The organism is Amaricoccus sp., assembly GCF_047602525.1.
Taxonomy (GTDB): Bacteria; Pseudomonadota; Alphaproteobacteria; order Rhodobacterales; family Rhodobacteraceae; genus Amaricoccus.
The window spans coordinates 2827420-2883429 of the sequence record NZ_JASGHB010000001.1; the positions used below are offsets into that span (position 1 = coordinate 2827420).

General features: G+C 71.4%; 54 protein-coding genes and 3 pseudogenes (1 of these 57 only partly in view). 28 read left to right on the plus strand and 29 right to left on the minus strand.

Annotated features, from left to right (window positions below; genetic code table 11):
* A protein-coding gene (locus QM699_RS14505; protein WP_415011793.1) for a class I SAM-dependent methyltransferase crosses the window boundary here: on the plus strand, positions 1-672 show its 3' portion. Its footprint begins 363 nt before the window's first position; the window shows 672 of its 1035 coding nt (coding positions 364-1035); the start codon falls outside the window, past its left edge; it ends in the stop codon at positions 670-672.
* 19 nt (positions 673-691) lie between these two features.
* Here QM699_RS14505 and QM699_RS14510 read toward each other — a convergent pair whose 3' ends face one another.
* Together QM699_RS14510 and mobA are read right to left on the minus strand one after the other, a co-directional pair.
* Positions 692-1870 (minus strand): MFS transporter, encoded by a 1179-nt coding sequence (locus QM699_RS14510; RefSeq protein ID WP_415011794.1) that lies wholly within the window; start codon positions 1868-1870, stop codon positions 692-694.
* An 82-nt stretch (positions 1871-1952) separates the two neighbouring features.
* Entirely contained in the window at positions 1953-2534 is a 582-nt protein-coding gene (gene mobA, locus QM699_RS14515) for a molybdenum cofactor guanylyltransferase MobA (protein ID WP_415011795.1), read from the minus strand.
* An 87-nt stretch (positions 2535-2621) separates the two neighbouring features.
* Here mobA and QM699_RS14520 point away from each other — a divergent pair, with 87 nt between their 5' ends.
* Together QM699_RS14520 and QM699_RS14525 are read left to right on the plus strand one after the other, a co-directional pair.
* Complete coding sequence (locus QM699_RS14520; RefSeq protein WP_415011796.1) at positions 2622-3350, plus strand: AzlC family ABC transporter permease; 729 nt, start codon at positions 2622-2624, stop codon at positions 3348-3350.
* Positions 3347-3673: an AzlD domain-containing protein gene (locus tag QM699_RS14525; protein ID WP_415011797.1), complete on the plus strand. Its 327-nt coding sequence runs from the start codon at positions 3347-3349 to the stop codon at positions 3671-3673. Before QM699_RS14520 ends, QM699_RS14525 begins: the two co-directional genes overlap by 4 nt.
* Here the strand turns inward: QM699_RS14525 and QM699_RS14530 are convergent.
* The 3 genes from QM699_RS14530 to QM699_RS14540 all read right to left on the minus strand — a co-directional run bounded on the left by QM699_RS14530 (position 3670) and on the right by QM699_RS14540 (position 7618).
* Positions 3670-4734 carry a Gfo/Idh/MocA family protein gene (locus QM699_RS14530; protein ID WP_415011798.1) on the minus strand — a complete coding sequence of 355 codons (1065 nt, stop codon included), beginning with the start codon at positions 4732-4734 and terminating at the stop codon, positions 3670-3672. The two genes, QM699_RS14525 and QM699_RS14530, sit on opposite strands and share 4 nt — an antisense overlap.
* Positions 4731-5513 (minus strand): ThuA domain-containing protein, encoded by a 783-nt coding sequence (locus QM699_RS14535; protein ID WP_415011799.1) that lies wholly within the window; start codon positions 5511-5513, stop codon positions 4731-4733. The genes QM699_RS14530 and QM699_RS14535 overlap by 4 nt, the downstream gene beginning before the upstream one ends.
* A gap of 464 nt (positions 5514-5977) precedes the next feature.
* A complete protein-coding gene (locus QM699_RS14540; protein ID WP_415011800.1) occupies positions 5978-7618 on the minus strand; it encodes a GMC family oxidoreductase in 1641 nt (546 codons plus the stop codon).
* Between the two features lie 98 nt (positions 7619-7716).
* Between QM699_RS14540 and QM699_RS14545 the strand changes: the two genes are divergently transcribed.
* Positions 7717-8517, plus strand: a complete 801-nt coding sequence (locus tag QM699_RS14545) for an SDR family NAD(P)-dependent oxidoreductase (protein ID WP_415011801.1) — start codon at positions 7717-7719, stop codon at positions 8515-8517.
* Positions 8518-8538: 21 nt separating this feature from the next.
* On the opposite strand, the gene QM699_RS14550 is transcribed toward QM699_RS14545, so the two are convergent.
* From QM699_RS14550 to QM699_RS14565, 4 genes are all read right to left on the minus strand, one after another.
* On the minus strand, positions 8539-8736 hold the full coding sequence (locus QM699_RS14550; RefSeq protein ID WP_415011802.1) for a hypothetical protein: 198 nt from the start codon (positions 8734-8736) through the stop codon (positions 8539-8541).
* 212 nt (positions 8737-8948) lie between these two features.
* Positions 8949-9767 (minus strand): purine-nucleoside phosphorylase, encoded by an 819-nt coding sequence (locus QM699_RS14555; protein WP_415011803.1) that lies wholly within the window; start codon positions 9765-9767, stop codon positions 8949-8951.
* Positions 9764-11089 carry an amidohydrolase family protein gene (locus QM699_RS14560; RefSeq protein WP_415011804.1) on the minus strand — a complete coding sequence of 442 codons (1326 nt, stop codon included), beginning with the start codon at positions 11087-11089 and terminating at the stop codon, positions 9764-9766. The genes QM699_RS14555 and QM699_RS14560 overlap by 4 nt, the downstream gene beginning before the upstream one ends.
* A gap of 57 nt (positions 11090-11146) precedes the next feature.
* Positions 11147-11566, minus strand: coding sequence for a MarR family winged helix-turn-helix transcriptional regulator (locus tag QM699_RS14565; RefSeq protein ID WP_415011805.1), 420 nt, complete (start codon positions 11564-11566; stop codon positions 11147-11149).
* 246 nt (positions 11567-11812) lie between these two features.
* Between QM699_RS14565 and QM699_RS14570 the strand changes: the two genes are divergently transcribed.
* Both QM699_RS14570 and QM699_RS14575 read left to right on the plus strand, forming a co-directional pair.
* Positions 11813-12292: a hypothetical protein gene (locus QM699_RS14570; protein ID WP_415011806.1), complete on the plus strand. Its 480-nt coding sequence runs from the start codon at positions 11813-11815 to the stop codon at positions 12290-12292.
* Positions 12293-12430: 138 nt separating this feature from the next.
* Positions 12431-12829, plus strand: coding sequence for a cupin domain-containing protein (locus QM699_RS14575; RefSeq protein ID WP_415011807.1), 399 nt, complete (start codon positions 12431-12433; stop codon positions 12827-12829).
* On the opposite strand, the gene bhcR is transcribed toward QM699_RS14575, so the two are convergent.
* Positions 12798-13616, minus strand: a complete 819-nt coding sequence (gene bhcR / locus QM699_RS14580) for an HTH-type transcriptional regulator BhcR (protein ID WP_415011808.1) — start codon at positions 13614-13616, stop codon at positions 12798-12800. The two genes, QM699_RS14575 and bhcR, sit on opposite strands and share 32 nt — an antisense overlap.
* Positions 13617-13669: 53 nt before the next feature.
* Between bhcR and QM699_RS14585 the strand changes: the two genes are divergently transcribed.
* Positions 13670-14047 carry a VOC family protein gene (locus QM699_RS14585; protein WP_415011809.1) on the plus strand — a complete coding sequence of 126 codons (378 nt, stop codon included), beginning with the start codon at positions 13670-13672 and terminating at the stop codon, positions 14045-14047.
* Positions 14048-14182: 135 nt separating this feature from the next.
* On the opposite strand, the gene QM699_RS14590 is transcribed toward QM699_RS14585, so the two are convergent.
* The gene (locus QM699_RS14590) at positions 14183-14695 is read right to left on the minus strand and encodes a hypothetical protein (protein ID WP_415011810.1); all 513 of its coding nucleotides are present in this window, start codon (positions 14693-14695) and stop codon (positions 14183-14185) included.
* Between QM699_RS14590 and bhcA the strand changes: the two genes are divergently transcribed.
* The 5 genes from bhcA (at position 14670) to QM699_RS14615 (ending at position 19606) form a co-directional block, all read left to right on the plus strand.
* On the plus strand, positions 14670-15857 hold the full coding sequence (bhcA, locus tag QM699_RS14595) for an L-aspartate--glyoxylate aminotransferase BhcA (protein ID WP_415011811.1): 1188 nt from the start codon (positions 14670-14672) through the stop codon (positions 15855-15857). The genes QM699_RS14590 and bhcA overlap by 26 nt on opposite strands.
* A 1-nt stretch (position 15858) precedes the next feature.
* Positions 15859-16833 carry a beta-hydroxyaspartate dehydratase BhcB gene (gene bhcB, locus QM699_RS14600; RefSeq protein ID WP_415011812.1) on the plus strand — a complete coding sequence of 325 codons (975 nt, stop codon included), beginning with the start codon at positions 15859-15861 and terminating at the stop codon, positions 16831-16833.
* A 14-nt stretch (positions 16834-16847) separates the two neighbouring features.
* The gene (bhcC, locus tag QM699_RS14605) at positions 16848-18011 is read left to right on the plus strand and encodes a 3-hydroxy-D-aspartate aldolase BhcC (RefSeq protein WP_415011813.1); all 1164 of its coding nucleotides are present in this window, start codon (positions 16848-16850) and stop codon (positions 18009-18011) included.
* 290 nt (positions 18012-18301) lie between these two features.
* On the plus strand, positions 18302-19273 hold the full coding sequence (bhcD, locus tag QM699_RS14610) for an iminosuccinate reductase BhcD (protein ID WP_415011814.1): 972 nt from the start codon (positions 18302-18304) through the stop codon (positions 19271-19273).
* A 159-nt stretch (positions 19274-19432) separates the two neighbouring features.
* Complete coding sequence (locus tag QM699_RS14615; protein ID WP_415011815.1) at positions 19433-19606, plus strand: hypothetical protein; 174 nt, start codon at positions 19433-19435, stop codon at positions 19604-19606.
* Positions 19607-19672: 66 nt separating this feature from the next.
* Here QM699_RS14615 and QM699_RS14620 read toward each other — a convergent pair whose 3' ends face one another.
* Both QM699_RS14620 and QM699_RS14625 read right to left on the minus strand, forming a co-directional pair.
* Entirely contained in the window at positions 19673-20272 is a 600-nt protein-coding gene (locus QM699_RS14620; protein ID WP_415011816.1) for an alpha-ketoglutarate-dependent dioxygenase AlkB family protein, read from the minus strand.
* Between the two features lies 1 nt (position 20273).
* Positions 20274-20933, minus strand: coding sequence for a ribonuclease T2 family protein (locus tag QM699_RS14625; protein WP_415011817.1), 660 nt, complete (start codon positions 20931-20933; stop codon positions 20274-20276).
* Between the two features lie 117 nt (positions 20934-21050).
* On the opposite strand from QM699_RS14625, the gene QM699_RS14630 reads away from it, so the two are divergent.
* On the plus strand, positions 21051-21809 hold the full coding sequence (locus QM699_RS14630; RefSeq protein ID WP_415011818.1) for a DUF1013 domain-containing protein: 759 nt from the start codon (positions 21051-21053) through the stop codon (positions 21807-21809).
* 108 nt (positions 21810-21917) lie between these two features.
* Here the strand turns inward: QM699_RS14630 and glmM are convergent, their stop codons facing one another.
* From glmM to QM699_RS14650, 4 genes are read right to left on the minus strand one after another with little or no spacing between them, the layout of a single operon-like run.
* Positions 21918-23258 carry a phosphoglucosamine mutase gene (glmM, locus tag QM699_RS14635; protein WP_415011819.1) on the minus strand — a complete coding sequence of 447 codons (1341 nt, stop codon included), beginning with the start codon at positions 23256-23258 and terminating at the stop codon, positions 21918-21920.
* 4 nt (positions 23259-23262) lie between these two features.
* The gene (gene folP, locus QM699_RS14640) at positions 23263-24276 is read right to left on the minus strand and encodes a dihydropteroate synthase (RefSeq protein ID WP_415011820.1); all 1014 of its coding nucleotides are present in this window, start codon (positions 24274-24276) and stop codon (positions 23263-23265) included.
* Positions 24273-24920, minus strand: a complete 648-nt coding sequence (locus QM699_RS14645; protein ID WP_415012763.1) for an HAD-IA family hydrolase — start codon at positions 24918-24920, stop codon at positions 24273-24275. Before QM699_RS14645 ends, folP begins: the two co-directional genes overlap by 4 nt.
* A 21-nt stretch (positions 24921-24941) precedes the next feature.
* Entirely contained in the window at positions 24942-25853 is a 912-nt protein-coding gene (locus QM699_RS14650; RefSeq protein ID WP_415011821.1) for a dihydroneopterin aldolase, read from the minus strand.
* Between the two features lie 160 nt (positions 25854-26013).
* Between QM699_RS14650 and QM699_RS14655 the strand changes: the two genes are divergently transcribed.
* A complete protein-coding gene (locus QM699_RS14655) occupies positions 26014-26328 on the plus strand; it encodes a muconolactone Delta-isomerase (protein ID WP_415011822.1) in 315 nt (104 codons plus the stop codon).
* Positions 26329-26549: 221 nt separating this feature from the next.
* Here QM699_RS14655 and trxB read toward each other — a convergent pair whose 3' ends face one another.
* The 9 genes from trxB to QM699_RS14700 all read right to left on the minus strand — a co-directional run bounded on the left by trxB (position 26550) and on the right by QM699_RS14700 (position 39499).
* On the minus strand, positions 26550-27512 hold the full coding sequence (trxB, locus tag QM699_RS14660) for a thioredoxin-disulfide reductase (protein WP_415011823.1): 963 nt from the start codon (positions 27510-27512) through the stop codon (positions 26550-26552).
* A 77-nt stretch (positions 27513-27589) separates the two neighbouring features.
* Positions 27590-28015: a hypothetical protein gene (locus QM699_RS14665; RefSeq protein ID WP_415011824.1), complete on the minus strand. Its 426-nt coding sequence runs from the start codon at positions 28013-28015 to the stop codon at positions 27590-27592.
* The gene (locus QM699_RS14670; RefSeq protein WP_415011825.1) at positions 27987-29762 is read right to left on the minus strand and encodes a cyanophycinase; all 1776 of its coding nucleotides are present in this window, start codon (positions 29760-29762) and stop codon (positions 27987-27989) included. The genes QM699_RS14665 and QM699_RS14670 overlap by 29 nt, the downstream gene beginning before the upstream one ends.
* A gap of 8 nt (positions 29763-29770) precedes the next feature.
* Positions 29771-32506, minus strand: coding sequence for a cyanophycin synthetase (cphA, locus tag QM699_RS14675; protein ID WP_415011826.1), 2736 nt, complete (start codon positions 32504-32506; stop codon positions 29771-29773).
* 113 nt (positions 32507-32619) lie between these two features.
* Entirely contained in the window at positions 32620-34098 is a 1479-nt protein-coding gene (locus QM699_RS14680; protein ID WP_415011827.1) for a nucleobase:cation symporter-2 family protein, read from the minus strand.
* Positions 34099-34341: 243 nt separating this feature from the next.
* The gene (locus tag QM699_RS14685; protein WP_415011828.1) at positions 34342-35694 is read right to left on the minus strand and encodes a nucleobase:cation symporter-2 family protein; all 1353 of its coding nucleotides are present in this window, start codon (positions 35692-35694) and stop codon (positions 34342-34344) included.
* Positions 35695-35792: 98 nt separating this feature from the next.
* Complete coding sequence (locus QM699_RS14690) at positions 35793-36155, minus strand: 2Fe-2S iron-sulfur cluster-binding protein (protein WP_415011829.1); 363 nt, start codon at positions 36153-36155, stop codon at positions 35793-35795.
* Positions 36156-36560: 405 nt separating this feature from the next.
* Positions 36561-38774, minus strand: a complete 2214-nt coding sequence (locus QM699_RS14695; protein WP_415011830.1) for a TonB-dependent siderophore receptor — start codon at positions 38772-38774, stop codon at positions 36561-36563.
* Between the two features lie 311 nt (positions 38775-39085).
* Entirely contained in the window at positions 39086-39499 is a 414-nt protein-coding gene (locus QM699_RS14700) for a hypothetical protein (RefSeq protein ID WP_415011831.1), read from the minus strand.
* Positions 39500-39739: 240 nt separating this feature from the next.
* Between QM699_RS14700 and QM699_RS14705 the strand changes: the two are divergent.
* Positions 39740-39844: pseudogene (locus QM699_RS14705) on the plus strand (succinylglutamate desuccinylase/aspartoacylase family protein); the annotation flags it as partial.
* Positions 39845-40181: 337 nt separating this feature from the next.
* A complete protein-coding gene (locus QM699_RS14710) occupies positions 40182-40706 on the plus strand; it encodes a succinylglutamate desuccinylase/aspartoacylase family protein (protein ID WP_415011832.1) in 525 nt (174 codons plus the stop codon).
* Here QM699_RS14710 and QM699_RS14715 read toward each other — a convergent pair.
* Positions 40703-41257 carry a methylated-DNA--[protein]-cysteine S-methyltransferase gene (locus QM699_RS14715; RefSeq protein WP_415011833.1) on the minus strand — a complete coding sequence of 185 codons (555 nt, stop codon included), beginning with the start codon at positions 41255-41257 and terminating at the stop codon, positions 40703-40705. The two genes, QM699_RS14710 and QM699_RS14715, sit on opposite strands and share 4 nt — an antisense overlap.
* 182 nt (positions 41258-41439) lie before the next feature.
* On the opposite strand from QM699_RS14715, the gene rocF reads away from it, so the two are divergent.
* From rocF to trpS, 3 genes are all read left to right on the plus strand, one after another.
* Entirely contained in the window at positions 41440-42480 is a 1041-nt protein-coding gene (rocF, locus tag QM699_RS14720; protein WP_415011834.1) for an arginase, read from the plus strand.
* A 10-nt stretch (positions 42481-42490) separates the two neighbouring features.
* A complete protein-coding gene (gene rocD / locus QM699_RS14725; RefSeq protein WP_415011835.1) occupies positions 42491-43690 on the plus strand; it encodes an ornithine--oxo-acid transaminase in 1200 nt (399 codons plus the stop codon).
* A gap of 355 nt (positions 43691-44045) precedes the next feature.
* Positions 44046-45074 (plus strand): tryptophan--tRNA ligase, encoded by a 1029-nt coding sequence (gene trpS, locus QM699_RS14730; RefSeq protein ID WP_415011836.1) that lies wholly within the window; start codon positions 44046-44048, stop codon positions 45072-45074.
* A 297-nt stretch (positions 45075-45371) separates the two neighbouring features.
* Here the strand turns inward: trpS and QM699_RS14735 are convergent, their stop codons facing one another.
* Together QM699_RS14735 and QM699_RS14740 are read right to left on the minus strand one after the other, a co-directional pair.
* On the minus strand, positions 45372-46283 hold the full coding sequence (locus QM699_RS14735; protein WP_415012764.1) for a pseudouridine-5'-phosphate glycosidase: 912 nt from the start codon (positions 46281-46283) through the stop codon (positions 45372-45374).
* Positions 46283-47164, minus strand: coding sequence for a PfkB family carbohydrate kinase (locus tag QM699_RS14740; protein WP_415011837.1), 882 nt, complete (start codon positions 47162-47164; stop codon positions 46283-46285). The genes QM699_RS14735 and QM699_RS14740 overlap by 1 nt, the downstream gene beginning before the upstream one ends.
* Positions 47165-47368: 204 nt before the next feature.
* Here QM699_RS14740 and QM699_RS14745 point away from each other — a divergent pair, with 204 nt between their 5' ends.
* From QM699_RS14745 to QM699_RS14785, 9 genes and pseudogenes are all read left to right on the plus strand, one after another.
* The gene (locus QM699_RS14745) at positions 47369-47965 is read left to right on the plus strand and encodes a GNAT family N-acetyltransferase (protein WP_415011838.1); all 597 of its coding nucleotides are present in this window, start codon (positions 47369-47371) and stop codon (positions 47963-47965) included.
* A 250-nt stretch (positions 47966-48215) separates the two neighbouring features.
* Positions 48216-48794 carry a 5-formyltetrahydrofolate cyclo-ligase gene (locus QM699_RS14750; protein ID WP_415011839.1) on the plus strand — a complete coding sequence of 193 codons (579 nt, stop codon included), beginning with the start codon at positions 48216-48218 and terminating at the stop codon, positions 48792-48794.
* 120 nt (positions 48795-48914) lie between these two features.
* Complete coding sequence (locus QM699_RS14755; protein WP_415011840.1) at positions 48915-49727, plus strand: TIGR00282 family metallophosphoesterase; 813 nt, start codon at positions 48915-48917, stop codon at positions 49725-49727.
* 259 nt (positions 49728-49986) lie between these two features.
* Positions 49987-51712: pseudogene (locus QM699_RS14760) on the plus strand (SLC13 family permease).
* Between the two features lie 92 nt (positions 51713-51804).
* Positions 51805-52017: pseudogene (locus tag QM699_RS14765) on the plus strand (CopG family ribbon-helix-helix protein); the annotation flags it as partial.
* Complete coding sequence (locus tag QM699_RS14770) at positions 52014-52334, plus strand: type II toxin-antitoxin system RelE/ParE family toxin (RefSeq protein ID WP_415011841.1); 321 nt, start codon at positions 52014-52016, stop codon at positions 52332-52334. The pseudogene QM699_RS14765 and the gene QM699_RS14770, both read left to right, overlap by 4 nt.
* 74 nt (positions 52335-52408) lie before the next feature.
* Complete coding sequence (locus QM699_RS14775) at positions 52409-53149, plus strand: YebC/PmpR family DNA-binding transcriptional regulator (RefSeq protein WP_415011842.1); 741 nt, start codon at positions 52409-52411, stop codon at positions 53147-53149.
* Between the two features lie 183 nt (positions 53150-53332).
* Positions 53333-54517: an aminotransferase gene (locus QM699_RS14780; RefSeq protein ID WP_415011843.1), complete on the plus strand. Its 1185-nt coding sequence runs from the start codon at positions 53333-53335 to the stop codon at positions 54515-54517.
* Positions 54518-54577: 60 nt separating this feature from the next.
* Positions 54578-55879 (plus strand): ATP-binding protein, encoded by a 1302-nt coding sequence (locus QM699_RS14785; RefSeq protein ID WP_415011844.1) that lies wholly within the window; start codon positions 54578-54580, stop codon positions 55877-55879.
* Positions 55880-56010 lie beyond the last annotated feature (131 nt).

Genomic DNA, 56010 nt, shown 5'->3' on the forward strand with positions numbered 1-56010 from the left:
CTCCTCGCCGACGCGGGCGACGAGGCTGGCAGCTTCGTCAAGGCGCACGGCCGCGTCGTCTGGCTCGACCGCCCGGCGCAGCTGCCCGACGTGGCGGCCGACTGGGCGGCGGGTGCAGAGCTTCGGGCGAATGCCGACGGCTTTCTCGCCGCGCCCGGCATGTTCTCGCCCGACCATGCAGACCCGGGCAGCCGCCGCCTCGCCGCCGAGCTGCCGGGGCGGCTCTCGGGTCGCGTGGCCGACCTCGGCGCCGGCTGGGGCTGGCTCTCGGCGCAGGCGCTCGACGGCAACCCCGGCATCACCGAGCTCGACCTCTACGAGGCGGACGCGCGCGCGCTCGATGCAGCCCGGGCCAACATCGCCGATCCGCGCGCCCGCTTTCACTGGGGCGACGCGACCACGCTCGGCGCCGGGGTCGCGCGGTACGATGCGGTGATCTCCAACCCGCCGTTCCACCAGGGCCGGGCCGCCGAGCCCGACCTCGGCGCCGCCTTCATCGCCGCCGCCGCGCGCATCCTGAAGCCGTCGGGCTCGCTGTTCCTCGTGGCAAACCGACAGCTGCCCTACGAGGGCCCGCTCGCCGCCGCGTTCAAGCACGTGGAAAAGCTCGACGAGGGCGGCATCTACAAGGTGATCCGCGCCGACCGCCCGGCCCCCCGGCCGAGGCCCTGACCGGCCGGGCGGCGCGCGGTCACACCGCGATCTCGCCGCCGCGCCAGCGCCGGCCGAGTGCGACGCAGAGGCCGAGCCCGATCGCCGAGAACGCGAGCCCGATGCCGTAGGTGCGCCCGCCCAGCGCCGGATAGAGCCAGGCGGCCACCACCATGCCGAAGGCCATCACCGCGCCCGCCGCCATCGTCGCCGACGCGCCCTGCGCCGCCGCCGCATACCGATCCGGCACCGCACGGGCGATGAACGCCATCGCCCCGAGGTGCCCGGCCCCGAAGGTGAGGCAGTGCAGCGCCTGGATCGGCCACAGCCAGGCGCCCACCGGGTCGAACATCATCACCCCCCAGCGCAGCACCCCGGCAAGGCACGAGAGCGCCATGGTCCGGACCGGCCCCAGCCGCTCGACCACGGCCGTGCCGACCAGCACCATGAACAGGATCTCCGCCGCCACCGAAACCGCCCACAGCAGGCCGATATCGCCGTCGCTCACGCCGAGGTCGCGCCAGTGGATGGTCGCCAGCGAATAGAGCACCGCGTGGCTCGCCTGCAGGAACGCGACCGTGCCGATGAAGAGCAGGAACGTGCCGTTCACCATCAGCCGCCCCATCTCGCCCAGCCGCGGCGGCAGCGTCGACGCCCGGCCGCGCCCGCCGCCGGGATGCCCCACCGCGAGCACCGCCGCAGCGAGCAGGCACGCGGCGATCCACCAGAGCGCCACCCACGACCCGGTCCAGCCGATCAGCAGCCCGGCCACGACGTTCGCCGCCAGATAGCCCGACGACCCGATCCCGCGCGCCTGGGCGTAGGGAAAATTCCACGCCCGCGCCGCGGCAAGGCCCAGCGCCTCCGAGATCGGCGTGATCCCGGCGAACGCCACGCCGGTGCCGATCGTGGCTGCCAGGAGCACCGGCCGGGTGTCGATCGCCAGATGCGCGAGGAACAGCGCCGCGCCGCCCGCGGCACATGCGGCCAGCGTCCAGCGGCGGGCATCGAGCCGGTCGGCGATCGCCGGGATGATCAGCCCCGCCACCACCCGCACCGCGATGCCGACCGCGGTGTAGAGCGCGATTTCCGACGCGCTCAGCCCCCAGTCGGCCAGCCAGAGCGGCCAGAACGGCAGGTGCACCCCCGTCGCCAGGAACAACGCCACATAGAAGCCGGTGGTGTGCAGAGCCGGTCGGGAGAGCAGGCGCGGTCGCAATCGGGGGCTCGTCGGGCAAAGGCGCGGGCGATTCCGCCGCGCCTCCTCCCTTCCGGGAAAACACGGACGCCGGCAAGCCTCCTCAACCCAGGCGTGCCACCCGCGCCTCTGCCGCCACCAGATCGCCCGGCTCGTTGACGTTGAAGAACGCGTCCTCGTCGTCGAAGCGTGCCACGACGGCGCCGTGTTCGGCCATCCACGCCCCCACCCGCCGCGCCCCCGCGGCGATCCCGGCCCGCAGCGGCACACGCAGGTCCACCGGCCAGAGCCCGAAGGTCGGGTGCCGCCGCCCGTCGCCGCCCGCCGCCAGCACGAACGGCCCCGCCCCGGCCAGACGGGTGCAGAGGTCGCGTGGCAGGAACGGCGCGTCGCAGGGCGCCGTGACGATGGCCGCCGCCCCCATCGCCGCCGCGCGCTCCATCCCGGCCAGCACGCCGGCGAGCGGCCCGGGCAGGTCGGGCACCGTGTCGGCCACCACCTCGAACCCGAGCCCGGCGAACCGCCCGGGATCGCCGTTCGCATTGAGCAGTACCGCCTCCACCTGCGGGCGCAGCCGCTCGGCGACCCGCGCGACCAGCGGGCGCCCGCCGAGGCGGAGCAGCGCCTTGTCGCCGCCACCCATCCGCGACGCCCGCCCGCCTGCCAGAATCACCCCGACGATCACCGCCCCGCCTCCCGTTGCATGTGCCCGCGCCGGGACGCTAGAACGTCCGGGCCGCGCGGCCCGGCACCTGCGCCGCCGGAGGCTCCATTGACCGACGCGGCCGCCCGTCCCGACACACCCGCCCTGCGCCGCGCCTTCTGGCTCGGCTTTCGCGACGGGTTGCCGTTCCTCATCGTCATCGTCCCCTTCGGCATGCTGTTCGGCGTCCTCGCGTCGGAGGCCGGGTGGAGCCTGACCGAGATGACGTCGATGACCGTGCTCGTCATCGCCGGCGCCTCGCAGTTCACCGCGCTGCAGCTCCTGTCCGAGCACGCGCCGCTCATCGTTGCCATCGTCACCGCGCTCGCCGTCAACCTGCGCCTCGCCATGTACTCGGCCTCGCTCGCCCAGCAGATCGGCGCCACCCCGCCGCTCGCCCGCGCGCTCGCCGCCTATTGCCTCACCGACCAGACCTATGGCGTGGCGATGAACCGCGTCGCCCTCGGCCCGCCGATGACACCGACCGAGCGGCTCGTCCACTATTTCGGCGGCGCCGTGCCGATCTGCATCCCGTGGTACTTCGCCACGTGGCTCGGCGCGACACTCGGCCGGGCGATCCCGCCCGCCTTCGCCCTCGACTTCGCCGTGCCGATCACCTTCATCGCGATCTTCGGCCCCGGCCTGCGCACCCTGCCGCAGATGGCGGCGGCGCTCGTCTCCGTCGTCCTCGCGCTGGCGTTCGCCGGCCTGCCCTACAGCTTCGGCCTGCTCGTCGCCGCCCTCGGCGGCATGACGACCGGCGCCCTGGCCGAAGTCTGGCAGGAGAAGCGGCGATGAGCGACAGCGCGCGCATCTGGATCCTGATCGTCACCGTCGCCGCCGGCACCTTCCTGATCCGCTACTCCTTCATCGGGCTCGTCGGCGACCGCTCGCTGCCGGCGTGGGCAGAGCGGATGCTGCGCTATGTGCCGGTCTCGGTGATGCCGGCGATCGCCGCGCCGCTCGTCGTCTGGCCGCACGCGACAGGCGGCGAGACCAATCCCGCGCGGCTCCTCGCCGGCCTCGCCGCGCTCGCGCTCGGCATCGCCACCCGCAACCTGCTGGCGGCGATCTTCGGCGGCATGGCCGTGCTCTATCTCGCGCTCTGGCTGGTGGGCTAGCCGCCCACCGCCAGCATCCGCCCCTCCGCGTCCGACACGAACGCGAGGTCGAGCAGGCGCTGCACCTCGGCCGCGTGGCGGAAGCTCGGGTCGCCGTTCTCGCCAGAAAGCAGCGCGATCAGGAACCGCGTCTCGTTGCGCGGCGTCGGCGGACAGTCGAGCGGCTTCCACGTCTGCGTCTCGATGTCCGGCCCGAGGCAGACCTCGAGGCTCGACCCGTCCGAATTGGCCCAGACCTTCAGCGCCCCTTTCTCGCCATGGATCAGCAGGTCGAGGTCGTTCGCCTTGCCCGTGGCGTAGCGGCTCATGTGGATGACCCCGAGCGCGCCGTTCGAAAACTCCGCCGTCATCGCCACGCTGTCGTTCACGTCGAGCTTGTAGACGTCGATCACGCCGCCGTCGGCCTTGTCGAACGTCCGCATCTTCGCCGACAGCGCCACGATGTCGAGGCCGGTGCCGTAGGTCACGAAATCGAGGATATGCACCCCGATATCCCCCAGCACGCCCTTGGACCCGTGCGCCGACGACAGCCGCCAGAGCCAGCGCTCCTCCGTGCGCCAGTCGCCCCAGTGCCGCCCGGTGAGCCAGCTCTGCAGATAGCTCGCCTGCACATGGCGCACCTCGCCGATCTGGCCGTCGATCACCATCTGCCGCGCCATCTGCACCGCCGCAGCGTTTCGATAGGTGAGATTGACCATGTTGACGACGCCCGCCGCCTCCGCGGCCTCGGTCATCTCGAGCGCGTCCGGGTAGTTCACCGCCAGCGGCTTCTCGCAGAACACCGGCTTGCCGGCCTCGAGCAATTGCAGCGTCGTCGCCTTGTGCGCCCCGTCCGGCGTCGAGTTCACCGCCGCGTCGAACTCGCCCCAAGCGATCGCATCGCCGAGCGATCCGAACGCCACCGGGATCTGGAACGCCGCCGCGAAGTCGCGCGCCCGCTCGTCGGTCACGTCGACCGCCGCCACCATCCGGCACCCCGGCAGCGCGGCGAAGCGCTGCGCGTGCGCGCGCGCCATCGCGCCGGTGCCGACCATCAACAGCCTCTGCTCGCCCCCGCTCACCGATAGCCCTCCTCGCCGGCCTTGTGCAGCGACCCGCCCTTCTGCTCGATCCGCTCCGGCGCCGTGTCGACCGGCACGTTCGGCGCCTCGGAGACGTCGCCCCATGCCGGGGCCGGGTTGTGCGCCCAGTGGACGGCGTTGCGCAGGATCTGCTGCACCGTCGCGTCGTGGTACGTCGGATACGTCTCGTGCCCCGGCCGGAAGTAGAAGATCCGGCCCGCCCCGCGCTGCCACGTCATGCCGGAGCGGAACACCTCGCCGCCCTCGAACCAGCTGATGAGCACCGTTTCCATCGGCTCAGGCACCAGGAACGGCTCGCCGTACATCTCCTCGTTGGGCAGTTCGATCCGGTCGCCGAGCCCCGCGAGGATCGGGTGCGAGCGGTTGATCGCCCACATCCGTTCCCGCTCTCCCGCCTCGCGCCAGCGCAGGCTGCACGGCGTGCCCATCAGCCGCTTGAACGGCTTGGAGAAGTGCCCGGAGTGGAGCACGATCAGCCCCATCCCCTCCCATACCCGCTGCACCACCCGCTCGACGATCGCATCGTCGACGCGGCCATGGGCCTTGTGTCCCCACCAGAGCAGGACGTCGGTCTCGGCCAGCCGCTCGGCGGGCAGCCCGTGCTCCTCTTCCGGCAGCACCGCCGTCGATGCGGCGATCGCCCGATCACGCCCCAGCGCCTCGGCGATCGTCGCGTGGATCCCCTCGGGATAGATCGAGCGGACGAGCGGGTTTTCCTGTTCGTGGACGAACTCGTTCCAGACGACGGTGCGGATCATGGTCGGGCCTCCCCTGCGATTGGCGGGAGAGTGGCGGGGCCGGAGAGGGAGAGCAAGGGGGGCAGGTGCCGGGCCGGCGGGCGCGGAGGTGAGGGGTCCGGACCACCACGTACCGATCGACCGAAGCGTGCGCTCGCGCACGCGAGTCACCGGCGCGACAAGCCAACGCACTGCGTTGGCCGCGCCAACGGCGGGGAGCGCGGGGACCGCGCGGAGGCCGTCAGGGGTGGAGATTTCTGCGGAAGGGCGCCAATCCGTCCGTGGCTGCCCCGGCTGGCGCGGCAACGCGCCTGCCCCCCGTCACGCCGGAGGCGTGCCTGCGGCACGACGGGGCAGACGCGGACGGATTTGTCACCCGCCAAATCCGTCTGGCGTCACCGTTTCACCCCGCGAAGGCCGGGGGCTTTCTCCACCGTCGCGCAGTCGGGTCGCCAGCCTCTCACGCACCAGCCGTCAAACACCCCTCACCCCTCCGCGAGGATCCACCGCGCCGCCTTCTCCGCCATCATCAGCACCGGCGCGTTGGTGTTGCCGCTCGGGATCACCGGCATCGCCCCCGCATCCACCACCCGCAGGCCGGCGACGAGGCCGCCGCGGCCGTCGCGCATCCGCATGTGCGGGTCGAGCACCGCCTCGGGATCACCGTCCCTGCCCATCGCCGTGGTGCCGACCGGATGGAAGATCGTCGTGGCGATGTCGCCGGCATGGCGGATCAGGTCGTCGTCGGTCTGGATCGCCACCCCGGGCTTCCACTCCTGCGGCGCATACCGCGTGAGCGCCGGCTGGGCGCAGACCCGGCGGGTCAGCCGCAGGCTTTCGGCGGCCACGTGGCGGTCCTCGTCGGTCGAGAGATAGTTCGGCCGGATCCGCGGCGCATCCTCGGCCCGCGGGCTCGCGATGTCGATCCGCCCGCGGCTGGTGGGATTGAGGTTGCAGACGCTCGCGGTGATCGCCGGGAACGCGTGGAGCGGCTCGCCGAAGGCATCGAGGCTCAGCGGCTGCACGTGGAACTCGACGTTCGCATGGTTGCGCCCCGGCTCCGAGCGGGTGAAGGCGCCGAGCTGGCTCGGGGCCATGCTCATCGGCCCGCGGCGCCGCAATGCGTACTCGAGCGCCATCCGCGCCTTGCCGAGCCCGCGGGACAGCTCGTTCAGCGTGCCCGCCCCCGTCACCTTCCACACGCTCCGTATCTGCAGGTGGTCCTGGAGGTTGCCGCCCACCGCCGGCAGATCGGCGACGACCCCGATGCCGTTCGCCGCGAGCAGGTCCGCCGGCCCGAGGCCGGAGAGCTGCAGGAGCTTCGGGCTGTTGACCGCGCCGGCCGACAGCACCACGCCGCGCCGGGCGGTGAGACGCTCGCCGCCCCGCAGCAGCACGCCGGTGCAGGCGAGCCCTTCCGGCCGCCGCTCGATCAGCAGGCGGTCAACCTCCGCCCCCGTCCGCACGGTCAGGTTCGCCCGCCCCCGGATCGGCCGGAGGAACGCGCTCGCCGCGCTCCAGCGCCAGCCCCGGCGCTGCGTCACCTCGAAGAAGCCGACGCCCTCGTTGTCGCCATCGTTGAAGTCGGCCCGCGCCGGGATCCCGGCCTCGACGCAGGCGGCGGCGAACGCCTCGAGCACCGGAAACTTCAGCCGCTGGCGCTCCACCCGCAGCTCGCCCGCGCGCCCGTGGACTGCCTCTGCCGCCGCATCCCGCCCGCCATCGAGCCGCCAGTTGCTCTCGTGCGCGCGAAAATCCGGCAGCGCGTTCTGCCAGCACCACGCGTCCTCGCCGGTCAGCTCGGCCCAGGCGTCGAAGTCCCGCGCCTGCCCGCGGACGTAGAGCATCCCGTTGATCGACGAGCAACCGCCGAGCACCCGTCCGCGCGGATAGCGCAGCCGCCGGCCGTTCAGCCCGGGATCGGGCTCGGTCATGTACATCCAGTCGGTGCGTGGATTGCCGATGCAGTAGAGATAGCCGATCGGAATGCGGATCCAGTGGTAGCTGTCCGATCCTCCCGCCTCGAGCAGCAGCACCCGGGCGGCGGCGTCGGCGCTCAGCCGGTTCGCGAGCAGGCAACCCGCAGTGCCCGCGCCGACGACGATATGGTCGAAGTGCCGCTCCATCGCCGATCTATGGGCGCCGCGCGGGCCGACCTCAAGAGCCTCGCGCCGGGCCGCCCGCTCGGCTAGGTTCGGCCGCGGGGCAAGCCTTGGGGGGTGGCATGGCAGGGATGGCCGGCAGGTCGGTGATCGTGACAGGCGCCGCGCGCGGCATCGGCCTTGCCATCGCCCGTCGCTTCGTGCGCGCGGGCGCATACGTCACGCTGTCCGACGTCGACGAGACCCGCCTCGCCCGCGAGGCGGCCGCGCTCGGCGCCGAGGGCTGGGACGGCAAGGCGCAGGCGTTCCCGGCCGACCTGCGCGAAAAGCTCTCCATGTCGAACCTGCTCGCCGCGACGCTCGACATGTTCGACGGCCTCGACGTGCTGGTGAACGCCAGCCGGCTGCTCGTCGCCTCGAAGCCGCTCGACCCGGACGGCGACGGGCTCGAGGCGTCGTTGCGCGAAAACGTGGTGGCGACCCTGCGGCTCAGTCAGCTCGCCGCCCGGCGCATGACCGCGCTCGCGGAGGAGGAGCGCCGCCCGGCCGACCGCGCCATCCTCAACATCTCGTCGGTGCTGGGCCAGCGGGCCGCACCGGAGCTTCTGGGCTTCTCGGTGGCCTGCGCCGCGGTCGAGCAGCTGACCCGCGTGCTCGCGCTCGCGCTCGCGCCACAGGGCATTCGGGTCAATGCGCTGGCGATCGGCGGGATGCCCGGCGCGGCGCTGGCCGCGGCCATCCCGGATATGGACCTGACCGATGCCCTGACGCGGCTCACGCCGCTCGGGCGAACCGGCGAGCCGCAGGAATGCGCCGAGGCAGCCCTCTTCCTCGCCTCGCCGGCGGCAAGCTTCGTCACGGGTCAGATTCTGTCGGTGGATGGCGGGCGAACGCTGGTCGACCCGCTCGTCGCCCCCGGCTGAGGCGAGGGCGAGTGCCCGGCGTCAGGCGTGCGCGGCGCGCCCGGCGGGACGTTCCGCGGCGAGGATCAGCAGGCTGGCGGCGAACAGGCTCGTGGAGCCTCCGGCGCTGTACATCAGCACGCCGCCGAGAAGTCCCCAGCCGGCTGCAATCGAGATCCCCACGCCACCGGCAGCGCCGAGAGCGGCGGAGATCAGCAGGATGACAAGCTTGGCGTTCAAGGGATCCCCTCCGGTTTACCCCTATTCGTGAACGACGGTTCCTAACAACTCGTTAAGCTCTGCCTGACATACCCGCTTCTTGACGTGCGGTCGGGCGTATATGGTGAACGAATGCTCAACCGTCAATCGAGGAAATGCTCGGCTGAGTGGTAAAACGTCCGTGTTTGCCGCGCGTTCCCTCCCGTCCGCCGCAGATCGCGCCCATGCGCGCCTCAGAGCGCCGGCAGGAGGCGCTCCAGCAGCACGCCGAGGGTCTTGCCGGCCTGCTCGGCCCGCTCCAGCACGCGCTCGATGGTGTCCTCGCCCTGGTCCGGCCCGCCGGTCGCCTCATTGGTGATCGCCGAGAACGCCAGCACCCGCAGGCCGCAGTGCACGGCCGCGATCACCTCGTGCACCGTCGACATGCCCACCGCCTGCGCGCCGGACGCCTGCATGCAACGCCGCTCCGCCGAGGTCTCGAGCGACGGGCCGGTGACGCCGGCATAGATCCCCGTGCGCAGGGCAATGCCCGCCTCGGCCGCGACCGCCCGCGCCAGATCCCGATAGGCCGGATCATAGGCCCGTGACATGTCCGGGAACCGCAGGCCGATCGACGGGTCGTTCCGGCCGATCAGCGGGTTTGCCCCCGTCAGGTTCAGGTGGTCCTCGATCAGCATGATATCGCCCGGCACGAAGCCCGGGTCGAGCGCGCCGGCGGCATTCGTCACCACCAGCGCCCCGGCGCCCAGCCGGCGCAGGATGCGCACCGAAAGCGCGATGTCGGCGGGCGTCAGCCCTTCGTAGAGGTGCAGCCGCCCCTGCATCAGCGCCACCCGGCGCCCGGCCAGCCGTCCGATCACCAGCTGCCCGGCGTGCCCCGGGGCCGTCGCAACCGGCAGCCCGCGAATCTCGCCGTAGGGGATGGTCGCATCCACCTCCACCGCATCGGCGAGCCCGCCGAGACCCGAGCCGAGGATGAGCGCGACCTCGACCGGCGCGCCCGTCCGGCCCGCCAGCGCGTCCATCGCGGCCGTCAGCCGCTCGCCGCTCATGCCCGCACGCTCGCCGCGATCCGCGGCGCCAGCGCGGCCACCCGGTCGAGGGTGCCGTCTAGGTCGTGCTGCACCAGCGCACCATCGCGCACCACCTGCCGCCCGGCGACAAAGACGTGCCGCACGTCGGATTTCGCGGTCGAGAACACCAGGTGCGTCGCCGCATCGAACAGCGGCACCGCGTGCGGCCGGCGCAAGTCGACAAGAATCATGTCCGCGAGCTTCCCCCGTTCCAGTGTGCCCAGCCGATCCGCCGCGCCCAGCGCCGCGGCCGCATTGCGTGTCACCATGGCCAGCGCCTGCGCCGTTGTCACCACCCGCGCATCGAGCGACGCCGCCCGGTGCAGCGTCGCCGCCAGCCGGAGCGCCATCCAGAGGTCGAGATCGTTGCCCGAGATCGCCCCGTCGGTCCCGAGCGTGACCCTCACCCCCGCCGCCAGCATCTCCGGCACCCGGGCAAAGCCGCTCGCGAGCTTGAGGTTCGACATCGGGTTGTGCACGACCGTCGCACCGCGCTCGGCCAGGAGCGCGATCTCCTCGTCATCGAGCCAGACGCAGTGCGCCAGCACCGTCCGCGCATCGAGCAGGCCGAGCGCGTCGAGATGCCGGATCACCGACCGGCCATAGCGCGTCTCGATGTCCAGCCGCTCCGCCCGCGTCTCGGCCGCATGGGTGCAGAAGAATCCGCCCCGCGCGTCGGCGAGCGCCTTGGCCGCCCGCAGGCTCTCGGGCCCGACGGTGTAGGCGCCATGCGGCAGGCAGCCGGGGAACACGTCCTCCTCGGCGCCGAAGCGATCGAAGAACGCCGCCGCCTCGGCCAGCCGCGCCGGGCCGTCCACCCGGTCCATGCCGCGCCCGTCGAAGAAGATGCCGCCCGCCGCCACCCGCATCCCGACGGCGCGCGCGGCGGCGACCGTCTCGTCGGGATACCAGAACATGTCCATCGTGGTGGTGACGCCGCCGAGCAGCAGCTCGGCAAACCCGAGCGTCGCCCCGAGCCGCACCGTCTCGCGGTCGAGGATCGCGCCTTCCGCCTTCCACACGGTCTGCAACCATGGCTCGAGCGGCAGGTCCTCGACCAGCCCGCGGAACAGGCTGTCGCCGGCGTGGCAGTGCATGTTGACGAGGCCGGGCATCAGCAGCATGCCGCCCGCGTCGATCACCTCCGACGCCCCCCGCGCCGCCGGATCGCCGCCGATCTCCGCCGCCGGCCCGATCCTGGCGATCCGCCCGCCCGAGACCGCCACGGCCCCATCGGGCATGACGGTGCCGGCGGCGTCAGCCGTGACCACGAGAGCATTGGTGATGACGAGATCGTACAAGCCGGTTTCCCGGGGGTCGGTGGCTCGCGCAGGCGTGACACGCCGGGTTCGTGTCTGTCAACGCCCCTCGGCGGTGCCGCACGAACCCGGCGCCAGCAGCCGGCCGAGCAGCTCGGCCAGCCCCTCGGCTTCCTCGGCCGACAGGCGCCGACCGATCGCCTCGTGCAGCGCCGGCGCGTAGACCGACCACATCCGCCGCCGCATCTCGCGGCCCGCGTCGGTGACGAACACCGTCTGCCCCCGGCCGTCCCCCGGACAGCTGCGCCGCTCGACCAGCCCCATGTCCTCGAGCCGCGCCAGCAGCCGTGACAGGCCGTATTGCGGCATCGCCAGCTCGCGCTCCAGCGCAACCGGCCGCACCCCCTGATCGCCTGCCCGCTCCAGCTCCAGCAGCACGTCGTAGCTGCCGAGCGAGGGCAGGTCGGCCGCCTTCATCGCGCCCTGCACGTGCGTCACCGCCGCCTGATGCGCGCGCATCAGCTGCGACCAGGCGCGGACGGCGGATTCACAGGGCTCGGGATGTGACATGGCCAGAAACATATGCGCTCGCAGCCAACGCAACAAGCCAGCGGAGGGACGGGCCGCAGGGGTGCCGATCGGGAAACGCAGCGTTGCGATATATGCAAGCGCATCCACATTGCCACCTCCATGCATCGGCATATATCTCCATGCATCGGCATCTACCGATCCTCGGGAGAATGAGCCGACCACGGAGTGACCGTCATGAAGACCTATCTGACCCCCCTTGCCGCCGCCCTCGCCCTGTCTCTCGCCGGCCCGGCGCTCGCCGACAGCCAGCTCGCCGCCAACGCCGGCCTCACCCGGTCGGAAGCGGCCGGCCTCAGCCTGACCGAGATCGCCCAGGCGAAGTTCAACCGCGATGCCGGCTTCACCCAGAACGCGCAGCCCGCAGCGCAGGCCAGCGCAGAGGGCCGCGCCAACCTCGCCCGTACCGCCGGCCTCACGGCGGACGCCGCGGAGCGCCTGACGCTCGGCCAGATCGCGGCGGTGAAGTTCACCCGCGACGCCAGCGACTCCGGCCAGATCCGCCCGGGCAGCCTCGGCGCCTCGCTCGCGACCCGCTCGATCGACGATCATTCCCGGGCGCAGTTGGTGGCCAACGCCGGCCTCTCGACCGCCGAAGCCGCCAACCTGTCGCTGACCGAGATCGCCGCGGCGAAGTTCGACCGCGACAACCAGTAACCGGCCCGGCCCAGCCGGGATCTTCATCGCCGCCCGAGCCAGAGGCGTTCGGGCGGCGCAAGTGCCTCGCGCCCCGGGCGCTTGAACGCTACTCCTCCGCCCGCGATAGTCGCGCCAGTCCCGCGCGAGGAGTCGCCGATGCCGCCCTGGCTCGTCCCCGGCCCGTTCCCGGCCGAGTTCATGACCGACGAGCGCTGCTCGATCACCGAGCTTCTCAACATCGCCGAGAGCCCCGACGCCTCGCTCGCCCTCGCGCGCGTCTCCCCGGGCGTGACCACGCGCCTGCACGCCGTCACCGGCACCGTCGAGCGCTACGTGATCCTGTCGGGCACCGGCATCGTCGAGATCGCCGGCACCTCCGCGCCCGTCGCCCCCGGCGACCGCGTGCTGATCCCGCCCGGCATCCCCCAGCGCATCACCGCCACCGGCGACGTGCCGCTGGAATTCCACTGCCTCTGCACCCCGCGCTTCCGCCCGGAGAACTACGTCGATCTCGGCGATCCGGTCACGCCGCCCTCCCCCCGATCGCCTCGGTGATCCGGTCGGCCGCCGCCCGCACCCGCTCGCCGAACCCGCGGCCCCGCTCCCGGTCCATCCGCACCACCGGCCCGCTGATCGAGACGCCCGCCACCGCCTCGCGGAACTCGTTGAAGATCGGCGCGGCGATGCAGCGCATCCCCTCCGTACGCTCCTCGTCGTCCACCGCCCAGCCGCGCGCCCGGATCTCGGCCATCTCCGCCGCCAGCCGACCCGGGTCGGTGATCGTCTTCGGGGTGAACGACGCCAGCCCCTGCTCCCGCACGATCCGCTCCACCACCGCCGGCGCCAGATAGGCGAGCAGCGCCTTGCCGATGCCGCTTGCATGGATCGGGCCGCGCGTGCCGGGGCGGAAGAACGCCCGGATCGGCTCGTGGGTCTCCACCTGGCTCAGGAACACCACCTGTCCACCGTCGGCGATCGCCAGGTTCGCCGTCTCGCCGGTGTCCGCCATCAGCTCCCGCATGACGACGCGGGCCTGCTCGACGAGGCTGGTGCGCCCGAGGAACGCCGAGCCAACGCGGAACGCCGCCTGCCCGATGAACCAGAGCTGCGTCGCCGGCTGCACCTCCACCATGCCGTGCGCGGCGTAGGTCGAGAGAACGCGGTACACCGTCGCCGGTGCCTGCCCCGATGCCTCCGCAAGCTCGGTCAGGCTCATCCCCTCGGCCTCGGCAAGCACCTTCAGGATCACGAGCGCCCGGTCGAGCGCCTGAACCGTCGTCTGCTCGGGGTTCGGGCTGAACGCCTTCGGCCGGCCCCGGCTGCGCTTCTGCGTGCTTTCCATCGCCCCTCCGAACGGTTGGCTCCCTCGCGCGTTGCAGACTCCGGGAGGAAGCCATGCCCTACAAACCCGAAGGCCACACCAGTGTCGCCCCCTATCTCATCGTCCCGGACGCCGAGGCCACGCTCGCCTTCGTCCGGGCCGTCTTCGCCGCGGAGCCGATCTTTCTCAAGCGCGCCGACGACGGCACCATCCAGCACGCCGAGGTGCGCATCGACGACACCGTCGTGATGTGCGGCCAGTATCCCGGCGTGCCACCCGCACACGTCCACGTCTATCTCCCCGACGTCGACGCCGCCTTTGCCCGCGCCATCGACGCGGGCGGCACCGTCGAGCAGCCGGTCGCCGAGAAGGGCGACGGCGACCGCCGCGGCGGCGTCGCCGACCCGAACGGCACCGTCTGGTGGCTCGCGACCGAAATCGAGCCTCGCTGACGCGCCGAGCACCGCGCGGGCCGAACACCTCTGGCAAAGTCCCGGCGTCGGGCGCATCCTCGATTCGCAGTCATTGAAGACCGCGCGGCAGCCTCCGGGAAGAACCGCGCGTCGCTGCTGTACCGAGGAAACCGCTCAATCCTCCACAAGGACGTAAGCCTTTACAACGACGGCGAATATAACATCTTCGCGGCCGCGGGCCTCGACAACCTGCATGCGACGATCAACGGCGGTGTCTTCTCGGAACTCGGCCAGACCTTCGACCTCACCGTCGGCACAAGCGGCCGGATCGGCGCCACCGGCGCCGCCTTCACGGCCAGCTTTGAGAGCACCGTCGCCAACCGCGGCAGCGTCACCGGCGGCCTCGAGCCCGAGTTCGATCTCGCGATCAACGACGGCGCGTCCGTCAGCGCCAGCAGCTACACCGCGGCCGACTTCATCCTCTGACCTCTCGGCACCAGCGGCGCCCGGGCCAAGCGCCCGACGCCGAAACGAAAAACGAAAACGCGAAGGAAACCAGCATCCTGCTCTATTTTCGGCATTCATGAAAAAATATTTCAAAAAAATTGTCGATTCGCCGCCCGGCTGGTACACCGATCGGCAGAAACGAGAGGAAGCGCCCATGTCCAGCCAGAACCCCGTCTTCATCCCCGGCCCGACGAACATTCCCGAGCGGCTGCGTGCGGCGGTCAACGTCCCCACGATCGACCATCGCTCGGCGAGCTTCACGGCGCTGTTCAAGCCGCTGTTCCGGGGCGTGAAGGATGTCCTGAAGATGACCGAGGGCGAGGTCGCCTTCTTCCCGGCCACCGGCACCGCCGGCTGGGAGACGGCCGTCACCAACACCCTGTCGCCGGGGGACCGGGTTCTGGCGGCGCGCCACGGCATGTTCTCGCACCGCTGGATCGACCTCTGCCAGCGCCACGGCCTCGACATGCAGGTCGTCCACGCGCCGTGGGGCACCGGCTGCCCGGCCGACAAGTTCGAGGAGGCGCTGAAGGCCGACAAGGATCACACGATCAAGGCCGTCCTCGTCACCCACAACGAGACCGCGACCGGCGTCCGCTCCGACGTCGCCGCCGTCCGCCGCGCCCTCGATGCCGCCAACCACCCGGCGATGCTCTTCGTCGACGGTGTTTCCTCGATCGCCTCGATGGACTTCCGCTTTTCCGAATGGGGCGTCGACGCCGCCGTCACCGGCAGCCAGAAAGGCTTCATGCTGCCCGCCGGCCTCGCCATCGTCGGCTTCTCGCCGAAGGCGATGGCCGCGATGGAGACCGCGAAGGGCCACCGCGCGTTCCTCGATGTCCGCGACATGCTCGGCGCGAACGCCAAGGGCGGCTATCCCTACACGCCCCCCGTGCAGCTGCTCTGCGGCCTCTCGACCGCGCTCGAGATGCTGAACGAGGAGGGGCTCGAGAACGTCTTCGCCCGCCACCATCGCATCGCCGAGGGGATCCGGCGCGGCGTCGCCGGCTGGGGCCTGAAGCTCTGCGCCGCCTCGCCCGATCTCTATTCCGACACGGTCTCGGCGATCGTCGTCCCCGAGGGTCTCGACGGCACCAAGGTCGTCACCCACGCCGCCGACAAGTACGGCGTCGCGTTCGGCGTCGGCCTCGGCGAAGTCGCGGGCAAGGTGTTCCGCATCGGCCATCTCGGCTCGCTGACCGACGTCATGGCGCTCTCCGGCCTCGCGGCCGCCGAGATGGCGATGGCCGACCTCGGCTTCCCGATCCGCCTTGGCAGCGGCGTCGCCGCGGCGCAGGATTACTATCGCGGCACGGCCGCCGCAATGCAGAAGGCCGCCTGACATGACCCTCGACACGGCAGAAGACCTCTACATCCCGACCTGGGACGATGTGCTCGCCGCCCACGAGCGCATCCGCCCCTACATCCACAAGACGCCGATCCTCACCTCCCGCGTGCTGAACGAGCTGACCGGGGCCGAGCTGTTCTTCAAGTGCGAGAACCTGCAGAAGGCGGGCGCCTTCAAGGTGCGCGGCGCCTCGAACGCGGTCTTCGGCCTCTCGGAGGAAAAGGCCGCGAAGGGCGTCGCCACCCACTCGTCGGGCAACCACGCCCTGTCGCTCTCCTACGCGGCCGGCCGCCGCGGCATCCCCTGCCACGTGGTGATGCCGCGCACCGCCCCGCAGGCCAAGAAGGACGCGGTGCGCGGCTACGGCGGCATCATCACCGAATGCGAGCCCTCGACCAGCTCGCGCGAGGAGACCTTCGCCAAGGTGCAGGCCGAGACGGGCGCCGACTTCGTCCACCCCTACAACGACGAGCGCGTCATCGCGGGCCAGGGCACCTGCGCCAAGGAGATCGTCGAGGAACTCGGGCCCCTCGATGCCATCGTCGCCCCGATCGGCGGCGGCGGCATGATCTCGGGCACCTGCCTGACGCTGTCCAACATCGCGCCGGAGATGAAGATCTACGCCGCCGAGCCGGAGCAGGCGGATGACGCCTACCAGTCGTTCAAGCAGGGCCGGATCATCGCCTATGATGCGCCCAAGACCGTCGCCGACGGCCTGCTGGTGCCGCTGAAGGAGCGCACCTGGCACTTCGTCTCGCGCTACGTCACCGACGTGCTCACCGCCTCCGACCCGGAGATCATCGAGGCGATGAAGCTGATCTGGAAGCGGATGAAGATCGTGATGGAGCCATCCTCGGCGGTGCCGCTCGCGACGATCCTGAAGAACCGCGACGTCTTCGCCGGCAAGCGCGTTGGCGTCGTCATCACCGGCGGCAATGTCGACCTCGACAAGCTGCCCTGGAACAACTGACCGGAGGGGAACCCATGACCAAGCAGGAAACCATCGACCTCGAGGTCGGCTACGACGTCCCCGCCACCGTCGGCATGGCCTACGAGGACATCCAGACGCCTTGCCTGATCCTTGACCTCGACGCCCTCGAGCGCAACGTGAAGAAGCTCGGCGACTACGCCAGGGCGCACGGCATGCGCCACCGGGCGCACGGCAAGATGCACAAGTCCGTCGACGTGCTGAAGCTCCAGATGGAGCTTGGCGGCGCGATCGGCGTCTGCTGCCAGAAGGTCTCGGAGGCCGAAGTCTTCGCCCGCGCCGGGATCCGGGACATCCTCGTCTCGAACCAGGTCCGCGACCCGGCGAAGATCGACCGCCTCGCACGGCTCCCGAAGATCTCCGGCGGCAAGGTCATCGTCTGCGTCGACGACGCGACCAACGTGGCCGACCTCTCGAAGGCCGCGCAGAAGCACGGCACCACCATCGAGTGCTTCGTCGAGATCGACTGCGGCGCCGGCCGCTGCGGCGTGACGACGACTGATGCCGTCGTCGAGATCGCCAGGGCGATCGCCGCCGCGCCCGGCCTGAAGTTCACCGGAATCCAGGCGTATCAGGGCGCGATGCAGCACCTCGACGACTTCGAGGCGCGCAAGGCCAAGCTCGACGCCGCCATCGCCCAGGTGAAGGACGCCGTCCAGGCGCTCGAAGCCATCGGCCTGAAGCCCGAGCTCGTCTCCGGCGGCGGCACCGGCAGCTACTATTTCGAGTCGACCTCCGGGGTCTACAACGAGCTGCAGTGCGGGTCCTACGCCTTCATGGATGCCGACTACGGCCGCATCCACGACAAGGACGGCCAGCGCATCGACGCCGGCGAGTGGGAGAACGCGCTCTTCATCCTGACGAGCGTCATGTCCCACGCCAAGCCGCAGCTCGCGGTGGTCGACGCCGGCCTGAAGGCGCAGTCGGTCGACTCCGGCCTGCCCTTCGTCTACGGCCGCACGGACGTGAAGTACATCAAGTGCTCCGACGAGCACGGCGTCGTGGAGGACAAGGGCGGCGTGCTCGCGATCAACGAGAAGCTGAAGCTCGTTCCCGGCCACTGCGACCCGACCTGCAACGTGCACGACTGGTACGTCGGCGTGCGGAACGGCAAGGTCGAGACCCTCTGGCCGGTCAGCGCCCGCGGCAAGGCGTACTGACCCCGCCACCCGGCCCGACGCGAGCGACCCGCCTGCGGCCGCTCGCGCTCCCCGGCGGTCTTCATACGGCCTTGAAACCTGGAGAGCAGTCGGTTTTCCGGCAACAGCCGGAAAACAAGCAAGAAAGACTCTGCGCGCACCTGCGCGCACGCCTTCGCGGCAACGGCCGCGTCCCGAACCCTCCGCCCGCGCCACGCCCACCGACAGGGCGCTGGCGGCGAATGCCGGGCGGCGACGGGGGCTCGATGCCCCCGTCGCCGCCCTCCCCCGTCAGAAGGAGCCCGCGCCCCATGATCGTCGTCCCCGAATCCGCCTGCCCGGGTCTCCTCTCCCTCGAGGACGCCTTCGCCCCGGTCGAACAGGTGTTCGCCGCCATGGCCCGCGGCGATGCCGAGAACTTTCCCGTGGTCCGCGAGGCGCTCGGCGCGCCCGAGGATGCCCTTTACGGCTTCAAGGGCGGCTACGACCGTGCCGGCGCGACCCTCGGCGTGAAGGCCGGCGGCTACTGGCCGCACAACCTCGCGCGCCGCAACGTCACCAACCACCAGTCGACCGTCTTCCTCTTCGACCCGGCCACCGGCCGGCCGACCGCGATGATCGGCGGCAACTACCTCACCGCCGCCCGCACCGCCGCCGCGTCCGCCGTCTCGATCAAGCATCTCGCCCGGGCCGACGCGAAAGTCCTCGGCATGATCGGCGCCGGCCACCAGGCGGCCTTCCAGCTCCGCGCCGCCCTGCGCCAGCGCGGCTTTGAAAAGGTCATCGGCTGGAACCTGCACCCCGAGATGCTGCCCCGCCTCGCCGAGGTGGCGGAGGCCGCCGGCCTCCCCTTCGAGTCCGTCACGCTCGACCAGCTCGGCGCCGAGGCCGACGTCATCATCTCGATCACCTCGTCGTTCGCGCCGATCCTGACCGCGGCGCAGGTCAGGCCCGGCACGCACCTCGCCTGCATGGGCACCGACACCAAGGGCAAGCAGGAAGTCGAGGCCGCGCTCCTCGGACGCGCCACCGTCTTCACCGACGAGGTTGCCCAGTCGATCACCATCGGCGAGGCCCAGCACGCCATCGCCGCCGGCCTGATCGCCGAAGCCGACATCACCCCGATCGGCGCCGTCATCAACGGCACCCACAGGGGCCGCACCTCGGCCGACGAGATCACCCTCTTCGACGGCACCGGCGTCGGCCTGCAGGATCTCGCCGTCGCGGCGAGGGTGGTCGAGCTGGCGCAGGCGGCCGGCAAGGCTATGCAGATCGACATCTGACGTGCAGGATGGCGCCTCGCGACACGCGAGATCCGCCATCATGCACCGCCTTCTTCCCGCCTGCGCACTCCTGCTCTGCTCCGGCCTTGCCGCTCATGCCGAGGACTATGCCCGATCCTGAAGACGGTCGCGGCAGGGGCGCCGGGCGCCATACCGGAAATGGTCGGCGCCGACCTCGCGATCGCGGTCGGCGACGCCTACAACCTCGACCCCGAGGCGTTGCAGGGCGTGCTCGCCAACGCCGACGCCGCAACCACCGCTGCCTGCCCGGCCGACAGGACGGCCGTGCTCGCCGCCATCGGCAAGCCGACACTGGAAGAGGCGATGCACTGAGTCCGCCCCGGAAGCTGTCTGGAAATTCGGCGCCAGGCCGACCCGTCCGGGTTTTCGAACGGTCCCTCAGTCCACCACCCGCAGCGTCAGGTTGATCCGCCCACCGTCGGCCAGCAGCCGCGAGCCGCCGGCGCGGATCCGGTCGATCCCGTGATAGGCGAGCCGCGCCGCACCGCCCATCACCACCACGTCGCCGCTTTCGAGCCAGACCGAGCGCGTCGGATCGCTCCGCTCCGGCCCGCCCATGCGGAACAGTCCCGGGTCGCCCAGGCTGATCGACAGCACCGGCCAGCCGAAATCGGCCTCGTCCGCATCCCGGTGCAGACCCATCCGCGCGCCCGCGTCGTAGAAGTTGACGAGGCAGCAGTCGGGCATCCGCTCGCCGCTCGCCAGCGCCCGCCACACGTCGAGCACGGCCTCCGGGATCGCCGGCCACGCCACGCCGGACGGATGCTGCCGCACGTAGCGATAGCCCTTGCGGTCGCTGTACCAGCCATACCTGCCGGCCGAGGTCATCCGCACCCGCATCGGCTTGCCCCAGGGTGTCATCGGGTGAAAGAACGGCGCCGCGCGCGCCACCTCGCGGATCGCGTCCCGCATCGCCTCCTGCGCCGGGATGCCGAGATAGCCGTGCAGGATGCGAAACCCGCCCGCCTCCGCCGCCACGCTACCGCCCGCCCAGCACGTCGAGCGGCCCGCGCACCCGACAGGCGTCGGCCTGCACGTCCGCCCCGCAGGCCCGCGGCGCGAACTCCGGCGTCAGGCAGATGCGGACCTCCTGCAGCCGCCCGCCGCCACAGGTGACGATCACCCCCTCCGGCGACAGCGCCGGGTTGGCCGCGAGGAACGCCGCCTCGATCGCGCCCGCCGACGCCCGCCCGCGCGCCGGCGCCGGCAGCGCCAGCGCCTCGAAGACCCGCCGCGCCGCGCCGAAATACGCCTCGGGCTCCAGCCCGCTGCACCGGCCGTGCTTCTTCCACTCGTACCAGGCGAGCCCGCCCGAGCCCATCACGTCGGCCATCGCCGCCGTCTCGCGCCGCTCCGGGTCGCGCGCATCGGTCTCGCAATACTCCGGCCAGCCGCCGGCCGCGTCCTGCGGCCAGAGCCCATGCAGCGTGAACCCGAGCCGGCGGCCCGGATCGCACTGCCCGCCCCGGCGCGCATCGTCGGGCCCGCCGTCCGTCAGGCACCAGGTCGGCGTCCAGGTCAGCGCCATCACGTAGTAGTCGAACGCCGCAACCGGACGGCCAGACCCGAGCGCGAGCACGGCCATCACCCCGGCCGCCGCCGCCGCCCGCGCGCCCGACCGCGAAAGCCTCTTTATCATCCTGCCCATCGGGACTATATAGCGGGCCATTCCTCCCGCGAAAACCGATCCTCGCGCCCCGGCGCACCCGAGTTTTCGGACGCGGGAGAGGCTTGTTTTGGAGAAGGAACCACACCCATGGCGCTCCCCCTGATGCCGAAGGCGACGGCCGTGTGGCTCGTCGAGAACACCACCCTCACCTTCCAGCAGATCGCCGATTTCTGCGGCCTCCACGAGCTCGAGGTGAACGGCATCGCCGACGGCGAGGTGGCACAGGGCATCAAGGGCTTCGACCCGGTGGCGAACCGCCAGCTCACCGCCGAGGAAATCCGCCGCGCCGAGGCGAACAAGCTGCACAAGCTGCGCCTCTACCACAACCCCGCCGCCGATGGCGAAGCCAAGCGCAAGGGCCCGCGCTACACCCCGCTTTCCAAGCGCCAGGACCGCCCGGCCGCGATCGCCTGGCTGGTGAAGTTCCACCCGGAGCTTTCCGACGGCCAGATCTCGAAGCTCGTCGGCACCACCAAGCCCACGATCGAGTCGATCCGCGACCGCAGCCACTGGAACATCGCCAACATCGCGCCGGTCGATCCGGTCGCTCTCGGCCTCTGCAAGCAGATGGAACTCGACAGCGCCGTCGCGAAGGCGGTGAAACGGGTGCCCGGCGACGAGGTGATGAGCGACGCCGACCGGATGAAGCTCGTCTCGATCGAGCAGTCGCTCTCCATGGAGCCCGAGCCGCGCATCCCCTCGCACGTGGCCGGGATCGAGACCTTCACCCTCGGCCGCAAGGACGAGCGCCTGTCGCCCGAGGCCGCCAAGGCCGACGCCGAGGCGTTCTTCAACATCGCGCCGGGCAAGGACGACGACGAGGACGAAGACGACAACCTCGTCTGACGAACGGCCGGTGGCATGGGCCCGGACCGGACCCGTGCCACCCGCGCAGCCAGGCCGACCGCCCCGCTGCGGCGCTAGCCCCGACCCCGCCGGCTGCGCTGCGCCCGCTCACGCGAAGCGGGCGACCTCGGCTTCGATGTCGCCCACCACCCGGCGCAGCAGCTCGGGATCCTCGCACTCGCCCATGATGCGCACCAGCGGCTCGGTCCCGGACTTGCGGATCAGCAGCCGGCCGCGCCCGTCGATCCGCGCCTCCGCCGCGGCGATCGCCGCCTTGACGCTGGCCTCGTCCAGCGGCGCGCGGCCCTTCTGATACCGCACGTTGGCAAGAACCTGCGGAAACGCCGGGAAAACCCGCGCCAGCTCGCTCGCCCGCCGCCCGGTCTCCACCATCGCCGCGAGGAACTGCAGCGCGGCGATCAGCCCGTCGCCGGTGGTCACGTAGTCGGTCATCACGATGTGCCCCGACTGCTCGCCCCCGAGGCTGTAGCCGCCCGCGCGCATCGCCTCGACCACGTACCGGTCGCCCACGGCCGTCCGGAGCAGCGTCAGGCCCTGTGCCGAAAGGTGCCGCTCCAGCCCGAGGTTCGACATCACCGTCGCGACCAGCGTTCCCTTGGCCAACCGCCCTTCCGCCGCCCAGCGGTCGGCGATCAGCGCCATCAGCTGGTCGCCGTCCGCCACCACGCCCTTCTCGTCGACGATCATCACCCGGTCGGCATCGCCGTCCAGCGTCACGCCGAGGTCGGCGCGATGCGCCACCACCGCCGCGACCGCCGCCTGCGGATGGGTGGAGCCGACGCCCTTGTTGATGTTGAACCCGTCGGGCGAGACCCCGAGCGGCACCACCTCGGCGCCCAGCTCCCACAGCACTTCCGGCGCGGTGCGATAGGCGGCGCCGTTGGCGCAATCCACCACCACCTTCAGCCCGTCGAGCCGCAGGCCCTTCGGGAACGTGGTCTTGGCGAACTCCATGTAGCGCCCGCGCCCGTCGTCGATGCGCTGCGCCCGGCCGATCAGCGCGGGCTCGGCCAGCTCCGGCGCGGCGTCGAGCAGCGCCTCGATCTCCTCCTCCGCCGCGTCGCTGAGCTTGAAGCCGTCCGGCCCGAAGAACTTGATGCCGTTGTCCTGAAACGGGTTGTGCGAGGCCGAGATCATCACGCCGAGATCCGCCCGCATCGAGCGCGCCAGCATCCCCACCGCCGGCGTCGGCACCGGCCCGACCAGAAACACGTCCATCCCGACGGAGGTGAACCCCGCGGTCAGCGCCGTTTCCAGCATGTAGCCGGAGCGCCGCGTGTCCTTGCCGATCAGCACGCGATGCGCATGCCCGCCGCTGGTGAAATACCGCCCCGCGGCCTGACCGAGCCGCAGTGCGGTTTCCGGCGTCATCGGCGCATCATTTGCCCGGCCCCGAACGCCGTCGGTGCCGAAGAGCTTCCTTGCCATGCCTCTACTCCTGGATCCCGTTCAGGGCGGACCAGAGGGCGACCGCCTGCCGGGTCTCTTTCACGTCATGCACTCGTAGCACCTGCGCCCCCTGGCGCAAAGCCTCGAGCGCCACCGCGACCGAGCCCGCCACCCGCTCCGCCGCGACGGGCACGTCGGCGATCGTGCCGATGAACCGCTTGCGCGACGCCCCGAACAGGATGCCGCAGCCGAGCCCGTGCAGCATCGAGAGCCCCCGGATCAGGGTCAGGTTGTGCGCGACGGTCTTGCCGAAGCCGATCCCCGGATCGACCAGGATCGCGCTCCGGCTGATCCCCGCGCCCTCCGCCGCCGCAACGCGCGCGGCGAGAAACCCCGCCACCTCGAGCAGCACGTCGCCATAGACCGGCGCCTCCTGCATCGTCCTCGGGTCGCCCTTCGCGTGCATCAGACAGACCGGACGCCCCGACGCCGCCGCCACCGCCAGCCCCTCCGGCGCGTGCCCGAGCGCCGCCACGTCGTTCCAGAGATCGGCTCCCGCCGCGAACGCCGCCACCGCCACCGCCGGGTTCCGCGTGTCGATCGAGATCGGCGCCGCGATCCCCGCCGCCCGCAGCGCGGCGATCACCGGCACCACCCGGTCCGCCTCCGCCTCCGGCGGCACCGGCTCGGCCCCCGGGCGGGTCGACTCGCCGCCGATGTCGAGGATGTCGGCCCCCTCCGCCAGCATCGCCCGCGCCCGTGCCACCGCGGCGTCGAGGGTCACATGCGCGCCACCGTCGGAAAAGCTGTCCGGGGTGACGTTGAGGATGCCCATGATCCGCGGCCGGTCGAGCGACAGCCCGGCGACCGCCGCCCGCGGCGCGGTCAGGAGAGCGCGCTCCGCCTCGGGCAGCTCCGACACGGACCGCAGCTCCGGCGCCCGGCCCGGCCGGTGCAGCGCAACGTCGGCAAACCAGAGCGGCCCGCCCGCGAGCGCCAGCGCGCCGGGCGGTCGCGGCCCGCCGCTGCGGGGCAGCGGCCGCCAGCGCGGCGTCATGCCGGGGCGCGCGTCGCTAGGAGCGCGTCGACGAGCCCCGGCAGCTCGGCGAAGTCCGAGAACGCCGCGACATGCGGCAGGTCCGCCACGTCCGCGAGGCGATACCCCTCGGTGTGCAGCAGGAACGGCACCTCGGCGCGGCGCGCCGTCTCGGCGTCGGTCTCGCTGTCGCCGACCATGACCGTCACGTCCCCCGCCAGCTGGTCGGCGGTGTGGAACAGCATGGCGGGGTCCGGCTTCAGCACCGCGAGGCTGTCGCCGCCGGTGAAGCCCGTGATCGGCGGCATCAGCTCGAGCTGGCGCAGCAGGTCGAGCGCCGGCCCGTTCGGCTTCTGGGTGCAGACCCCGAGCCCGTGCCCGGCGGCCGCGAGCGCGCCCAGCGCCGAATGCACGCCGTCATACACCACGGTCCCGGTCACCGGATCCGCCCCGTAAATTTCCCGGAACCGCGCCACATGCGGGTCGATCGGGCCCGGCACGCCCCCGGAGTGGCCGAGCAGGCTCTCGACCAGCCGCACCACCCCGTGCCCGACGAAGCCGCGCCCGGTGTCGAGATCGACCCCCGGCCGCCCCAGCTCGCCGAGCAGGGCGTTGCCCGCGCCGACCAGCGACGGGATCGAGTTCGAGAAGCGTGCCGTCGAGATCGAAGACGATCCGTGCCCGCCTCATGCCAGCGCCCCCGCCAGATCCGCCGGCCGCGCCACCCGGCCACCGGCCTCGACCACCGCCGCCGCGCCGAGCTCGGCCCCGAGCCACGCCGCAAGGCCGACCGGATCGTCGGGCCCGGGGGCGGGATGCTTCAGCGCCGCCGTCGTCATGTGCGCGGGCGCCCAGACGGTCAGCCGGCCCTGCTTGGCCGCCCAGTCGAGTTCCGTGCGCGTGGCCGCCACGTCAAAGCGAGGGTCGGCGCCGGCAAACGCCCAGGCCGCCTGCTCGATCGAGAGCAGCCCGATGCGCCGCTCGGCCTCGGTCCGCGCCGCCGCCTGCGGCTCGCGCGGCGCAAGCGCCACGACGACCGGCCGCCCGAGCGCCACCAGCGCGTCGCGCCACCCCGTCGCCGCGGGCCCCGAGGCCACCTCGGGCGAAAGGTAGACGATGACCGGATCGGCCGCGGCCGCCGCCGCGGGCGGCAGCACCGGGCGCAGGCGCGGCGCGGCGTCGGCGACCCGGGAGCGCACGATCTCGACGCCGAGCGTGCCCGGAATGCGGTCGAGCTTCTCGATCCGCACGAACACCCGCACCGCCCGCGCGTCGGCGAGGCAGCGCGCCGCCACCCGCTCGGCCAGCGTCTCGAGCAGGTTCACCCGCTCGGCGGCCAGCTCGGTCTCGATCGCCTCGGTGATGGTGTCGTAGGAGATCACCTTGTCCACGTCGTCATCCTCGGCGGCGGCGTGGTGCGACACCTCGAGCACGACGTTGAAGCGGATGCGCTGGGTGACGCCACGCTCGGAACGGAAGGCGCCGATCTCCACCTGCCGGGTGTAGTCGCGCACCGAGATCCGGTCGAGCGGCGGCCCGACGTGGGTGGCGCTGGCGCGCGCATGCGGCAGCTCGAACGCGATCGCGGTCTCGTCCATCGGCCTTCGAGCCCCCACGGCTTGCCCCGAGCCGGAAATAGCGCCCGCGCCCCTGTCCCGCAAGGCCGACGCCCTGCGACCTTCGGGGCCTTGCCACGCCCCGGGCCGCCGCTATCGTCACCTGACGCGCGCAAGACGCGGGCCCAAGGGGAGGACGGCGATGCTCTACCACCTGGAGTTCACGGTCGGCTACGGCGCCGACATGAGTCAGCAGGATCTCTTCGACATCTGGCAGGAGGAGGCCGGCGTCGCGATCGGCGCGAAGCAGGCCGGCGTCGTCGTCGACCTCTGGAAGGTGGTGGGCGAGCGGCGGGTGTTCGTGGTGATCGACATCGACTCGCCAAACACCCTCGACCAGATCCTGTTCGACCTGCCGATCATGAAGCGCATGGGCCAGCACGTCACGATCAAGACCACGCCGATCCGCCGCTACGAGGACTTCGCCGAGGACGTGAGCGCGCGGCTGAAGAAGTAGCCGCCCCCTTCGGTATTCATATAGGCAGAAACCCTATCGGGCAGTCGCAGGGGCCCCGCCCACAGGCGGGGAGAACGAAGACTCGCCGCGCCACAGCGCGGCTCCGGGTGACGGGCCGCAACGGCGGCCTGTCACGCAGCGCCGGACGAGCGGGAGCCCCAAGGGCTCCCCGAGGCCGGCGCTCCCCCCGGAACCTCCGGGCCGGCTTCCCCGGCAGTCGCTCAGAGCGCCGCCGCGGCGATCCCGTCGAGATACCGCTCCGCATCCAGCGCCGCCATGCAGCCGGAGCCGGCGCTCGTCACCGCCTGCCGATAGATGTGATCCTGCACGTCGCCCGCGGCGAACACTCCCGGAATGCTCGTCTGCGTCGCCCGCCCGTGCCGCCCGCCCTCGGTGACGACATAGCCGTTCTCCATCTCGAGCTGGTCGACGAAAAGGTCGGTGTTCGGCTTGTGGCCGATGGCGATGAACACGCCCTTCACCGCCAGATCCTCCGCCGCCCCGCCCGTCGTGTCGGCAAGCCGCACCCCGCTCACCCCGTCCTTGTCGCCCAGAACCTCGTCGACGGTGCGGTTCCACTTCAACGTGACCTTGCCCTCCGCCGCCTTCTGGAACAGCCGGTCGTGTAGGATCTTCTCGCCCCGCAGCGAGTCCCGCCGGTGCACCAGCGTCACGTGACTGGCGATGTTCGCGAGATAGAGCGCCTCCTCGACGGCGGTGTTGCCACCGCCGACCACCGCCACATCCTGCCCGCGGAAGAAGAACCCGTCGCACGTCGCACAGGCCGAGACGCCCTTGCCCATCATCGCCTGCTCCGAGGGCAGGCCGAGGTACTGCGCCGAGGCCCCCGTCGCGATGATGAGCGCATCGCAGGTGTAGCTGCCGTAGTCGCCCTCCAGCCGGAACGGCCGCTCGCCGAGGTGCGCCGCGGCGATGTGGTCGAAGACGTACTCCACCCCGAAGCGCTCGCCGTGCTTCTGGAAGCGCGCCATCAGCTCCGGCCCCTGCACGCCCTCGGCGTCCGCCGGCCAGTTGTCGACGTCGGTCGTGGTCATCAGCTGGCCGCCGTTCTCCAGCCCGGTGATGACCAGCGGCGCGAGGTTGGCCCGCGCGGCGTAGATCGCCGCCGAGTGCCCGGCGGGGCCGGAGCCGAGGATGATCAGGCGGACGTGGCGGGTGGTCATGCGATAGCCTCGTTCAATGGCCGCTCGGGGGCCGGTCGCCGGGCAACATAGTCATCCGCGGCCGCTCGGCAATCGTCCTATCCCGCGTCGTCCCGGGCGCATTCGAGATCAATGAGCGCCGTCCCCTCGGCCGGGGCGCGGACCTTGAGGCCGAAGCCGCGCGTCGGGCCCCCGGCCCGGACCGGCGGCGCGCCGTCCGCCTCGCGGGCCAGATCGTCGATCACCCGCGCGAGCAGCGCCGTCCCCGCCGGCGTCATCGCGCCCGCCACCGCGCCGGACGCCAGGTCGGCCGTGCCGCCGGGCGGCACCAGCGTCAGGCGCACCCCGGTCAGCACCAGACTGTCGCCCTGCAGCACCTGCGCCGCGGGATCGACCTCGACGAGGACGAAGCCGCGCCGCCCCGCGGACTCCAGCCGCGTCCCGCCGTGCGAGGCGAGCACGGCGCTGTCCTCGAAGATGCCGATGCCGTAGCGCTCACCCTCCTCGGCGCAGGCGACGACCAACCGACCGAGCCTGCGGCCGTCGAGCAGGTTCTGATCGACGATCGCCCCGCCGAGAAAACCGATGCCCTCCTGGATCACCAGTCCGCGGTGGCCGGTGTCCGACGACACGCCGTAGCGCACCGCGTCCCAGGTCGTGCCGCCGGCGATCATCACGCCCGAGAGCGCCGAGGCCGCGCCGCTCGCCGCGACCAGCGGCGCGCCGCGGGCGTGGGCGTGCGCGATGGCGCGCAGCACCGCGCTTTCCTCGCCCCGGTGCAGCAGCGTCTCGACCAGCCGGATTCTGGTTGCCGCCGCAGAGCAGGATCCCGCGCAGGCCGGCGATCATCTCCAGCAGCTCGCCGTCCTGCGCGGCATAGTCCACCGTGTCGATGGTGACGCCGAGGTCGACCGAGTCGATGCCGTGGCGGGCCAGCATGTCCATGTGATCGCGGGCCGTCGTCCGCGGCTCGGCCGAGGCGGCCGCCAGCACCCCGACCGGCCCGCGCCCGAACAGCGGCAGCACCGGCGTCAGCATCGCGTCGGCGTTGCGCAGGGGCGAGGAGCCGAGCAGCACCAGCCGCGCCTCCGGGCTCGGCGTCATGCCGGGCGTCCGCGCCGGCCGGCCGACCCGCTGCGCGAGGCGCGTCGCGGTCAGCTGCCGCCGCTCGATGCCGCAGCGGAAGTCGAGCGCGGTCATGCGCAGCCCGGTCTCGGGCGTCGCGATCAGGCCGCGCGATCGCCGCCGCTGGCGCTTCATCTCCACCGTGACGCACATGCCGGAGCGCGCGTCGAACGCCTCCGCCGTCTCGCTCGCATAGACGGCGGTGTCGGCCAGCACGAGCCGCGCCATCAGGTCGTAGAGCGTGTAGGCGCCGAAGGCGTTGCGGCTGGAGCGCACGGGCGCGCGATAGGCGACCTCGCGCGCCCGGACCCGGCGCTTGCCCGGGCCCGGCACCGGCTTGAAGCCGGTGAGATCGAGGCTGTCGCCGTCGTCGAGATACGAGATGCGGAACGGCGGCAGAGCGCCCGCGTCCGCCGGCCCGGGCCGCCCCCCCATGTCGACGACGACGACGCCGTATTCGCCGCAGACCCGCGCCGTCTCGCCCTCGACGAGCAGCGCGGTGTTCTCGTCGACGCCGAAGCCGCGGCGCACGCCCGCGCCCTCCATGGCGACGACGAGCCGGCCAAGCCGGCCGCGCTTGATGAAGTGCTGGTCGACGATGCCGTGGGGAAAGAAGCCGAGACCGTCGCCGACCAGCAGGCCCGGCCGCTCCGGATCGGTGACGAGGCCGTGGATCACCGACTCGATCGAGGTTCCGCCGAGGATCATCGGATGCGACATCATCGCGGCGCCGGCGGACGAGCCGGCGACGAGCCCGCCCGCCGCCTGCGCCGCGCGGATCGCCGCGAGCACGGGCGTCTCCACGCCGCCGGGCGCCAGCGTCGCGACGATCTTCGCCTGGTCGCCGCCGGTGAAATAGACGCTGCCGACCGCGCGCACCTGCGCGGCGACCGCGGGGTCGCCCGCGAGATGCGCCGCCTCGGCGGTCAGCGGCGACGCCTCGGCCGCGAAGCCGTGACTCAGGAACACCTGCACCGTCTCCGCCGCCACGGCCTCGGGCTCGCCGGAGGCCGTGGCGAAGACGAGAATGCGCCCGCCCGACAGCCGGTGCATCTCGGCATAGACAGCCGCGTTGGTGTCCTCGAGACGGCCGCCGATGACCGCGAGCCGGTTCCCCGGGGTTGGCTGGGTCGCCTTCTTCGCCATCCGCCGGCTCAGCCGGCCGGCACGATGCGCACGCCGCGCTCGTCGCTCTCGATCCGCCAGCCCTCGGGCACGTCGAACCCCTGTGCCGCCACCCGCGCCGCCGGCGCGACCGGCGCGGGCTTCTCCGCCGGGTGGAAGTAGATGATCTGCTTCCACGACCGGGTGATCCCCTCGCAGAAGATCAGCACCAGGTCGTTCGGCCGCGCGCGCCCCAGCGCCATGTCGACCGATTCGGTCTCGGATGGCGCGAGCTCGATGGCGTCGGGCTCGACGCCGCGGGCGATCAGCTCGGCCTTCAGCATCCGCGGCACCTCGTCCGGCGCGCGGCCGCGCGCGTCGTCGTCGGAATGGCAGAGGTACGTGTCGAAGTGGCCGGCGACCTTGGCGGCGATCGCCGCCACGTCCTCGTCGCGCCGGTCGCCCGGGCAGGTCACGCAGACGATGCGCTTGCCCAGCGGGGCCAGCCGCTCCACCAGGTCGACCATCGCGCCCACCGCCGCCTCGTTGTGGCCATAGTCGAGGATGACGCGGAACCCGTGCTCGTCGAAGATGTTCATCCGGCCCGGCGACTGGAAGAACGAGTTGTCGAAGGTGCGCAGGCCGGTGCGGATCTGGTCGGGCGGCACGCCGAGAGAAAAGGTCATCGCGGCGGTGAACATCGCGTTCTCGACGTTGTGCAGCGCCTTGCCCTCCACCGTCGCCGGGATCAGGTGGGTCCAGATCAGCGGGATGTGGGCGCCGTTGTCGTAGATCACGATCTGGTCGCCGTTCAGTCCCTGCTCCAGCACCACCGCGCGGCAGCCGAGGCGGATGTGCTCGCGCACGAGCGGGTGGTCGGGGTTCTTCGTCACCCAGCAGAGGTTCGGCGCCGTGACGCTCGCCGCCATCTTCAGCGTCTGCAGGTCGTCGGCGTTCAGCACCGCGGTGTCGCGCGCCACCTCGACCACCAGCCGCTTCACCTCGGCCAGCCCCTCCACCGTGTCGACGCCGCCGAGCCCGAGATGGTCGGAGGTGACGTTCAGCACCGCCCCCACGTCGCAGTAGTCGTAGCCGAGCCCGGCGCGGACGATGCCGCCCCGCGCGGTCTCCAGCACCGCCATGTCGATCAGCGGATCGCGCAGCACCATCTGCGCCGACTTCGGGCCGGTCATGTCGCCCTTCACCGTGACGTTGCCGTCGATGTAGACCGCATCCGTCGAGGTCTGGCCGACGACGTGGCCGGCCATCTTCAGCACGTGTGCCAGCATCCGCGCGGTGGTGGTCTTGCCGTTGGTGCCGGTCAGCGCCGCGATCGGGATGCGCGCGGGCGAGCCGGCGGGAAACAGCATGTCCATCACCGCGCCGCCGACGTCGCGACCGCGGCCCTCGGACGGCGAAATGTGCATCCGCATCCCGGGGCCGGCGTTGATCTCGCAGATCGCGCCGCCGGTGTCGCGATAGCTCTCGCTGATGTCGGTGGTGAGAAAGTCGACGCCGCCGATGTCGAGGCCGACGGCGCGGATCGCCCGCTCGGCCATGCGGCGGTTGTCGGGGTGGATGACGTCGGTCACGTCGATCGCCGTGCCGCCGGTCGACAGGTTCGCGGTCTTGCGCAGATAGACGACCTCGCCCGCCGGCGGGACGCTCGCGCCGTCGTATCCCTTGCCGGCGAGCTGGCGCTCGGCCTCGTCGTCGAGCTCGATCCGGGTCAGCATGTTCTCGTGCCCGGCGCCGCGGCGCGGATCGGCGTTCACGATCTCGACCAGTTCGGCGATGGTGTGGCGGCCGTCGCCGACCACGTGCCCCGGCACCCGGCGGGCCGCGGCGACCAGCGTGCCGTCGATGACGAGCAGCCGGTGGTCGTCGCCCGCGATCATGCTCTCGACCACCACGCCCGATCCCTCGACCAGCGCCCGCTCATAGGCGTCCGCCACCGCCTCGTCGCTCGCGAGGTTGACCGCGACGCCGCGTCCGTGGTTGCCGTCCACCGGCTTCACCACCACCGGATAGCCGATCGAGAGCGCGGCATCGACCGCGTCCTCGGCGTCGCGCACGTGGATCTGCCGCGGCACCGGCAGGCCGAGGTCGGAGAGCAGCCGGATGCAGAGCTCCTTGTCGCCGGCGATCTCCACGGCGGTGTGCGATGTCTGGCTCGTCAGCGCCGCCTCGATGCGCTTCTGGTACTTGCCCTGCCCCACCTGGATCAGGCTGGCGTCATTCAGCCGCAGCCACGGGATGCCGCGCGCCTCGGCCGCGCGCACCAGCGCCAGCGCCGACGGCCCGAGCGCGCGCCGCTCGGCATAGTACTCGAAATCGTCGACCACCTCGGCGAGGTCCAGCGGATCCTCCTCCCGCGGCGCGATCAGCTCGAGGATCAGCGTGCGCGCCACCTCGCCGGCCTCGACGCCCACGTCCTCGGATTCGTAGCCATAGAGCACCTGGACATGCTCCTCGTCGGCGCCCGGGCGGGTCAGCGCGAGGTCTGCCGGCGCACCCGCCCGGTTCTGCAGCGCCACCGCCACCTGCGCCATCAGCTCGCCCAGGTCGCAGTCGGCCGAGCGCAGCCGCTCGCCGAACGGGATGCCGAATTCGGTGGGCGCGGTGGCGAGGCCGGGAAGATAGCGCAGCAGCGGGTCGACGAGGGCGCTGCCATAGTCGGCGACAGGCCTGCCGGCGCGGCGATGGAGGTCGACGGTCAACCGGATCAGCGGCCGCTTGGCATAGACGTTCGGTCCGACATAGACCCCCGTCGATACGATCTCCATCCGGCACTGCCCCGCTGCTCGACCCACGCGAAAATCCTATCGCGGTGCAGCAGGCACGGAAAGGGGCAAGGCACGGGACAACGCCCGCGCCTTGCCTGAGGTCGGCAGCGGCCTCAGTGCTCTCCGCCCGCCATCGCCGCCTCGCGCAGCTCCGCCTCGGTGGCCCCGGCGCCGTTGAACACGACGTTCAGGAACACCGCGCCGATCGACGCGAGGATGATGCCGGAGTCGATCAGCGGATGGATCACGTGCGGCAGCCACATCTTGAAGTCCGGCGCGACCAGCGGGATCATCCCGAGACCGACCGAGATCGCCACCACGAACAGGTTGTTGCGGCTGGTGGTGAAGTCGACCCGGCCGAGGATGCGCACGCCGGTCGCCGCCACCATGCCGAACATGACGAGCCCCGCGCCACCCAGCACCACCGTCGGCAGCGCCTCGACGAGCGCGCCCATCTTGGGGATGAGCCCGAGCACCACCATGATCGCGCCGCCCGCCACGCAGACATAGCGCGAGCGGATGCCCGTCACCCCGACGAGCCCGACGTTCTGGCTGAACGAGGTGTAGGGGAAGGTGTTGAAGATGCCGCCGATTATCGTGCCGAGACCGTCCATGCGCAGGCCCGCCGACAGCGCCGGCTGGGTCAGCTTCTTGCCGGTGATGTCGGACAGCGCCAGGAACATGCCGGTCGACTCGATCAGCGTCACGATCATCACCAGGACCATGGTGGCGATCAGCACCGGGTCGAAGATCGGCACGCCGAAGTGGAACGGCCGGATCGGCGCGAACCACGCGGCGGAGGCGACCTTCTCGAAGTGCATCATGCCGAGCGCCGCGGCGATGACCCCGCCGACCACGATCCCGAGCAGCACGGCGATATTGGAGAGGAACCCCTTGGCAAAGCGGGCGAAGCCGATGACGATGGCGAGCACCACGAGCGACAGGACGATGTTCGTCACCGGCGCATACGCCGGGTTCGGCAGCGACGGTGCGAGCTTCAGCCCTGCCGGCGCCGGCGGAACCGCATCGCCCGCGGCCTTCGCCGCCTCGAGCCAGGCGGTGTTCGCCGGATCGACGATCATCGGCGCGGTCGAGGGCACGGCGGGATTGCCGAAGATCGAGCTGATGCCGATGCGCATCAGCGAGATGCCGATGACGAGGATGATCGTTCCCGTCACCACCGGCGGGAAGAAGCGCAGCATGCGGCTGGCCACCGGCGCGAGCAGGATGCCGACGAAGCCGGCGCCGATGATCGAGCCGAAGATCATCCGCGCGCCGTCGACGCCCGGATGCGTGGCGGCGATCGACAGCATCGGGCCGACCGAGGCGAAGGTGACGCCCATCATCACCGGCATCCGCACGCCGAACCACGGCGTGGCGCCGAGCGACTGCAGGATCGACACGATGCCGCAGCAGAACAGGTCGGCGGAGATCAGGAAGGCGACGTCCTCGGGCGCCAGCTGCAGCGCCCGCCCGACGATGAGCGGCACGGCGATGGCGCCGGCATACATGACGAGGACATGCTGCAGGCCGAGCGCGAACAGCTTCGGCACGGGCAGCATCTCGTCGACGGAGTGGGTGGCGTTGTCCATGCGCGGGCTCTCTCCAGAATGCTGACAACCCGAAAGCCGCGACCGGGGGGCAGGATGCCGGCGTCCGGAGCGTGGTTTCGTAAACAGATCGTGAAGGGCCGGGGTGCCCCTGTCCATACCGGCATCCACGAAGCAGCTTCGGGATTCCGCGTAAAGCCGAGGCAATTGGCAGCGGCTGCCGACTTGTTGTGCAATTGCGAAGGCCGGTTGCAGGCTGCACCGGCCTCCCTGCGCCGATCGGGGTCAGTGGGCGTGCCCCGCCCCGACCTCTTCCCAGCCGTTGTAGACCAGGTTCAGGATCACCGCCGTCACCGCGGCCAGCAGGATCCCGGAGTGCAGCAGCGGCGAGAGCACGTGCGGCATCCGGTCGAAGAACTTGTCCGACAGCTCCGGGATCAGGCCCATGCCAATGCTGATCGCCACGACGTAGAGGTTGTGCCGCTTCGCGCCGTGGAAATCGACGCTGTGCAGGATGCGGATGCCGGTGGCCGCGACCATGCCGAACATCACGATGCCCGCGCCGCCGAGCACGAACTGCGGCACCGAGGCGACGAGCAGCGCGAGCTTCGGCATCAGCGCCAGCACCAGCATGATGGTGCCGCCGGCGACAGTGACGTACCGGCTGCGCACGCCGGTGACGCCGACGAGGCCGACGTTCTGGCTGAACGAGGTGTGCGGGAAGGTGTTGAAGATGCCGCCGATCAGCGTGCCGAGGCCGTCGACGCGCAGGCCGCGCGACAGATCCTCCTGGGTGATCGGCCGCCCGGTCAGCTCACCGAGCGCGAGGAACATGCCCATCGACTCGATCATCACCACGATCATCACCACGCACATGGTGGCGATGGCCACGGCGTCGAAGACCGGCGCGCCGAACATGAACGGATAGATCGGCGCGGCCCACGGCGCGGCCGAGATGCCGGCGAAGCTCACCTGTCCGAGGGCGAGCGCGATCAGGAAGCCGATGACGAGGCCGGCGAGCACCGACACGTTGGCGAGAAAGCCCCGGGCGAAGCGGGTGATGAGCACGATCGAGGCCAGCACGACCAGCGACACGCCGAGATAGAGCGGCGCGCCGAAGTTCGGGTTGCCGACGCCGCCGCCGGCCCAGTTGGCCGCGACGCGGAGCAGCGACAGGCCGATGACCGAGATGATGACGCCGGTCACGACCGGCGGGAACATCGGCAGCAGGCGGCTGATGAACGGCGCGACGAAGATGCCGAAGACGCCGGCGGCGATCACCGCGCCGAAGATCCCGTTGATGCCGAGGGCGGGGTTCGCGCCCATCGCCAGCATCGGGCCGACGGCGGCGAAGGTCACGCCCATCATCACCGGCAGGCGGATGCCGAACTTCCAGATGCCGAGCGACTGGATCAGCGTCACGATGCCGGCCGCGAGCAGGTCGGAGTTGATGAGCAGCGCCACCTGATCCTTCGGCAGCTTCAGCGCGCCGCCGATGATGAGCGGCACCGCGACCGCGCCGGCGTACATCACCAGCACGTGCTGGAGCCCGAGGACGGTGAGCTGGCCCGCCGGGAGCACCTCGTCCACCGGGTGAACGGCGGGTGTCGGGATGTCGTCGAGGTCGGTCGTCATCATGCCGCTGGCCCTCCCCTGGCCGCTCGCCGGCTCGCCTGAGCCGCGAGTGAGGAGAGACATGCCGTCTTTGCGGGCCGCTTGAGAAGACGGGGCGGGCGCTAAGCACCTTCGCGGATCGGCATGCAATCCGTGCAGGTCAGATTCTGCTTCTCCGGCATGCGGACGACGAGGCCGTCGAGCGCGTCCGTCACCTTGAGCTGACAGGTGAGGCGGCTTTTCTCCGGGTCCGGCTGCCAGGCGAAGTCGAGCATGTCCTCCTCCATCGCCTCCTTCGCCGGCAGGCGGTCGATCCAGGCGGGATCGACGTAGACATGGCAGGTGGAGCAGGCACAGGCGCCGCCGCAGTCGGCCTCGATCCCGGGGATGCCGTTGTCCCGCGCGCCTTCCATCACGGTCAGGCCGGTCGGCACCTCGACCTCATGGGGCGTGCCGTTGAACTCGATGTAGGTGATCTTCGCCATGTGCGCCCGCGTCCTGCTGTCGGCCGGGTATCTAGTGCGTCCGCGGCAGGCGATCCATCCCCGATTTCGGAGGAGCCATGAACGACCGAAGCGTGCGCCGTGCACGCGCGAGTCCCGCCGCGACAAGCGAACGCATGCGTTCGCCGCGCCGACGGCGGGGAGCGCGGGGACCGCGCGGAGGCCGTCAGGGGTGGAGATTTCTGCGGAAGCGCGCCAATCCGTCCGTGGCTGCCCCGGCGGGCGCGGCAACGCGCCTGCCCCCCGTCACGCCGGAGGCGTGCCTGCGGCACGACGGGGCAGACGCGGACGGATTTGTCGACGGACAGATCCGTCTTTCGGCACCGTCTCGAGCAACGGTCGGCCGGCGCGCTTCCACCGCGCAGCCCGCCCTCAGGCAGCCCGCCCTCAGAACGTGTGCCGCAGCGTCAGCGACACCGTCCGCGGGTCGCCGTAGAAGTTGCCGCCCCAGCTGGCATCCACGCTGCTGAGGTAGAGCCGGTCGAACACGTTGTCGACATTCACCTGCAGCGCGGTCGCGTCGGAGAAGGCGTAGCGGGCCATGGCGTCGACCACGGCATAGCCGCCGGAGTGCGCCCGCATCGCCTCGCCGGTGTCGACGTTCGTCCCCGCCGACCAGGTGTCGCTCTGCGCCCGGATCGCGCCGCCGACCGTGAGCCCCGCGAGCGGGCCGGACAGCGCATAGGTCGTGCCGATCTTGCCGAGGTGGCGGGGCACCAGGTCGGCGTTGTAGCGCAACCCTTCGTTCGGCCCGGCCGCATAGGCGGAATAGGCGTAGGTGTAGCTCGCCGACAGGTTCCACGCCGGCGTGATCGCGCCGTCGAGCACGATCTCGGCGCCGCGCGTCGAGATCCGCTCGGCCGGCTTGTAGCAGCCGATGTCCGGCCGCAGGCACTGGTCCTGCGGCAGCGCCTCGGGCAGGCCGTCGAGCTCCGAGTCAAACAGCGCCAGCGAGACGTCGAGCCCGCCGTCGAGCAGCGCCGCCTTCACCCCCAGCTCGAGGTTCGACCCGGTGGCGGGGGCGAGCTGGTGCAGGTCGGCGTCCGTCTCCGACTGCGGCCGGAAGGTCTGGGCATAGCTGGCGTAGAGCGTTACGGTGTCGGCGACGTCGTAGGTGACGCCGATGTAGGGGATCGGCTCGGCAGCGACGCTGAATTCGGTGCTGCCGGTCCATCCGGTGGCCGGGTCGCCGTAGGTGTCGGAAAAGCTGTACCACGCAAGGCGCGCGCCGGCGATGACGTGGACGGCGGGCGTGATCTCGAAGCGGCCGGAGGCGAAGATGCCGGACTGGATGGTGCGGTCGTCGGTGGCCCAGCCGACGATGCCGTCGCGCGCCGGCTCGGCGAGGTCCCAGGTGAACGGCCGCGTCGGATCGGCGATGGTGAAGGCGTAGAAGGTGTCGCCGTCCATGCCGGTGTCGACCTGCGCCCAGTCGGCGCCGAAGGCGAGCTGGTGGGTGCGCCCGAACAGCTGCACCTCGCCGGTGGCGGTGGCGCCGACCGCCATGCTGTCCTCGTAGCCGTCGGCGTAGTAGCCGCTGTGGCCCAGGGTCTCCGGCGCCGTCCAGTAGGTGATGCCGGCAAACCGCACCCGGTCACTGTGCGCGAGGCGCCCGGCGAGCCGCAGGGTCCAGTCGCTCTCGGTGCGATGGGTGAGATCGACATAGGCGACGCGCTGCTTGCGGGTCAGGAAGGCCCAGTCCGTCGACGGGTTGTCGGTGGCGGTGAAGTCGTAGAACGACCCGTCCGGCCGGGTCCAGAATCCGCCCCAGGCATAGCCGTCGATCCGGTCGTCGGTATAGCTGAAGCCGAGGCCGAGCGTCGTGCGCTCGGTGAGGTCCGCGTCAAGCGCGACATAGCCGAGGCCGGTCCGCTGCGACTTCGCATCCACCACGTCGTCGCCGGTCAGGCCGTAGGCGATCGCCCGGCCGCGCACCGTGCCGTCGGTGTTGAGCGGCCGCGACACGTCGAGGGTGGCGCTGGCCTGGCCATGGTCCCAGCCGGTCAGGCTGACGCTGGTGGCCGGGTCGACGAGCGGGCGCTTGCGCACGAGGTTGACCGACGCCGACGGCTCGCCCGGCCCCTCGGTCAGGCCGGCGGCGCCGCGCACCACCTCGATGTGGTCGATCACCACCATGTCGGCGGGCGCCGCCTCCTGCCCCCACCAGGCGACGGGCAGCGTGAGGCCGTCGTACTGCAGGTTCACCACCCTGCCGCCACGGGCATAGAAGTCCCAGCGCGCATCCCCGTAGGCGGTGGCCGCGACGAGGCCGGGCGTCTGGTTGATGGTGTCCTTCAGGATCACGTCGCCGCGGTCGAGCATCCGCTGCTGGGTGACGATCGAGACCGACTGCGGCGTCTGGCGCGGGGTCAGGGCGAGGCCGGTCGCGGTCTGGGTCGGCGCGTTCGAGGTGTAGAGGCCGGTGCCTTCGGTCGCCGTGCCCTGCCCTTCGACGGTGATGGTGTCGAGCACCAGCGCGGGGTCGTCCGTCGCCTCGCTCTGGCCGAGCGCCGGCCCCGCGAGGCCGGCACAGCCGACCGCCGCGCCGGCAAGGAATTGCGACAGGCGCCGCCGGCGTGGGCGGGCAGTGAATGCGGCCATGGGATCCCCCCGGATCATGTCGTCCGGCTGGCCGCGCATCGCGCATCTTGCTGGCAGGAAGTGTCGGTACGCGCGCCCCGGGCATTCCGCGGCGCCTGCACACGCAAGCGTGATCGCCGGTCCCCGTCAAGTGGACGGCACGACAGGCCCGGCCGGGTGTGGCGGAACCGCGTCAGTCGCCGGCTCCGAGCGCGCCGGCGTCGGAGGCTGTGCGGAAAGTCGGCGGCGAAGGGCGGGCGAGAGATTTTCGAGATCCCGGCCGAAGGATCGGGGTGCCAGGGAACCGTCCCTCCGGGTCCTCGGACAGGCCCTCAGGTGCCGACGTCGGGGCCGGGGCACTCGAGCGGCACCCGGTCGACGCCCGCGAGGTCGATCACCAGCGATCCGGCCGGCGCCCCGTCGCTGCCCGAGACCAGCCGCACCGAGATGCCGGTCGGGCCGGCCTCGAAGCTCCAGCATTCGCGGCCGGCGCCGACGCCATAGCTGAAGCAGACGTCGTCCCCCTCCGGCCACCAGCGGCCCTCGGCGCAGCTGCCGTCGGGATATTGCCAGAGGCTGCGCCGGCCGGGGAAATACTGCTCGGCACCGAACGGCGCACCGTCGCGGGCGACGAAACGCAGCGTCCGGCCCTCGGCCATCGCCTCGAAGGACGAGGGCCCCAGCGGCGCGGCGCCGGCCGGCAGCGCGAGGGCGAGAACGGAGAGCATGGCGAGCAGGCGGCGCATGTGGCAGAGCTAGCGCGCGGCGCGGCGGAAAACCATCCTCGCCGGGCGCTGCGGTCGCGGGGAGGCAACATCATGGCAGCCGGGCACGGCTTCGTCCCGAATGCGCGGCGCGAGACGATCGCGCTGCCGCAAGCGTCGCTCGGCACGGCGCGCCACGTCGAGGTGCTGCGCTTCGGCACGCCCGGCGCCCGGCCGAAGGTATACCTGCAGGCCGGTCTCCATGCCGACGAGCTGCCCGGGATGCTGGTGCTGCGCCGGCTGGCGGAGCACCTGTCCGCGGCGGAGGTGACGGGCGAGGTGGTCGTGGTGCCGATCGCCAATCCGATCGGGCTCGCCCAGCAGGTCCAGGGCTACCTTCGCGGCCGGGTCGAGTCCGGCGCCTCCGCCAACTTCAATCGCGGCTACTCCGATCTGGCGCCAGCGGCGGGCGACGCGGTGGCCGGGCGGCTCGGGGCCGACGCCAGCGCGAACGTCGCGGCGATCCGCGCGGCAATGGCGGCCGCGCTCGCGGCACGCGCACCGACCTCGGAGCTCGACGTCCTGCGCGGCGCCCTGCTCGGGCTGGCGCTCGACGCCGACATCGTGCTCGATCTGCACGCCGACAACGAGGCCGAGGTGCATCTCTACACCGGCACGCCCCTCTGGCCGGACGCGGCGGATTCTGGCGGGAGAGCTCGGCGCCGTGGCCGTGCTGCTTGCCGAGGTGTCGGGCGGCAACCCGTTCGACGAAGCCCTGAGCGGCCCGTGGTGGGCGCTGGCCCGGCGGTTCCCCGGCGCCGCGATCCCGCCCGCCTGCCTCGCGGTGACGATCGAGCTGCGCTCGAACAACGCGGTCGACGCCGACCTCGCGGAGCGCGACGCCGCGGCGCTGCTGCGCTTTCTCGTGCGGCGCGGGGCGGTGGCGGGCGAGGCCGGCCCGCCGCCCGCGTCGGTCGCGGCAACCCCGCTCGACGCGATGAGCCAGGTGATCGCCCCCGCGGCGGGCCTCGTCGTCTACCGGGCGCCCCTCGGCGCCGTGGTTGCCCGGGGCAACGTGGTGGCCGAGATCGTCGACCCGCTCGGCGAAACAGTGCCGGTGCGGGCGCGCACGGCCGGCGTGCTCTTTGCCCGCCACGACCAGCCGATCGCGTGGCCGGGCAAGGTGATCGGCAAGATCGCCGGCACCGAGCCGCTGCCCGAGCGCACCGGGCCGCTGCTCACCGACTAGAACGAGAACGCCGCCTGCGCCGCGGTCGCGCCGACGGCGACCCCCTCGAGCGCCAGCATCCGCCGCTTGGTCTCCGCCCCGCCGGGGGCCGAGAAGCCGCCGAGGCGGTTGCCGGCGGCGAGGACCCGGTGGCACGGCACGAGGAGCGGGACCGGGTTTGCCCCCAACGCCCGGCCGACCTCGCGCGCCGCCTCCGGGCCCGCCCCGAGGCTCGCCGCGAGCGCGCCGTAGGTGGTCGTCTCGCCCCAGCCGAGGCCGCGGACGGCGGCGTACACCCGGCCAAAGAACGGCTCGCGGGCGCGGAGGACGAGCGGCACGGCGGAAAAATCCTGCCGCTCTCCGTCGAAATACCGCCCGATCGCGCCGACGAGCGCGCGGATGTCGGCCGGCGGGTCGGCGAGCAGGCCGGCCGGAGCGGCGCGGTTGCGGCGCCGGATCGCGACCGCTGCCGCATCGGCGTGACGCTCGGGAAGGCACAGGCCGGCAACCCCGGCCGCCTCCCAGAGGAGGCCGCAGAACCCGGCCGGTGTCTCGAACACATGCGCGTACATCGCCCGACGATGCGGCGCCCCGCGTCACGCACGCAACCCGGATCTCGCGGTTTCGCCCGCCCGCAGCGGGCCGCGGCGGGCCGTGGCAGCGGGGGCCGGATCGAATTGCCCTGTTCCTCGCTGCGGCGCACCTCTATCCTCGGTTGCATCCCACCGTTGCCAGTGCCCCGGAGATTCCGCCCGTGCTCGACTCCCGCCCCGCCGCGCTCGCCCCGAAGGCCGCCGGGCCCGGATCCGTCAGCCCCGAAACCGTCGGGCCCGAAGCCGCCGGGATCACCGGCCTCGACATCGAGATCCTCGGGCTGCCGCAGGAGCTTGGCGCCGCCTCGCGCGGCACGCTGATGGGGCCGGACGCGCTGCGCACCGCCGGCCTCGCCCGGGCGCTCGCCGAGCTCGGCCACCGCGTCAGCGACCACGGCAACCTGCACGACGCCCCGCCCGCCGACGTGGCGATGGACCCCGACGCCGCCGCCCGCTGCCGCTTCCTGCCGGAAATCTCCGGCTGGATCCGCGAGATCCACGGCCGCGCGCACGCCATGGCCGCCCGCGGCGGCGTGCCGATCTTCCTCGGCGGCGACCACGCGATCTCGATGGGCACGGTGAGCGCCGTGGCCCGGCACTGCGCCGCGACCGGCCGCGAGCTGGCCGTGCTCTGGGTCGACGCGCATCCCGACTACAACGTCCCCGCCACCTCGCCGAGCGGCAACCTGCACGGCATGTCGCTCGCCTTCCTTGCCGGCGAGCCGGTGCTCGCCCCGATCCTCGACCGGCCGGTCGACCCGGTGGCGCACGCGAACCTCCACGTCTTCGGCGCGCGCTCGATCGACCCGGGCGAGCGGGCGCGGCTCCGGGCCCACGGCGTCGATGTCGTCGACATGCGCCAGATCGACGAGCGCGGCGTCGCGGCGCTGATGGCCGAGCGCATCGCCCGCTGGCAGGAAAAGGGCGTCTGGCTGCACGTCAGCTTCGACGTCGACTTCCTCGACCCCGAGGTCGCGCCCGGCACCGGCACCGTCGTGCCCGGCGGCGCCACCTACCGCGAGGCGCATCTCGTCATGGAGATGCTGTCCGACGCGGGGCTGGTCGGCTCGCTCGACGTGGTGGAGCTGAACCCGTTCCTCGACACCCGCGGCCGCACCGCGCTCGCCGCCACCGAGCTGGTCGCGAGCCTGTTCGGCCGGCGCGTGCTCGACCGCAAGCCCGGCGCCACCTCGGCCGCCTGAGGACATGGACATGCTCGACACCCCCGGCCTCATCGCCTTGGAGAGCCGCCTCGGCGCGGCGAACTACAGGCCGCTCGACGTGGTGCTGACCGAGGGCAAGGGCGTCTGGCTGACCGACATCGAGGGCAACCGCTACCTCGACTGCCTCTCGGCGTACTCGGCGGTGAACCAGGGCCACTGCCACCCGAAGATCCTCGCGTCCATGGTCGAGCAGGCGCAGAAGCTGACGCTGACCAGCCGCGCCTTCCGCAACGACCAGCTCGGGCGGTTCTACGAGGAGCTGGCGGCGCTGACGAACTCGCAGAAGGTGCTGCCGATGAACTCCGGCGCCGAGGCGGTGGAGACGGCGGTCAAGGCGGTGCGCAAGTGGGGCTACGAGGTCAAGGGCGTGCCGGAGGGGCAGGCCGAGATCATCGTCTGCGCCGGCAACTTCCACGGCCGCACCCTCGGCGTCGTGTCGTTCTCGACCGACCCCGACGCCCGCGGCGGGTTCGGCCCGTTCGTGCCCGGCTTCGTCGTCGTGCCGTTCGGCGACGCCGACGCGCTCGCGGCCGCCGTGACCCCGAACACCGTCGCCGTCCTCGCCGAGCCGATCCAGGGCGAGGCGGGCGTCATCCTGCCGCCCGCCGGCTACTTCGCCCGCGTGCGCGAGATCTGCACCGCGAACCGCGTCACACTGATCCTCGACGAGATCCAGACCGGGCTCGGCCGCACCGGCAAGCTGCTCGCCGAGGAACACGAGGGCATCGTCGCCGACGTGACGCTGGTCGGCAAGGCGCTCGGCGGCGGCTTCTACCCGGTCTCCGCCGTGCTCGCGACCTCCGACGTGCTCGGCGTGCTCCAGCCCGGCCAGCACGGCTCGACCTTCGGCGGCAACCCGCTGGCCTGCGCCGTGGCGCGCGCCGCGCTGCGCGTCATCGTCGAGGAGGGGCTGGTCGAGCGCTCCGCCGAGCTCGGCGCCTACTTCCTCGACGGTCTGAGGGCGATCCGCTCGAACCGGGTGGCCGAAGTCCGCGGCCGGGGCCTGATGCTCGCCGTCGAGCTGCACGCCGACGCCGGCCCGGCCCGCCCGGTGGTCGAGGCGCTGCGCGGCGAGGGCATCCTCGCCAAGGAGACGCACGGCCAGACCATCCGCCTGTCGCCGCCGCTGGTGATCGAGCGCGCGGAAATCGACTGGGCGCTGGAACGCCTCGCGCGCGTGCTGCACTGAGCGCCAGCAAGGCCGGGGAAGAGCCCCGGCCGCCCACGACTTGAGACGGTCGCGCCAGACGGATTTGGCGGGTGACAAATCCGTCCGCGTCACCCCTGCGGGGGGCAGGCGCGTTGCCGCGCCAGCCGGGGCAGCCACGGCCGGATTGGTGCTCTCCCGCAGAAATCTCCACCCCTGACGGCTTCCGCGCGGTCCCCGCGCTCCTGCCGTCGCCCCGGCGAACGCAGTGCGTTCGCTTGTCGGGGCAATCACTCGCGGGCAAGCCCGCTTCGGTCGCGCCCTTCCCCGCCCCCGGAGTTGACGCCGGCCCGGCGCGGCGGCATTAACGCGCACCCTGAGTATCGGAGCCAGTCCCATGGCCGAAGCAAGCTTCGCCCCCCGCGTGTTTTCCGGCATCCAGCCGTCGGGCAACCTGACGCTTGGCAACTATCTCGGCGCGCTGCGGCGCTGGGTGGAGATGCAGGATTCCGGCGTGCCGACGCTCTACTGCGTCGTCGACATGCACGCGATCACCGTGTGGCAGGATCCGGTCAAGCTGCGCAACGCCATCCGCGAGGTCGCCTCGGCCTTCCTCGCCATCGGCCTCGATCCGGCGCGCTCGATCCTCTTCAACCAGAGCCAGGTCTCAGGCCACGCGGAAATGGCCTGGATCTTCAACTGCGTCGCGCGCATCGGCTGGATGTACCGGATGACCCAGTTCAAGGACAAGACGGCGGGCAAGAACGCCGAGAACTCCTCGCTCGGGCTCCTCGCCTATCCGAGCCTGATGGCCGCCGACATCCTGCTCTACCACGCCACGCACGTTCCCGTAGGCGAGGACCAGAAGCAGCACATCGAGCTGACCCGCGACATCGCCATGAAGTTCAATCACGACTACGGCGTCGACTTCTTCCCCGTCACCGAGCCGGTGATCGAGGGCGTGGCGACCAAGGTGATGAGCCTGCGCGACGGCACGAAGAAGATGTCGAAGTCCGACCCATCGGACATGAGCCGGATCAACCTGACCGACGACGCCGACACGATCGCGGCGAAGATCCGCAAGGCCCGCACCGACCCGGAGCCGTTGCCGGAGACGGCGGCGGGGCTGGCCGGGCGGGCGGAGGCGGCGAACCTCGTCAACATCTACGCCGCCCTCGCCGGCACCAGCGCCGACGCGGTGGTGGCGGAGTACGCCGGCCAGCCGTTCTCCGTGTTCAAGCCGGCACTCGCCGACCTCGCGGTGGCCCACCTCGGGCCGATCACCACGCGGATGCAGGGCTACATGGCCGACCCGGCCGAGATCGACCGCATCCTCGGCGCGGGCGCCGACAAGGCCGACGAGATCGCCGCGCCGATCCTCGCCCGCACGAAGGAGATCGTCGGTTTCGTGTCGAGCCGGGGGTAACGCCGCGCACCGGCCGGGCAGCCGCCCGGCCAGTCGCCTCCCGAGACGCCGACGCCAGACGGATTCGTCCGTCGACAAATCCAGCCGCGACTGCCCTTTTCGGAGGGCAGTCGCGCACACGCGACCGCCGGGGCAGCCACGTCTGGATCGGCACCCTGCCGCAGAATTCTCGGCCCCTGACGGCCTCCGCGCTCCCCGCCGTTGGCGCGGCGAAGGCAGTGCGCTCGCTTGTCGCGCCCCGTGACTCATGGGCGCGAGCACCCGCCTCCGTCGCCGTCCGCCTGCCCCTCGGGCCGCCTACCCCTTCGCCAGCTCCACCGCGATCCGGGCCGCGAGGCGGGCATTGTTGCGCACCAGCGCGATGTTCGCCGCCAGCGCCCGCCCCTCGGTCGCCCGGCCGATCTCGGCCAGCAGGAACGGCGTCACCGCCTTCGCGGCCACCCCCTCGGCCTCGGCCCGCGCAAGAGCCGCGGCGATGTGCGGCGCCATCTCGGCGGCCGGGATCTCCGCCTCGACCGGGATCGGGTTCGCGACGAGCTGCCCGCCCGGCAGCCCGAGCCACCCCCGCATCCGGTGCGCCCGCGCGATCGCGCCCGGGTCGTCGAGGCGCAGCGGCGCGGGCAGCCCGCTGTCGCGCGACCAGAACGCGGGCAGCGCGTCCTGCCCCACAGCGATCACCGGCACGCCCAGCGTCTCCAGCACCTCCAGCGTCTTCGCGAGGTCGAGGATCGCCTTGGCGCCGCTCGCCACCACCGTCACCGGCGTTGCCGCCAGTTCCGACAGGTCGGCCGACACGTCGAAGCTCGTCTCCGCACCGCGGTGCACGCCGCCGATGCCGCCGGTGGCGAACACCTCGATCCCGGCCAGCCGCGCGCAGATCATCGTCGCGGCCACCGTCGTCGCCCCGGTCCACCCCTCGGCCAGCGCCACCGCCAGATCGGCCCGCGACAGCTTGCGCACGTCCGGCGCGGCCGCCAGCGCCTCCAGCGCGTCCGCATCCAGCCCGACGCGGATCCGCCCGCCCGAAACCGCGATCGTGGCGGGCACCGCGCCGGCGGCGCGGACCTCCGCCTCCACGGCGCGGGCCGTCTCGAGGTTCTGCGGGAACGGCATCCCGTGGGTGATGATGGTCGATTCGAGCGCCACCACCGGGGCGCCGGAGGCGCGGGCGGCGGCAACGTCGGCGGAAAAGGCGAGAGGGGGCGCGATCATCGGTCGGAGGCTCCGGCTGGGGCAGCTCCCGCGATGTGCCGGGCCGCGGCCGCGAGCGCAAGGCCAAGCGCCGGCCCGGCCGCCAGCCCGTCGGCCCGCGCCGCCAGATGGCGCGCCACGAAGCGGTCGCCGGCGCCCGTCACGCCGCCGGCGGCAGCGGGCGGCATCGCGCTGACCACCCCGTCGGCATCCGCGACGCTCGCGGCGGCGGCCCCATCGGTGACGGCAGCGCTCGCCGCGCCCAGCCGCAGCAACGCGAGGGCCGCCGTGGCGCTGTCGGCCAGCGCCTGCCCGGCCAGCGCCTCGGCCTCGGCCCGGTTGACGTAGAGCGCCACCGGCCGCCGCCCCAGCAGCGGCCCGAGCCGCGCCGCCTTCTCCGGGCTCGCCGGCACCAGCACCAGCGCCGCGGCCGCGAGCCCCGGGTGCCCGGCGGCGCCCGCCAGCACCGCCGCCGGCAGGTTGCCGTCCAGCACCACCGTCCCGCCCCACGGCAGCGCCAGCGCGTCGAGCCCGGCGAGCAGCCCCGCGCCCGCCCGCTCCAGTCCGGCACAGTCCGCCACCGCGGCGTGGAGCGCGCCGTCCGCCGTCTCGATCGCCACGTAGGCGTCGGTCGTCCCCTGCCGCAGCAGCCCGCGTTCGCCGATCCCGGCCGCCGCGATCGCCGCGGCCAGCGCCTCGCCCGCATGATCCCGACCGACGGCGGCGACCAGTTCCACCGGCTGACCCGCCGCGGCGAGCCCGGCCGCGAGGTTCAGCGCCACGCCGCCCGGCCGGCGCTCCACCCGTCCCGGCACGTCCGCACCGCGCCCGAGCGCCGCCGCCGCCCGGGCAACCACGTCCCAGTGCGCCGCGCCGATGACGAGGAAGGGTGCCCGCATCCGGCTCCTCCGGGAACAGCCGCAGGGCGGCCCGCGTCGCCGGCACCGCCCCGGCCGGCAGCGGCCGGGATTCACGCCCGCGCCGCGCATTCCCGCTTATCCCAACGGCCGGTTTCAGGCAAACTGCCGGCGCAGGTCAGCCCCGGGCACCCCCCATATTACGCCCGTGCCGGCGCAACCAAGGCCAGACAAGGGAGGCCAGCCATGGCACCAGAGATGGCAAAGTCCGATTCCGTCACGATCCGCCCGGCGCGGCGCCCCGATGCCCCCGACCTCGCCCGGCTCGGCGACATGGCGGGGCACGGCCTGCCGTCGTTCCTCTGGCGCCGCTCCGCCGCCCCCGGGCAGGACCCGATGGAGATCGGCATCGCCCGCGCCAGCCGCGACAACTCCGGCTTCTCCTGGACCAACGCCACGGTGGCCGAGATCGACGGCCGCGTCGCCGCCGCGCTCGTCACCTGTCCGATCGGCGACACGCCCGAGCCCCTCGACGGCCTCGGCCCGATCGTCGCCACCCTGCAGGCGCTGGAGAACCGCGCGCTCGGCAGCCAGTACGTCAACGTCCTTGCGGTCTACCCCGAGTTCCGCCGCCGCGGCCTCGGCCGGCGCCTGCTCGCGGAGGCCGCCCGCCTCGCCGGGCCGCGCCGGCTCAGCCTGATCGTCGAGGACGCCAACGCCAACGCCCGCCGCCTCTACGAATCGTTCGGCTTCCGCGTCGCCGACGAGGCACCGATGGCCAAGGAGGACTGGCAGACCGACGGCACCACCTGGATCCTGATGGAACGCCCCGCCGGCGCCTGAAGCCCCCCATCCCGCACCGCCGGGGACTTCCAAACCGGCCGCACCGGCACTACATTGACAGGCGGCGGGTTCTAGCCTTCCCGTGAGGGGCCCAAATCCTAGTGGCCTTACATATTCTTGAGGGAGCCGGCTCTGTGACTGGCCCTGGCCTATCGCATCTGGTGCCCACCTGGTTAGCCAGGCTCTCAAGGATTGCACGCCTCCACGGTCGCGCCGGGCCCGCCGCTCTGCCTGCCATCGGATCACCGGCTTGACGCCGCTGCCGGACGCGAAGCGCGCCGCGCGCGCGGAGGCGCTCGCTGTCCGCGCCCGGGCGCATGACGGTGGCATCGGCGCGGCGCGGCGGGCCGCCGGTCACGCGCTCGAGGCGCTCGGCGGCACGGCCGGGCCGGGGCGGACCATCGCGGCCTATCTCGCGATCCGCAGCGAAATCGACGCCATGCCGCTGATGCTGACCCTCGCCGGCCTCGGGGCGCAGGTGGCGCTGCCGGTCATCCCCGGCCGCGGCCAGCCGCTGGCGTTCCGCGCCTGGCGTCCCGGCGCGGCGATGGCGGACGGACCGTTCGGCACCTCGGTGCCGCGCGACGGCGCCGAGGTGGAGCCGGACGTGCTGATCGTGCCGATGCTGGCCTTCGACGCCCGCTGCCACCGGCTGGGCTACGGCGGCGGCTTCTACGATCGCACGATCGCCGGGCTGCGCGCCCGCGGACCAGTGCTCGCCCTCGGCCTCGCCTACGCCGCGCAGCAGCTCCCGCTGCTGCCGGTCGAGGCGACCGACATGCAGCTCGATGCCGTGGCGACCGAGGCCGGGGTGATCCGTCCGGAGTGAAGGCCAGCCGCCGGCGCAACCGGGTCGGTGCCTCGGCTCGTCACACCCCGCTTCGGTCGCTTGCCTTGCGATTCCGCCTCGCGGCTTGCCGGCAGCGCGGCGCGCGTCTAAGGGCAGGACATGAGGCTCTTGTTTCTCGGTGACGTGATGGGGCGCAGCGGGCGGACGGCGATCGCCGCCGAGCTGCCGCGGCTGCGCCGCGAGTGGGCGCTCGACTTCGTGGTGGTGAACGGCGAGAACGCCACCGGCGGCGCCGGCCTCAGCGCAGCGCACGCCAGCCTGATCCTCGCCGCCGGCGCCGATTGCGTCACGCTCGGCGACCACGCCTTCGACCAGCGCGAGATGACGACGACGATCGAGCAGGAGCCGCGCATCCTGCGCCCGCTCAACTACGCCCGGCTCGCCCCCGGCCGCGGCGCCCGGGTGTTCGACGCCCCCGGCGGCCGCAAGGTGATGGTGGCGCAGGTGCTCGGCCGGGTGTTCATGAAGCAGCCGTTCGACGACCCGTTCTCGGCGATCGAGGCGGCGCTGAAGCCCGCCACGCTCGGCGGCACCGTCCACGCGGTGATCGTCGACGTCCACGCCGAGGCGACCTCGGAAAAGACCGCGCTCGGCCACTGGTGCGACGGCCGCGCCAGCCTCGTCGTCGGCACCCACACCCACGTTCCCACCTCCGACACGCGGATCCTCGCCCGCGGCACCGCCTACCAGTCGGACGCCGGCATGTGCGGCGACTACGACAGCGTCATCGGCATGGACAAGCTCGAGCCGATCAGCCGCTTCGTCACCGGCATGACCAAGGCCCGCTTCACCCCGGCGGAAGGCCCCGCAACGCTCTCGGGCGTGTTCGTCGAGACCGACGACGCCACGGGCCTCGCCCGCCGCGTCGTGCCCGTGCGGGTCGGCGGCGCCCTCGCGGCATCCGGCCCCTGACGGCCCCCGGCAACCGCGCGCCCCGCTCGCCCAAGACGCGAGCTTCGTGTCGCATGGCGCACAAATTGGCATGTCTCGGCAGGATTTCGCCGAAGTCCGGCACCGCAGGGGCCTTGAATGCGGCGCGTTGCTTGCGCAATGGTGTCCAGCCGCGGTGCAGCGCGACAATCAGGGATTATCGGTTTTGTTGAGTTTCTGGCAGGAGCTTGCGGCGCAGCCGCACTTTCAGGCGTATTTCACCCTCGCCGTGCTCGCCGCGATGTTCGTGGTGTTCGTGATCGAGATCTATCCGGTCGAAGTCACGGCGATGCTCGGCGCCGCGGTGCTGGTCATCGCTGGCATCGTCCCCTCGGCCAACGTGCTGAAGGTCTTTTCCAACCCCGCCCCCTGGACGATCGCGGCGATGTTCATCGTCTCGGGCGGCCTGGTGCGCACCGGCCTGATGAACGCGCTCGGCCGCACGCTGTCGCACTATGCCGCGCGGCATCGCATGCTGGTGCTGTTCGGCGCCGGCTGCTTCCTGTCCTTTGCCTCGGCCTTCACCAACAACACGCCGCTCGTGGCGGTGATGATCCCGGTGACGATCCAGCTTGCCCACTCGCTCGGGCTCGCGCCCTCGAAACTCCTGATCCCGCTCAGCTACATGACCGTGCTCGCCGGCATGATCTCGATGATCGGCACGTCGACCAACATCCTCGTCGACGGCGTGGCGCGGGCGCAGGGGCTGGCGCCGTTCCACCTCTTCGAGATCGCCCCGCTCGGCCTCGTCGTGAGCGTCGTCGGCGCGCTCGCCATGGTGGTGCTCGTGCCGCGCTTCCTGCCCAACCGCGATTCGATGTCCGACCTGCTCGGCACCCGCAAGAAGCTGAAGTTCTTCACCGAGGTCGTCGTGCCCGAGGGCTCGCCGCTGATCGGCCAGAAGGTGATGGACGTCGGCCTGTTCAAGCGCGAGGGAATGCGCGTCATCGACGTGCTGCGCGCCGACGAGTCGCTGCGGCGGGCGTTTCCCGACGTGACCCTTGCCGAAGGCGACCGCGTGGTCCTGCGCACCGAGATGCGCGAGCTGCTGGGCCTGAAGGACTCCAACAAGGTCGCGCTGGTCGATCGGGTCGGCTCCAAGTCGACGACCACCGTCGAGGCGCTCATCATGCCCGACTGCAAGCTGGTCGGCCGCTCGCTCGGCAGCCTGCGCCTGCGCCGACGCTACGGTGTCTACCCGCTCGCGGTCCACCGCCGGAACCAGAACATCGGCCGCAAGCTCGACGAGGTGGTGGTGCGCGTCGGCGACACGCTGCTGCTCGAGGGCGCGCCCGAGGATATCCGCCGCCTCGCCGCCGACGTCGACATCCTCGACCTGAACGAGACGACCGACCGGCCGTTCAAGCGCGAGCGCGCGCCGTTCGTGCTCGCGGTGCTGGCGACGATCGTGCTCCTCTCGGCGTTCGAGATCGCGCCGATCCAGAATCCTCGCGATGATGGGCGTCGTTGCGCTGCTCGTCACCGGCACCATCGAGCCGGAGGAGGCGTGGAGCACGGTCAGCGCCTCTCTTCTCGTCCTCATCCTCGCCATGCTGGTCGTCGGCGAGGCGCTCGACCACTCCGGCGCCGCCGAGCTGGTGGTGAACGCGATCTCGCCCACCCTCGCCACCCTGTCGCCGCTCGCCGTCCTGTTCGTGCTCTACTTCATGACGCAGATCCTGACCGAGCTTCTGTCGAACAACGCCGTGGCGGTGATCGTGACTCCCGTGGCGATCGCGCTCGCCCACAAGCTCGGCCTCGACCCGCGGCCGCTGGTCGTCGCGGTGATGTTCGCCGCCACCCTCGCCTTCGCCACGCCGATCGGCTACCAGACCAATACGATGGTCTACGGCGTCGGCGGCTACAAGTTCACCGACTTCACCCGCATCGGCCTGCCGCTCAACATCGTCACCGGCATCGCCGCCTGCCTCGCCATCCCGTTCTTCTGGCCACTGGTCCCCGGCTGACGTTGGCCCCTGCACCGGCGGCGTGCTACACTCCGCCCAAAGCCACCCGGGACCGGCCGATGAACCAGCACCCGACCGCCATCACCCTCGACGCCGATCTCCTCGCCGAGATCGACGCCATCGCCGCCGCCAGCGACCGCACCCGCGCCGACGTGCTGCGCGAGGCCATCGCCCGCTACCTCGACACCGGGCCCGCGCAGGTCGAGCGCATCGAGGCAGGACTGCAGGCGGTCCGGGAGGGCCGCGTCATCCCCGCCGAGGACGCCTATGCGTCGCTCTCGGCCCGCTACGGCTGGCCCGGGTGACGCGGCTCGGATACGCTCAACCGGCCCTGGACGACCTGCGCGACATCCTCGACTACATCAACGAGAGTGACCCCGCGGCCGCGCGGCGTGTCCTCGGGGCGATCCGGCATGTCGCCGACCTGCTGCCGTCCAACCCGAAGCTCGGCAAGCGCGGCCGCGTCCGGCGAACCCGCGAACTCGTGGTGGCCGGCGCTCCCTACATCATCGTCGACCAGTTGTCATCGGACGCGATCGTCGTCCTCGCCATCCTCCACACCGCCCGCGACCTGCCGCGCGCCCTGCGCGGCCGTCTCACCCGCCGGGAGCAGATCCCTTGAACTCCCGCCCCCCGCTGCGCTAAGACCCCGCGAACCGAATTTCCGCGACACGCGCTCAAGACCCGGAGCCTCCCATGGCCGGCCATTCCAAATGGGCCAACATCCAGCATCGCAAGGGCCGGCAGGACGCCGCCCGGTCGAAGCTGTTCTCCAAGCTCTCCAAGGAGATCACCGTCGCCGCCAAGATGGGCGACCCCGATCCCGACAAGAACGCCCGCCTGCGCCTCGCGGTGAAGGAGGCCAAGGCCAACTCGATGCCCAAGGACAACATCGACCGGGCGATCAAGAAGGCCTCCGGCGCCGACAGCGAGAGCTATGACGAGGTGCGCTACGAGGGCTACGGCCCGAACGGCGTCGCGATCATCGTCGAGGCGATGACCGACAACCGCAACCGCACCGCCTCGAACATCCGCTCGACCTTCTCCAAGCGCGGCGGCAACCTCGGCGAGACCGGCTCCGTCGCCTTCATGTTCGATCGCAAGGGCCAGATCGTCTATCCCGCCGCCGCCGGCTCCGAGGACGCGATCATGGAAGCCGCCATCGAGGCAGGCGCCGAGGACGTCGAATCCGACGACGAGAGCCATGTGATCTGGTGCGCCGACAGCGACCTCGCGGAAGTCTCCACCGCCCTCGAGTCGACCCTCGGCGAAGCCGAGCACGTCAAGCTCGTCTGGCGGCCGCAGACCACCACCGAGCTGCCCCTCGACGCCGCCCAGACCCTGATGAAGCTCATCGAGGCGCTGGAAGACGACGATGACGTGCAGTCGGTGACGGCGAACGTCGAGCTCTCCGACGAGGTGATGGCCCAGCTCTGAGCCGCGGCGACACGCCGGCCGCACCGCCACCCCCGGGCCGACCGGCCCGGCACCGGCCCCCCGGCGGCGCGCCCACCGCACCGCCAGGACACCACCCCCTCCGCGCCCCGGCCCCTCCCGCCGCTTGCGCCACCGCGCCCCGGCGGCTTACGCTCGCGCGACCCGCAGCCGGAGCCCCGCGCCATGCCGCCCCTCAACGCTTTCGTCGCCCGCACCGCCCCGCCGCCGGTGATGGAGGCCCGCCGCTGGCTCACCGGCCTCGACTTCCCCGCGCACCGCCCGCTCATCAACCTCAGCCAGGCCGCGCCCGTCGACCCGCCGCCCGAAGCGCTGCGCGAGGCGATGGCGGCGATGATCCGCGACGAACCCGACACCCACCTCTACGGCCCGGTCCTCGGCCACCCGGCGCTCCGCTCCGAGATCGCCTGGCGCTGGTCCGCCCTCTACGACGGCGAAATCCGCCCCGAGGACGTGGCGATCACCGCCGGCTGCAACCAGGCCTTCGCCACCGCGATCATGACGCTGGCCGAGCCCGGCGATGCCGTCCTCCTGCCCGTGCCGTGGTACTTCAACCACAAGATGTGGCTCGACATGTCGGGCATCGAGGCGATCCCGCTCCCCTGCGACGCCCGGATGCACCCCGACCTCGCGGCGGCCGAGGCGCTCTGGACCCCGCGCACCCGCGCCGTCGTCCTCGTCACCCCGAACAACCCAACCGGCGCCGAGTACCCGAGCGCCCTGATCGAGTCCTTCGCGGCGCTGGCCCGCTCGAAGGGCGCCGCCCTCGTCCTCGACGAGACCTACCGCGACTTCCGCACCGCGCCGGAGCGCCCGCACGGCCTCTTCACCGACCCCGACTGGCGCGACACGCTTCTCCACCTCTACTCGTTCTCGAAGTCCTTCCGCCTGACCGGCCACCGCACGGGCGCCCTGATCGCCGCCCCCGCCCGCCTCGCGGAAGCGGAAAAGATCCTCGACACCGTGACGATCTGCCCGCCGCAGCTCGGCCAGAAATCCGCCCTCTGGGGCCTGCGCAACCTGACCGACTGGCTCGCGTCCGAACGGACCGAAATCCTCCACCGCCGAGCCGCCGCCTACGCCGCCCTCTCCTCCCTCCCCGGCTGGCGGGTCCTCGGCTGCGGCGCCTACTTCGCCTACGTCGAACACCCGCACCCCCTGCCGTCCAACGAGCTCTGCCCCTTGCTGGTCCGCGACCTCTCCCTCCTGACCCTGCCGGGCACGATGTTCGCGCCCGAGGGGGACGGGCGGGCGAAGCGGCAGCTGCGGCTGGCGTTCGCCAACGTCAACTCGGAAGGGCTGGGGGCGCTGGGGGAGAGGCTGGCGGGGTTGGGGGAGGTAGTGGGGTGAGCAAATATTGCACATGATATAGTTGTACGAATCGGGTTTGCCACATAAAGTGGTTAGATGATGACGATTCCGACCACCCGGCGAGCAGTAATGGTCAGCTCGCATGACCAGTTCGGCGAACTCCTAGCGCAAGTGCTTTCGCCGTCACGCCCGCTCCAGTCCGAGGAACTGCTCAGAGGCCGTCAGCATCAGATGGCTGACCTTAGAAAAGCATTCTACCAGCCAGGAAGACACGTTCTGATCCACGGCCTTCGCGGCGTGGGCAAAACCTCTTTGGCGCAAACGGCGGCTTTTAGCTTGGCCTCTCATTCTGACCCGATCTTGGTCGGCTGCGAGGAAGGTTCGACACTTTTCTCAGTTATTAGAGAGATATTTGAATTCTCCGAACAGAGGAATCCTAAGATTCGAGAGCGGGTTCGGGAGATTTCGGGCGGATTCTCGCGATTTGGGGTCAATGCCGCTGGAACAGTTCAACAAACAGAGGGACCAGTTGCAGAGCCAGGGTCTACCAATGACGCCGTCCGATTGGCCTCTCACTTGTGTGATATCTACGATAGGGATCCAATTATTGTAATTGATGAATTTGATTTGATAAAAGACGAAAGTGAGCAAAAGAGGTTTGTCGGCTTTGTGAAGCAGATTTCGGATCGACATATCCCCATCAAGTTCATTTTCTGCGGGATCGGCGAAAGCCCGGAATCCATAATGGCTGCGCACGCTAGTGCGGGGCGCATTTTCCATACAGTTGGATTAGGACAATTGCCTTGGGAGGCGCGGGAAGAAATTCTTGGAGAAGCCGCCGACCGAGTTGGAATCACAGTCGACAGAAGCACATCATTAAGAATTGCGCGTATATCGGATGGATTTCCTCATTATGTTCATTTTTTAGCTGAGAAGCTATTTTGGCGAGTATTTGAAGATCGAGAGGCAAACGGTGTCGCTGGCCACTTTCATTTTCAGAATGCAATGAATGACGCATCTGAGGCGATGGACATTGAACTTAAGGGGCCATATCAAAAAGCCATTCAAAAATATAATGATGATTACGAGGGTGTTCTTTGGGCTGTTGCAGATGGGCATGAGTTGGTTCGTAGAAGCACTGATGTCTTTGAAAATTATGAGCGCATAATGAGGTCTATAGATCGCGAACCATTGGATCGGAAGAAGTTTAACCAAAGGATCAATAGCCTAAAGTCTCCGGCACACGCCAGTATCCTCAAAGGCTCCCGTTCTGGATGGTATGAGTTTACGGAGAAAATGATTTGGGGATATGTGCGCCTAAGAGCTGAGAGAGCCGGTGTAAGCTTGGATCGAGATCATCCGGCCGCTCAATCTAAATCATATACGAGCTATGGCAAGTAGAGGATCAATACATGAGAATGTTCGGCCCGAACATGCGTGCCAGATCGCCTAGATGGCAACATTGAGGTTGATACGACCCGCCTTTCCCGGCCGTCTTCATACTCGGACTCACTTGGATTCCGCGCGAGACC

Coding starts and splice junctions, on each gene's coding strand:
- bhcR (WP_415011808.1), bottom strand. CDS start 13,616: ATGGAAAGCACGCAGAAGCGCAGCCGGGGCCGGCCGAAGGCGTTCAGC.
- QM699_RS14785 (WP_415011844.1), top strand. CDS start 54,578: ATGACGATTCCGACCACCCGGCGAGCAGTAATGGTCAGCTCGCATGAC.
- QM699_RS14690 (WP_415011829.1), bottom strand. CDS start 36,155: ATGGCGAAGATCACCTACATCGAGTTCAACGGCACGCCCCATGAGGTC.
- QM699_RS14545 (WP_415011801.1), top strand. CDS start 7,717: ATGGCAGGGATGGCCGGCAGGTCGGTGATCGTGACAGGCGCCGCGCGC.
- QM699_RS14715 (WP_415011833.1), bottom strand. CDS start 41,257: ATGTACGCGCATGTGTTCGAGACACCGGCCGGGTTCTGCGGCCTCCTC.
- QM699_RS14695 (WP_415011830.1), bottom strand. CDS start 38,774: ATGGCCGCATTCACTGCCCGCCCACGCCGGCGGCGCCTGTCGCAATTC.
- QM699_RS14585 (WP_415011809.1), top strand. CDS start 13,670: ATGCCCTACAAACCCGAAGGCCACACCAGTGTCGCCCCCTATCTCATC.
- QM699_RS14700 (WP_415011831.1), bottom strand. CDS start 39,499: ATGCGCCGCCTGCTCGCCATGCTCTCCGTTCTCGCCCTCGCGCTGCCG.
- QM699_RS14685 (WP_415011828.1), bottom strand. CDS start 35,694: ATGATGACGACCGACCTCGACGACATCCCGACACCCGCCGTTCACCCG.
- rocD (WP_415011835.1), top strand. CDS start 42,491: ATGCTCGACACCCCCGGCCTCATCGCCTTGGAGAGCCGCCTCGGCGCG.
- QM699_RS14535 (WP_415011799.1), bottom strand. CDS start 5,513: ATGATCCGCACCGTCGTCTGGAACGAGTTCGTCCACGAACAGGAAAAC.
- bhcC (WP_415011813.1), top strand. CDS start 16,848: ATGACCAAGCAGGAAACCATCGACCTCGAGGTCGGCTACGACGTCCCC.
- trxB (WP_415011823.1), bottom strand. CDS start 27,512: ATGACCACCCGCCACGTCCGCCTGATCATCCTCGGCTCCGGCCCCGCC.
- folP (WP_415011820.1), bottom strand. CDS start 24,276: ATGACGCCGCGCTGGCGGCCGCTGCCCCGCAGCGGCGGGCCGCGACCG.
- QM699_RS14565 (WP_415011805.1), bottom strand. CDS start 11,566: ATGCGCGCGCATCAGGCGGCGGTGACGCACGTGCAGGGCGCGATGAAG.
- QM699_RS14625 (WP_415011817.1), bottom strand. CDS start 20,933: ATGATAAAGAGGCTTTCGCGGTCGGGCGCGCGGGCGGCGGCGGCGGCC.
- QM699_RS14650 (WP_415011821.1), bottom strand. CDS start 25,853: ATGGACGAGACCGCGATCGCGTTCGAGCTGCCGCATGCGCGCGCCAGC.
- QM699_RS14780 (WP_415011843.1), top strand. CDS start 53,333: ATGCCGCCCCTCAACGCTTTCGTCGCCCGCACCGCCCCGCCGCCGGTG.
- QM699_RS14540 (WP_415011800.1), bottom strand. CDS start 7,618: ATGGAGCGGCACTTCGACCATATCGTCGTCGGCGCGGGCACTGCGGGT.
- QM699_RS14740 (WP_415011837.1), bottom strand. CDS start 47,164: ATGCGGGCACCCTTCCTCGTCATCGGCGCGGCGCACTGGGACGTGGTT.
- QM699_RS14590 (WP_415011810.1), bottom strand. CDS start 14,695: ATGAAGACGGGGTTCTGGCTGGACATGGGCGCTTCCTCTCGTTTCTGC.
- bhcD (WP_415011814.1), top strand. CDS start 18,302: ATGATCGTCGTCCCCGAATCCGCCTGCCCGGGTCTCCTCTCCCTCGAG.
- trpS (WP_415011836.1), top strand. CDS start 44,046: ATGGCCGAAGCAAGCTTCGCCCCCCGCGTGTTTTCCGGCATCCAGCCG.
- QM699_RS14525 (WP_415011797.1), top strand. CDS start 3,347: ATGAGCGACAGCGCGCGCATCTGGATCCTGATCGTCACCGTCGCCGCC.
- QM699_RS14670 (WP_415011825.1), bottom strand. CDS start 29,762: ATGGCGAAGAAGGCGACCCAGCCAACCCCGGGGAACCGGCTCGCGGTC.
- QM699_RS14555 (WP_415011803.1), bottom strand. CDS start 9,767: ATGAGCGGCGAGCGGCTGACGGCCGCGATGGACGCGCTGGCGGGCCGG.
- QM699_RS14745 (WP_415011838.1), top strand. CDS start 47,369: ATGGCACCAGAGATGGCAAAGTCCGATTCCGTCACGATCCGCCCGGCG.
- QM699_RS14630 (WP_415011818.1), top strand. CDS start 21,051: ATGGCGCTCCCCCTGATGCCGAAGGCGACGGCCGTGTGGCTCGTCGAG.
- QM699_RS14575 (WP_415011807.1), top strand. CDS start 12,431: ATGCCGCCCTGGCTCGTCCCCGGCCCGTTCCCGGCCGAGTTCATGACC.
- QM699_RS14570 (WP_415011806.1), top strand. CDS start 11,813: ATGAAGACCTATCTGACCCCCCTTGCCGCCGCCCTCGCCCTGTCTCTC.
- bhcA (WP_415011811.1), top strand. CDS start 14,670: ATGTCCAGCCAGAACCCCGTCTTCATCCCCGGCCCGACGAACATTCCC.
- QM699_RS14755 (WP_415011840.1), top strand. CDS start 48,915: ATGAGGCTCTTGTTTCTCGGTGACGTGATGGGGCGCAGCGGGCGGACG.
- QM699_RS14655 (WP_415011822.1), top strand. CDS start 26,014: ATGCTCTACCACCTGGAGTTCACGGTCGGCTACGGCGCCGACATGAGT.
- QM699_RS14615 (WP_415011815.1), top strand. CDS start 19,433: ATGGTCGGCGCCGACCTCGCGATCGCGGTCGGCGACGCCTACAACCTC.
- QM699_RS14775 (WP_415011842.1), top strand. CDS start 52,409: ATGGCCGGCCATTCCAAATGGGCCAACATCCAGCATCGCAAGGGCCGG.
- glmM (WP_415011819.1), bottom strand. CDS start 23,258: ATGGCAAGGAAGCTCTTCGGCACCGACGGCGTTCGGGGCCGGGCAAAT.
- QM699_RS14680 (WP_415011827.1), bottom strand. CDS start 34,098: ATGGACAACGCCACCCACTCCGTCGACGAGATGCTGCCCGTGCCGAAG.
- bhcB (WP_415011812.1), top strand. CDS start 15,859: ATGACCCTCGACACGGCAGAAGACCTCTACATCCCGACCTGGGACGAT.
- cphA (WP_415011826.1), bottom strand. CDS start 32,506: ATGGAGATCGTATCGACGGGGGTCTATGTCGGACCGAACGTCTATGCC.